Raw genomic sequence first — 56340 nt, forward strand, 5'->3', positions numbered from 1 at the left:
GTGCGCGGCAGCAGTTTCAACGGGCACTGACGCTGACTAGCCTCATCCTGAGGAGGCGCGTCAGCGCCGTCTCGAAGGACGAGGCGTGCGCGCCGACCTCCGCCACAAGTCATATGCGATTGCCCTGCCCGCAGGCGGGGGAGGGAGCACACCGGCTCCGTAGCGGCACTGATCTTCAAAGCCCCTACGCCGCGTAAATCGCCCGGTACTTCTTCGTCTCCAGCAGCGCCATCACCCCGTCCGCGGCCACCGGCCGGCTGATCAGATACCCCTGCACCTCGTCGCAACTGATCTGCCTGAGATATTCGAGCTGGTCGGTGGTCTCGACCCCCTCCGCCACGACGCCGATCCGCAAATCGCTCGCAAGCGAGATCACCGATTTCACGATTGCGGCGCAGTCCGGCTGCACCAGCATGTCGCGGATGAAGGACTGGTCGATCTTGATGCGGCTGAACGGCAGCTTGCGGAGGTAAGTCAGCGAGGAGAAGCCAGTGCCGAAATCGTCGAGCGCGAGGGTGACGCCGAGCTCCAGCAGCGCGTTCAGGACCGTCGCGGCCGAACCGTATTTCGCCAGCAGCATCGATTCCGTGATCTCGATCTCGAGCCGATGCGGGGCGATCCTGGCGTCGGCGAGCGCCTGCACGATGGTCTGGAGGATGGCCGTGTTGTGAAATTGCGCGGCCGAGAAATTCACGGCAACCCTGATGTCTTCGGGCCAATCCGCCAGCGTCGCGCAGGCGCGGCGGATGACCCACTCGCCGATCTCGTGGATCAGCCCGGTCTCCTCGGCGACTGGTATGAATTCACTCGGCGGCACCAGCCCGCGCGAAGGATGCTGCCAGCGCAATAGCGCCTCGAAGCCGGTGATCCGGTTGGTGCCGAGATCGAGGAACGGCTGGAACACCAGGAACAGCTCGTTGCGCGCAATCGCGCCTGCGAGGTCCGCTTGCAGCGCCTTGCGCTCGCGGGACGATTTGTCGTCGGCCTGTTCGAAGAAGCGGACCGTGCCCGGCCCCACCTTCTTGGCGCGGTAGAGCGCGGCATCGGCATTCTTCATGAGGTCGAGCGGCGTGTTGCCGTCGCGTGGCGCCAGCACGATGCCGACGCTGATCGCGCCGACCATCTGGCGGCCTTCGATCTGGAACGGCTCGCTGAACGCCGCGACGAAGCGTTCGGCGATCTCGAGCGCATCCTCGGGCCGTGTCAGATTGGCCATCACCAGCGCGAACTCGTCGCCGCCGATCCGCGCGACGTGCTCGGCGGCGCGCGTGCAGCGTTGCAGGCGGCTGGCGACCTGGACCAGGAATTCGTCGCCGGCGGGATGGCCGAACTGGTCGTTGACCTCCTTGAAGCGGTCGAGATCGAGCAGGAGCACCGCGAATTCCTCGCCCGATAGCGCCAGCCGCTTGAGCGCGGCATCGAGCGTTTCGTTGAAGGCGACGCGGTTGGGCAGGTGGGTCAGGGGATCGAGCCGCACGGTGCGCTCGGCCTCGATCTGCCGCATCACGCGCCGGGCGAACGAGAACGAATAGACGAACACGCCGCGCAAAAGGACGCTGCCGTAGACCACGACGAGAAAGGCAATGAGGAGAAAGGCGAGATCGCCGTTCTGGCCGAGGCAGATGGCGATGCCGAGGAAGATCGGCGCCGTGAAGGCGATCGCCGCGATCGGAATGGTGGCGAAGGCGAGCGCGCCGCCGGCCAGCATGCCCGCGCACAGGCAGGTGATGACGAGCTGGCCGCCGCTGGAAGCGTCGGCGAAGAAGGCGACCGGGACGATGCCCCAGGCGGCGCCGAGGATGAACGCGTTGCGCACCAGCCGGTACATCGCGCGACGCGAGACGAATTGCGGCTTGGTGATGCGCCGCGCGACGTGGGATTGCAGGCCAAATCCGATCGCGGCGCCGGCGACAGCCGCCGCCCAGATCAGGGCGGGCATCCTGTCCGGCGACTGCCACAGCGCGATGGCGAGCACGATGGCGTTGCAGGCATTGGCCAGCATGATGCCGACCGAATAGCCGAGCACCAGCGACATCTGCTCGGCGCGGATATGCCCGGCCACCGCCTCGTCGGTTGCGGGACCGCCAAAGGCCGACAGATCGCCGGCGAACAGCCGGGCGATATAGTTGGTCGTTTGAGTCCGCATTCGATAGCCTAGCAGCATCGGCCGTTGTCCGGCTCGATCGGGAGAATTCGTTGCAAACCTTTGACGAACTATGAATTATCCCCGTTTGCCGCGCTGGCCGCGACCACTTCTGCGTGTTCTTCACGCAGTATCGATAACAAATCGATACAAATCTCCCGCAGGCCTGACATCAAGCGGAGCGAAGGCGCGGCCTCAGCTGAGTGATGGCGACCCCCGACATTGCGAGCAGTCCGCCGACGATCAGCTTCGGCGTCAGTCGGTCGCCGAGAAACAGTACGCTCGAAAGCAAGGCGAACACCGGAAGCAGCAGACCGAAGGGCGCGACGCGGACCATCGAGCAACGGGCGATCAGCCAGAACCAGAGGCCAAACCCGACAATTCCTCCCACGAAGATCGTGTAGGCGAGCGCCAGCCAGCCCCGTTCGCCCGCTGTCGCAAGGCTCGCCGCTTGTCCATACTCCAGCAGCAGCGACATCAACATGACCTGCGGCACCGTGAGCAGCGACGACCATCCCATCAGCATCAAGGGGTCAAAGGGGCCGTAGCGTTTCGTCAGCACGTTGGATACCGCGAAGGCGAAAGCTGCTCCGATCACAAGCAGCAGCGAAAGGGGATTCGCGGACTGGCCCGGCTCCGCCGCCAACACGGTCACGCCGACGAATGCAAGCATCACCCCGGCGCAGGTGGCAAGTGACGGTCTCTCCGCCAGCAGCGGCCAGGCCAACAGGACGGTGAAGGGCGTGGCGAGTTGGTATGCGACGGCCGACATGCTTCCAGAGCCGAGCCCAAGGCCAACGTAGAAGAGCCCGAAATTCAGTCCGCCCAGGAAAAGCGAAATGGCTGCGACCGGGCCGAGCTGTCGACGCGTGGGCCTGGCGACGAACGGCACGAGCAGAAGTGCGATGGCCAGAAAGCGCAGTGCGAGGAAGAAGAGCGGCGGAAACTCCGCAACGCCTACCTTGATGGCCACAAACTGATAACCCCAGATCAGGGGAACGGCGATCGCGCAGACGATCTGGATGGCAGACATGGCGCACGTCCCTTTCAAGACTGATCAGTCCAAATATAGGCCCATCATCAGCGGAAGCATTGCGGGGTCCTTACCTGAGGAAACGGCCGATGAGAGCGTCGACGGCCGCCTGCGATGTCGTTCGTACCGGTGCCGTCTTGCCGACCACGCGCAGCCCTTCAACGAAACAGACGAGAACCCGGGCGGCCGTTGCTGGCTCGATGCCGTCGGCCAACCTGCCCGCCGCTTTCGCGCGGGACAGGGCCTCCGCCACCTTGGCCTCCATCGCCTTGAAGAAGCCCGCAACGCGTCGACCGACTTCGGCATCCCCGCCAGCCAGTTCCATGGCCGTGGCCACCAGGAGGCATCCGCGCCGACCATTGCTGCCGCTGGTGCGCTCGACGTAGCCGGCAAGATAGGCCCGCAGGCCGTCGACCGGGTCGTTTCGAGGATCGAATTCGACATCCATCCGCGCCAAGGCATCCGCAATGTAGCGATCGAGCGCGCGCAAGAAGAGCGAATGCTTATCACCGAAAGCGGCGTAGAGACTGCCCCGCGACAGCCTGGTCGCACGAAGGAGATCGGGCAGCGCCGTGGCGTGGTAGCCGCGCGACCAGAACACATCCATCGCGCGTTCGATGGCGGCGTCCACGTCGAAACTTCGCGGCCGGCCACGGGGCATCGGCACTGGGGTGTTTTGCCTCATGCTGATATATAGACCGATCAGTCGTTAAATGACAACCCCCTCGCAATCGCAGCGCATCGAGCTCTGGGGTCATCTGCCTCCCAGCCGGACGTCAACAGCAATTGCTGCGCTGCTGTTTGCTCGTCAACGGATCGAGACGTCTCATTGATCGCGTGATACGTTTGGACCGATCAGGCGACCGTGCGCCGCGTCGGCACGGATGCGTTCGAAATCCCGGGGGCCTGTGCATGAGCGAGCCTTCAGCCGATGTGTCGGCAACCGTCGAATACACGATGGACAAGTGGCGGATGGACCGGGTCCCATGGGCAATGTGGGCTTGCGTCGCGGGCCTTGCGGTCGCGCTTCACGCCGAGAGCGGCGGCCAGAATGGAGCGGTTCTGGCCACGGTCTATTTGGCTCTGCTGGGTCTGGCGTTCGCAGGCTATGCACTGACGAGCCTGATCGGGCGGTCCGGCCTGCCACTGCTTCTGGAATTATTGCTCGACGCCCTTGTCCTGATCGTGCTCTCGACCCTCATCGTTGGCATCGGCCTGATGGTCGGCGGGTCGGACGTCGGCTCAAGCTATGTCGGCGCCATGCGCAGCCTCTACTGGAGCCATCTCGTGAACCCGTCGCTGAATGTTTTCGGCTGGATGTTGCTCTATGTGGGCTTGGGATGGATCGCGTTTTCGGCTTACCGGCACTTCTACGCGGATCGGGCGGTCGTCTCCCTGTCTGCCGCGGGCATCCACTTTCACAGGCCCTGGCTCAAGGGTCTCTTCATTCCCTGGCAGGAGGTGCGCGGGGTAGGCCATCTCGTCCTTCCCGGCATCTCGGGGATGCCGTACGTCAGTCCATACGCTGCGGCCGTCACGGTCGGTCAGGACTTCTACGAGCAGCATATCGCCGCGAAGCGCAGCTTGTTCTCGCCACCCGGGGCCGAGGCCATGTTCCAGCCGAAAGGCGAGATGATGCAGGTGGTGCTGAGCAGCGCCGACATGGCGGTCAAGCCGGAAGATTTTCTCGGGCCTGCCGAGGCCCGCTGGAAGGCATTTCGGGATCAACCGGCGTCGCCGTCCCAACGCAGCGGCACCGTCTTCTATGGACGCTGGTCGATCGATGGCTCTCGGTGGCAGGCCGTCCGGCTTCTTGCGCCTCTCGTCGGCCTGGCCGTGGTCGTGCTGTACCGGTAGGGCATTCCTGCTCAGCGTCCGAGCTGCTTCGGATCGTAGAAGAAGCGCTCCTCGATGATCTCATTGCCTCGCCAGGTCTGCCACGCGATCTCCTCCAGCGTCCGCGTCGCGCCGTCGGCGCTGATGAAGGAGAATTTCCAGCGGCTGGCGACAACGTCGCCATCGATCACGCTCGGGCCGAGGCGCACGGCTGTGACCGTCTTGAACGCCGCCAGCACGCCGCGCTCCTTGTCCGCGAGCTTGTCGCGCCCGACCACAGGCGCGGCAAGGTTCTCATAGGTCGCGGTATCAGGGGTGTAGTAGTCGAGGATCGCGCCGACGAAATCTCCGTCTTCCAGGCGCTTGGCAAAGGCTTCGACGATCTCACGGCTCGGCATAGCGACTCTCGCAAGTAAAACCGACTGATGGTCGGTAATTACCGACCGATAGTCGAAAAGTCAACTGGCCCGCCGTCGCGAATTCGACTAGACGAGAGCTTATGGCCAAACAGGCGGAGCGGCGGGCGGCGACATCGGAGGCGATCCTGACGGCGGCGCAGCGCCTGTTCGGGACGCACGGCTTTGCCGCCACCACCATGGACGACATTGCCGAAAGCGCTTCGGTCGCCAAGGGCGCGGTCTATCATCACTTCAAGACCAAGGAAGCGGTGTTCGCAGCCGTGTTCGATCAGGTCTCGCGCGATCTTGTTGCCGAGATCGACCGCACGGCGCGTGCAGAGAAGGACGTGCTTGCCGCGTTGATCGCCGGCACACAGCATTATTTCGCCGCGACGGCGAAGGGTCCAATAGGCCAGATCATCCTGCGCGACGGCCCGGCCGTGCTCGGTTGGGAGCGCTGGCGCGAGATCGACGCGCAACATTTTGGCGGCAAGATTCCGCGCGCGCTCTCCGCCGCGATGGAGGCCGGCCTGATCGCACGGCAGCCCGTCGAGCCGCTGGCCCGGCTGCTGCTCGGCGCGGTGACGGAAGCTGCGGTCGCCTGCGCCGGCCGCGCCGATATCGCAAGGGCGGGCGCGGAATATGCCCGTGCGTTCAAGTCGCTGGTGGAGGCACTGCGTCTGCCCACATGATTGTGGTAGTGACGGACCGGAAACGCCCACGCCAACAAGAAGAACAGCAGCGCATGAACGCAACTTCCTCTCTCGCACCCACCGATCCCGAATTCGACTACATCATCGTCGGCGCCGGCTCCGCCGGCTGTGTGCTCGCCAACAGGCTCTCGGCGAATGGCAAGCATAGCGTGCTGCTGCTCGAGGCCGGCCCGAAGGATTCCAACATCTGGATCCACGTCCCGCTCGGCTATGGCAAGCTGTTCAAGGAGAAGAGCGTCAACTGGATGTACCAGACCGAACCGGAGCCCGAGCTGAAGGGCCGCCAAGTGTTCCAGCCGCGTGGAAAAACGCTGGGCGGATCGAGCTCGATCAACGGCCTGCTCTATGTCCGCGGCCAGCACGAGGACTACGACCGCTGGCGCCAGCTCGGCAACACCGGCTGGGGCTATGACGACGTGCTGCCCTATTTCAAGAAGGCCGAGAACCAGTCGCGGGGCGCCGATCAGTATCACGGCACGGGCGGGCCGCTGCCGGTGTCCAACATGATCGTGACCGATCCGTTGTCGAAAGCCTTCATCGATGCCGCAGTCGAGACCGGTCTGCCCTACAACCCCGACTTCAACGGCGCGACGCAGGAAGGCGTCGGCCTGTTCCAGACCACGACGCGCAACGGCCGCCGCGCCTCGACGTCGGTCGCCTATCTCGGGCCTGCCAAGTCCCGCAGTAATCTCAAGATCGAGACCTCCGCGCACACCCAACGCATCCTGTTCGAGGGGCGCCGCGCCGTCGGCGTCGAATACCGGCAAGGCGCAGCCTTGCGCCGCGCGCGTGCACGGCGGGAAGTCGTCGTGTCGAGCGGCGCCTATAACTCGCCGCAGCTGCTTCAGCTCTCAGGCGTCGGGCCCGGCGATCTCCTGCGCAAGCATGGCATCGAGGTGGTGCTCGATGCTGCCGGCGTGGGCCATGATCTGCAGGATCACATGCAGGTCCGCATCGTCATGCGCTGCTCGCAGAAGATCACGCTCAACGACACCGTCAACCATCCGCTCCGGCGCACCATGGCCGGTGCGCGTTACGCGCTGTTTCGCAAGGGCTGGCTGACGATCGCCGCCGGCACGGCGGGCGCCTTCTTCAAGACCAGTCCGCGCCTCGCCTCGCCCGACATCCAGGTGCACTTCCTGCCGTTCTCGACCGACAAGATGGGCGAGAAGCTGCACGCCTTCTCCGGATTCACCGCCTCGGTGTGCCAGCTCCGGCCCGAGAGCCGCGGCACCTTGCGCATCAAGAGCCCGGACCCCATGGTGCCGCCGGAGATCCGCATCAACTACATGTCCACCGAAACCGACCGCACCACCAACGTCGAGGGCATCAAGATCTTGCGCAAGATCTTGAACGCGCCGGCGCTGAAGCCGTTCGTGGTCGATGAGTACGATCCCGGGGCGAAGGTATCGACGGATGCCGAGATCCTGGATTATTGCCGCGAGCGGGGCAGCACCATCTATCATCCGACCTCGACCTGTCGTATGGGCAACGACGCGCTCGCGGTGGTCGATCAGCGGCTGAAGGTGAGGGGGCTCGACGGCCTTCGCGTGGTCGACGGCTCGATCATGCCCGATCTGGTGTCGGGAAACACCAACGCGCCGATCATCATGATCGCCGAAAAGGCCTCCGACATGATATTGGAGGACGCGCGGTAGAGCATGATCCGGAAAAGTGGGCACCGGTTTTCCGATAAGATCATGCTCAAATAAAGCGGCGCGCTTTGAAAGGATGCGGACTTGGCTACGCGACTGAAGATCGGCACGCGCAAGAGCGCCATGGCGTTGGCACAGACGGAAGAGATTGCGCGCCGCCTGACCGCCGCCGTGCCCGGTCTCGACGTCGAGATCGTCAAGTTCGATACCACCGGTGATCTCGACCAGACCAGCAAGCTGTTGCCGCACGGCGGCAAGGGCGGCGCCTTCGTGGCGCAGATCCGCGCCGCGGTGCTGTCGGGCGAGCTCCAGGCGGCGATGCATTCGCTGAAGGACATGCCCGGCAACGAGGACACGCCCGGCCTCGTCATCGGTGCCACGCTGTCGCGCGATCCGCCCAGCGATGCGCTGGTGCTGCGCGAGGGTGTGACGCTGGAGGCGCTGCGGCAGTCCCGCGGCAAGGGTTTCAAGATCGGCACCAACGCGGTCCGCCGCGCCGCCTATGCGCGGCGACTGTTCCCCGATGTCGAGGTGATCCACTTCCGCGGCGCCGCCGACACGCGCGTGCGCAAGCTCGACAATGGCGAGAAGCAGCGCCTGCCGGATGGCGGCGCTGTGGGTCCCGCGGATGCGCTGATCATGGCGCGCTCCGGCCTCGATCGCGTCGGTCTTGCGCATCGCATCGCCTACGAATTCTCCGCGGCGGAGATGCTGCCCGCGGCAGGGCAGGGCATCGTCGCGGTCGAATGCGCCGCGCAGGACTGGCAGACGCGGCAGATCCTGTCCTCGATCGACGACGCCTCCGCGCACGCCTCCGCCGACGCCGAGCGCGAGGTGCTGTGGGTGCTCAACGGCCACTGCAATTCGCCTGTCGCGGGCTTCTCGACCATCACGGGCGATCAGATGTCGCTCACCGCATCGGTGCTCGACCTCTCCGGCAACACCATCATCGAGGCCTCGCGTACCGGGCCCGCCAACCGTCCGCGCGAACTCGGCCGCGCGGTGGGACTCGAGCTGCTGGCGAAAGGCGCGGCGGAGATTATCGAGCGCAGCCGGCCCCGGTAAGCCCTGCCGAAATCACGATCGCGATCATGTCATTTTGCGCCTGTTTTGCCCGACGCGTCAAACGGGCGGGGGGTGTTATGCCCGCCCCATGTTTTCAATGACTTGGCTACTGTGCATGGGGTTGTTTTTCGCACTTTTGTTTTGCCGCGCCCGAAGCGGCGAAACAAATCACCCCCGCACGCGCCTGATCATCTGCTCGACATGGGCGATCGGCGTTGCCGGCTGGATACCGTGGCCGAGGTTGAAGATCAGCCGCCCGGCAGCAAAATTGGCCAGCACGTTGTCGACCGCGCGGTCGAGCGCGGCGCCCCCCGTGATCAGCACCAGCGGGTCGAGATTGCCCTGCACCGCGACCTTGCTCTGCACTCGCTCGCGGATGAAGGCAGGCTCCGCGGTCCAGTCGATGCTGACGGCGTTGACGCCGGTCGCCTCGACGTAACCGGGGAGCAGCGCGCCGGCGCCGCGCGGGAAGCCGATGATCTTCGCGTCCGGCACCTTGGCCCTTACGCCCTCGACGATGCGCTGCGTCGGCTCGACCGACCAGCGCGCGAACTCGGCGGGCGGCAGCACGCCGGCCCAGGTGTCGAAGATCTGCAACGCGTCGGCACCAGCGGCGAGCTGTGCCAGCAGATATTGAACCGAGTTGTCGACCAGGACGTCGATGATCTCTGAGAAGGCTTCCGGATGCCGGTAGGCCATCATCCGGGCCGGCGCCTGGTCCGGCGTGCCGTGGCCCGCGACCATGTAGGTCGCCACCGTCCACGGTGCGCCGCAGAAGCCGATCAGCGCGGTCCTTGGATCGAGCGCGCCGCGCACGATTCTGAGCGCCTCGAACACCGGCTCGAGCTTGCCGAAATCTGCGTGCGTCGCCAGCGTCGCCACCTTGGCCGGATCGTCCAGCGGCTCGAGCCGCGGGCCCTCGCCGACCTCGAACCGGACCTCGCGTCCGAGCGCGTAAGGGATCACCAGGATGTCGGAGAAGATGATCGCCGCGTCGAAACCGAACCTTCGGATCGGCTGCAGCGTCACCTCGGCGGCAAGCTCCGGGTTGAAGCAGAGATCGAGGAAGCCGCCCGCCTTGGCGCGCACCGCGCGATATTCCGGCAGGTAGCGGCCGGCCTGGCGCATCATCCACATGGGCGGGACGCTCTGGCGCTGGCCGGAGAGGACGTCGATGAAGGGTTTCGTCGAAGACTGGGGCACGAATGGTCCTGAAGCAGGTTGTGCCCCCTGATACACCGCCGCGGCCCTCAGCGGAACAGGGGAACCTGGACGACCGGGCCGCGTTGACCAGCCAATGGAGGAGATCATGGCTGAGACATTCAACCCCGCGCCGCACGACAAGCACGCCGAAGACCTGCGCGAGGCGCTCGCTGCCGATCGGCAGTCCAAGCTCGACGACGGGCTGAGGGACACGTTCCCAGCGTCCGATCCCGTTAGCGCGGCGCAGCCGACGCCCTCGAAGGCCGACGCCGATGCCGAGCATCCTTCGCTCTGGGCCAAGGTCAAGGCCATCTTCAGCTAGCGGCGGCGGGCGCCGGATTCCGATCGGCCCGCTAATGTCTTGTTAGCGATGCGCCGATCGCCGCGTCCGTAAGACTACTGGAAAGGGCGGAAAGCGCCGCGTAGTCCGGCAGCGATTTCAGAATTAAATAACACAAGCGGCAGAGCTTCCGAGCGATCGGAGGACCCTGCCGCATGAGTGCTACCCAACGAGCCGGATGGAGCCGCCTGCCGCTGCGCGCGGCGGCTTTCGTCGCGCTGACCTGCGCGACCATCCTCGGCGTCAGCGGTTGGGGTGAATGGACGGCACGCCTCGCGGTGCTCAAGGACGCCGAGATGGAGATGGCGAACGTTGCCCGTTCGCTGACCCAGCATGCCGAAGACAGCCTCGATCTCCTGGATTCCGGTGTCGTCGGCGTGGTCAGCCGGTTGGAGATGGACGGCACCGCCCCGGTCACGATCGCAAAGCTGCGCACCTTGCTGGATGTGCGCAAGAAGGCGATCGCGCGCATTCACAGCCTCGCCATCATCGACGATCAGGGCAACTGGCTGACCTCACCCGGTACGATCGGCACGACCTTCAGCGACGATGCCTTCTTCCGACATCACCAGCTCTCGCCGAAGCGCGAGGCCCATGTCGGCCGTCCCGTGAAGAGCCTGCTGGACGGCGAATGGGTCGTCACCCTGTCACGCCGCTTCAGCAAGCAGGACGGCAGCTTCGGCGGCGTGGTGCTCGCGACCATCAGCTCGAACTATCTCTCGCATTTCTACAAGCAGTTCGAGATCGGCCGCAACAGCTCCGTGTCGCTGGCGCATGGCGACGGACTGATCGTCGCGCGCAATCCCAGCAACGAGACATTCGTCGGGCGCAGCGTCGCCGACAAGCCGTTGTTCCGCGAGCCGAGCCTGCAACGGCCGAGCGGCGCCCATCATTTCACCTCGTCGCTGGACGGTGCCGAACGCGTCAGCTTCTTCAATCGCAGCACTCGATTCCCGCTCCTCCTGCTCGCCACCGTCGACAAGGACGAGCTGCTCGCGCCGTGGCGCGCGGCGGCGATCTCCCGCATGCTCTACGTGCTCGCGCTGGTGATGCTGATCGCGATCATCGGCGGCGTGCTGGTGCGGCAGTTGCAGCGCGGCCAGCGCATGGCCGTCGCGCTGACCGAGACGGAGGCGCATTTCCGCCTGCTCGCCGAAGGCTCCAGCGACATGGTGACGCGGATCGGCCTCGATGAGCGGCTGCGTTATGTCTCGCCCTCGTCGGTCCGCGTCGTCGGCTGGCGTCCCAATCAACTGATCGGTTCGCCAGCCCTCGCGGGTATCAATCCGGAGGACCTGCCGGAAGTCCAGGCGATCGTCGACGCGATGAAGCGCGGTGAGAAGGAGGAGGCGCGTCTCACCTACCGCAACTCGCATCGGCAGAACGGCGAGATCTGGCTCGAATCGACCATGCGGGTGACACGCAAGGACAATGGCCAAGTCGACGGTGTGGTTGCGATCTCCCGCGACATCACCGAGCACAAGAGGCTGGAAACCAGGCTCGAGACGCTGGCGATCGAGGACAGTCTCACCGGCCTTGCCAATCGCCGCCGATTCGACGAACGCCTGAAGGAGGAATGGGCGCGCGCCTATCGCGACCGCTCCAGCCTTGCTCTGCTGATGATCGATGTCGACCACTTCAAGGCCTACAACGATGAATACGGCCATCCCGCGGGCGATGCGTGCCTGCGCCTGATCGCCAAGATCATCGCGGCCGAAGCGCAGCGCGCCGGCGATCTGGCGGCGCGTTATGGCGGCGAGGAGTTCGCCATGCTGCTGCCGAATATCGATGCCGCCGGCTGCGCCCGGGTCGGCGAACGGATCCGCAGCGCCATTCACGAGGCCGCCCTCGCGCATGGCAGCAATCCGGCGGCTGGATGCGTCACCGCGTCGCTTGGCGGCGCAGTCTGCCGGCCGGCCTTCGAACGAACCGCAGGAGTCGCTGCCCTGGTCGAAGCTGCGGACCAGGCGCTCTATGCCGCCAAGGCCGCAGGCCGCAACCGCTTGCTGATGTCCGGCGAGGTCATGGACCTGCTGCCCAAGGCGTCCGGCCAGTAACGCCGCTCAATAATGCGGCGGAGGCTCGTTGGCAGGCCCCGGCGCATTTGCCTCGGCGTCCTGCAGCCGAGCATTGAGCTCGGTGATCTGCCGCGTCAGCCTGTCGATCTGCTTCCACTGCGCGGTGATGGTCTGGTTCAACGTCTCGATCGTATCGTCCTGATAGGCGAGGCGCGTCTCCAGCGTGTCGATGCGCTCGCTCAGCGTCTTGATCTCATTCGTCACGCTTTACGTCCTTGTTTCGCTCGCGCAAGCCGTGGCCGAGCGCCACGCGCTCGTCGAACACGAAGCATTCGCCGCGCCAGCGGCTCTCCGCCTCCGGCACGTCTTCCAGATATCTCAGGATGCCGCCCTTGAGGTGATAGACCTCGGCAAAGCCGCGTGCGAGCAGATGCGCGCTCGCCTTCTCGCAGCGGATGCCGCCGGTGCAGAACATCGCGATCCTGCGGTGCCGTGCCGGATCGAGCTGCTCGGCCGCAAAGTCCTTGAACTGGCCGAAGCTCTTGATGCCGGGATCGAGCGCGCCCTCGAACGTGCCCATCGCGACCTCGAAGGCGTTGCGGGTGTCGAGCACGAGGGTATCGGGTGCTGCGATCAGCGCGTTCCATTCGCGCGCATCGACATAGGTGCCGACCTTACGCGTCGGATCGGCGGCCGCATCGCCCAGCGTGACGATCTCCTTCTTCAGCCGCACCTTCAGCCGTCCGAACGGCATCGCCTCCGCGGCGGAGAATTTCAATTCGAGATTGTCGAACCTGCCGCCGAACATGTCGCCGCGCGCGAGCTCAAGAGCGAAGGCGTCAATCGCCTCCGGCGCACCGGCGACCGTGCCGTTGATGCCCTCCTGCGCCAGCAACACGCTGCCCTTCAGCCCAAGGTCGGCGCAGCAGGCGCGCAGCGGCTCGCGCAGCTCGCGGTAATCCGGGAGGGCGACGAATTGATAGAAGGCACAGACCTTGTAGGGCGTATTGCTCGACGTCATGGCCGCTCGTTTAGCAGGCGGCCCGCGCCCGGAAAACCCGCATTGCAGAAGCCTGGAAAAGGTCCATACGCCCAGCGGATAGCAGCCATTTTCCTGGTATGCCAGCATTGCCCCGCGGGGCGGGAATGTGTCATGTAGACGCGGTTTTCGAGATGGCGCGCCAACCGCGCCGACGGCCAAGAGAGCAAGACATTCGATGAGAAACTTCCATTTCCCCGGCAGGTCCACGGTCCACGCCACCAACGCGATGGTGGCGACCTCGCATCCGCAGGCCTCGCTCGCCGCGATCGAGGTGCTGCGCGAGGGCGGCACCGCGGTGGACGCGGCGGTTGCCGGCTCGGCCCTGCTCGGTGTGATCGAGCCGCAATCGACCGGCATCGGCGGTGATTGCTTTGCGCTGATCCAGCCGCGGGGCGAGGGCAAGATCGTCGCCTATAACGGCTCCGGCCGCGCGCCAAAGGCGGCGAATGCCGACTGGTATCTCGAACGCAAGATCAATTCCGTGCCGCTCACCTCGGCGCATGCGGTCTCGATCCCCGGCGTGATCGATGCCTTCGCGACCGTCTTGCGCGATCACGGCAAGTTCGGTTTCGACCGGCTGCTCCAGCCGGCGATCAAGGCGGCCGAGGAGGGCTACGTCGTCGCGCCCCGCATTGCCTTCGATTGGAAGAACCAGTTCGAGAAGCTGAAGAACGGTACCAACACCGTGCGCTATTTGTTGCCGGGCGGCCAGCCGCCGGTCGCCGGCGACGTCATTCGCCAGGCCGAGCTCGGCAAGACGCTGCGCGCGATCGCCAGGGACGGCCGCGACGCGTTCTACAAGGGCGAGATCGCAGAGGACATGGTCGAGACCCTCAGGGGCATCGGCGGCCTGCACACGCTCGACGATTTCGCCGCGCACACGACCGAAGTGACCACGCCGATCGGCACCATGTACAAGGGCTACGACGTCTGGCAGTGCCCGCCGAACGGCCCGGGCGTCACCGCGCTCTTGATGCTCAACATCCTGTCGCGCTTCGATCTGACCAAGTACGCGCCCGTGAGCGTCGAGCGCTTCCATCTCGAGGCGGAAGCGGCCCGCATCGCCTACATGAACCGCGAGATGCATGTCGCCTCGCCCGAGCACATGAAGATCAACGTCGCCGAGATGCTCGAGAAGGGCTTTGCCGACGAGTACATCAGCAAGATCCGCCTGGACGGCATGCTCGACCTGCCGAACGTCGCGCCGCCGATGAATCCCTCGACCATCTACATCACGGTCGTGGACAAGGACCGCAACGTCTGCTCGTTCATCAACTCGGTCGCGCATTCCTTCGGCTCGGCGATCGTCTCGAACAAGACCGGTGTCTTGTTCCAGAACCGCGCCGGCGGCTTCCGCATCCAGCCCGGCCATCCCAATTGCATCGAAGGCGGCAAGCGCCCGCTGCACACGATCATGCCGGGCCTGCTGACCAAGGGCGGCCGTTCCACGATGCCGTTCGCGGTCATGGGCGGCCAGTACCAGCCGACCGGCCAGACTCATCTCCTGACCAACATCCTCGATTACGGCTGCGATGTGCAGGAGGCGATCGATATGCCGCGCGGCCTGCACTACGAGGGCCAGTATCAGCTCGAGGACAGCGTGCCGGCGGCAATCGTCGAGGGCCTGAAGAAGCTCGGGCACAAGACCACCAGCGTGGTCGGCCCGCTCGGCGGCGCCCAGGCGATCTGGATCGATTGGGACAAGGGCACGCTCACCGGCGGCTCCGACCCGCGGAAGGACGGCTGCGCGCTGGGCTATTGATCGCCCGCGCAGTTCCCGGCGCTAGATCAGGAAAAGTTGACGAGGCGCGGCGCGGCATTCGCTGCGCCGCGCTTATCTCATCCGGAACTGCGCTCGTTGCTCCAGGTTAAGGGGCGATGAGCGGTGCAGGCGTGCGCTGCTTTGCAGATCAGCGGCGGAGGCCTGTCATGCCCGACAAACCAGGTTCCAGATCATCCGGATTCGACCGCCGGGCCTTCATGGCCGGCGCGGCGGGCAGCGCGCTGATCCCGATCACGGCGCGCGCGGCGTCGGAGGATGCCCGGGCGCCGGCCGCGCAGGATCCGTCGCTTCCTGTCGAGGTCACGCTGAACGTCAACGGCAAGGACAAGCGCCTGAGCATCGATGCGCGCACCACGGTGCTCGATGCCTTGCGCGAACATCTCAAGCTCACCGGCAGCAAGAAGGGCTGCGATCACGGCCAGTGCGGCGCCTGCACGGTGCTGCTCGATGATCGCCGTGTGCTGTCGTGCCTGACGCTGGCACTCGCCGCCGAGGGCCAGGAGATCACGACAATCGAGGGCCTCGCCACCGACGACCGCCTGCATCCGATGCAGCAGGCCTTCATCGACAACGATGCGTTCCAGTGCGGCTATTGCACGCCCGGTCAGATCATGTCGGCGATCGCGTGCGTGAAGGAAGGCCATGCCGGCAGCGAGGCCGACATCCGCGAATACATGAGCGGCAACATCTGCCGCTGTGCCGCCTATCCCAACATCGTCGCCGCCGTGAAGCAGGCCGCGCCCGAGATCATGAAAGGCTAGGCGCATGCGCCCGTTTTCGTATCAGAGAGCATCAGACCCCGACATGGCCGTGCAGGCGCTCAGCGCCGCCGCAGCCGCCAACGAACCGCTGACGAAGGCGACGGCGCAGCCGCTTGCAGGCGGCACCACGCTGATCGACTTGATGAAGCTCGACGTGATGCGGCCCAGCGCGATCGTCGATATTACTCCGCTGGCCCAAGCCTGGTCTGCGATCGCGCCAGGCGGCGATGGCTTGCGCCTCGGGGCGCTCGCCAAAATGTCCGTCGTCGCCGCGCACGCCGAGATCCAGCGCAGCTATCCCGTGATCGCGGATTCGCTGAAGCTCGCCGCCAGCGCCCAGCTCCGCAACATGGCAACGCTCGGCGGCAACGTGATGCAGCGGACGCGCTGCAACTACTTCCGCGATGTCTCCTACGAGAACTGCAACAAGCGCAACCCCGGCTCCGGCTGTGCCGCAATGGATGGGGTCAACCGCATGCATGCCGTGCTCGGTACCTCCGATCAGTGCATCGCGACCTATCCCGGCGATTTCGCGCAGGCGCTGATCGCGCTCGATGCGATGGTCGAGATCACCGGCAAGGCCGGTACGCGCAGCATGCCGTTCGCCCAGCTTCACAAGGCGCCGGGCAGCACGCCTGATATCGAGACTGCGCTTCAGCCCGGCGAGCTGATCTCGGCGTTCTCGATTTCCGGCCGCTGGCCACGCTCGGTGTATCTGAAGGCCCGCGACCGGCAATCCTACGAATTCGCGCTGTCATCGGCTGCGATCGCGCTCGACGTCCAGGACGGCACGATCCGGGACGCCCGCGTCGCGCTCGGCGGCGTCGCCACCGTACCCTGGCGTGCGCGCGAAGCCGAGGCGCTGTTGAAGGGACAGAAGTTCGATGACGGCCTTGCGCAACGCGTTGCCGATGCAGCGTTTGCGGACGCCAAGGGCCGCAAGCACAACAGCTTCAAGATCGCGCTCGGCAAGCGTGTCGTGGCACGCGCGCTCCAGCAGGCCGTAACGATGGAGATCTGACCATGACCGCTGCAGCTCCCGGGCCGAGGACGAATATGGGGCAGCCCGTGCCGCGCTATGATGCGGCGGCAAAGGTGACGGGGCGGGCGACCTATGCCTCGGACATGCCGCTGGACAATCCAGCCTACGCGTTCCTGGTCACCAGCGCCATCGCCAAGGGCCGCATCGACCGCTTCGAGCTCGACGATGCCAAGCGCGTTCGCGGCGTGATCGAGATCGTCACGCACGAGAACGCCCCGAAGCTGAAGGACTCGAAACTGTTCAGCAATGGCGGCTATGCCGGCACCACGATCCAGCCGTTGAAATCGGCCGAGATCGCCCATGACGGCCAGATCATCGCCGTAGTGGTGGCGGAGAGCTACGAGGCTGCGCGCGAAGCGGCCAACCGCGTCAAGGTCAGCTATAGCGCCGCTGCGCCCAGCGCAACCTTCGATTCGCCGGGGACGACGACAGCCGCGGCAAAAGGACAGAATTCGCAGTTCAAGGAAGACCCGAAGGTCGGGGATTTCGCCAAGGCGTTCGACGCGGCCGAGGTCAAGCTGACCGCCTCCTACGCCACGCCGACGCAGCATCACAATCCGCTGGAGCTGTTCACGACCAGCTGCGCCTGGACGGGCGACAATCTCGTCATCTACGAGGGCAGCCAGTATGTCCATGGCCTGAAGAACGGCGTGGCCGAGCAGCTCGGCATCGACGCCGACAAGGTGCGCGTGGTCAATCCCTATGTCGGCGGCGGATTCGGCTCGCGAGGTTCGATGACGCCGCGCACCGCCATCATCGCCGCCATGGCCAGGCGCCTGAACCGTCCGATCAAGCTGGTCCCGACCCGCGACCAGGGCTTCACCATTACCACCCATCGCGCCGAGACCCGTCACGAGATCAAGCTTGGTGCGAGCCGCGACGGCAGGCTGGTCGCCTTGAGGCATGAGGGGGCCGAAGTCTCTTCGCGCCCCGACGCCTATTGTGTCGGCGGCACCAAGACCACGACACGGCTCTATGTCTGCCCGAACGTGGACAGTCTGGTGTCGATCGTGCGTGCCGATCGCAACACGCCCGGCTTCATGCGCTCGCCCCCCGAGGTGCCGTATCTGTTCGCGCTGGAGAGCGCGCTGGACGAGCTCGCGGTGGAACTGAACATGGATCCGGTCGAGCTTCGCCGCATCAACGACGCCACCAGGGATCCCATCGATGGCAAGCCCTACACGTCTCGATCGCTCATGGCGTGCTTCGACGAAGCCGCCAAGGCGTTCGGCTGGTCGCAGCGCTCGCCACAGCCGAAATCGATATCCGACGGCGACTGGTTGATCGGCTACGGTTGCGCCGCCACGTGCTATCCGACATTGATGGGGCCGTCTGCCGCGCGCGTGCGCCTGCAGCGCGACGGCCGAACGCGCGTCGAGATCGCCGGCCATGAGATCGGGACCGGCGCCTATACCGTGATAGCCGAGACTGCTGCCGAGCGGCTCGGCGTGCCGCTGGAGAAGGTTGCGGTCTTCATGGGCGACAGCGACCTGCCGCCCGCGCCGGTTGCCGGCGGCTCCAATTCCACAGCCAGCACCTGCTCGGCCGTGATGATGGTGTGCGATCAGATCCGACAGCGGCTGTTCAAGGCGCTCATGCCCAGCGACACCCTTGCCGACAAGGCCAAGGAGACTGTCGGCATCAGTCCGGCACCGTCGACCCAGGCGGCCAAGGGCGATCGCTCGCTCGACATCGAGAAGGCGTTCGACGCGCTCGGTGTCGGTGTGGTCGAAGAATATGGCGAGTGGAAGCCGGAGGGCGCGCCGCTGGATTCCTTCCGCGCCATGCACAACGGGCAGGTCCGGCTGGTCGGCGGCCATCAAATGAAGGACCAGATCGCCTATGCCTTCGGCGCCGAGTTCGTCGAGGTCCGCGTCAATCGCTTCACGCGCGAGATCCGCTGCCCCCGCCTGGTCGGCGCGTTCGCGGCAGGCAGGATCATGAATCCGCGCACCGCGCGCAGTCAGCTCATGGGTGGCCTGATCTGGGGCATGTCCTCGGCGCTGCTCGAGGCCACCGAGATCGACGAGCGCAATGCGCGTTACGTCAACGACAATCTTGCCGACTACCTCGTGCCCGTGAATGCCGATGTGCCCGGCGTCGAGGTCATTCTACTCTCCGAGGAGGATGATCGCATCAACCCCCTCGGCGTGAAGGGCCTCGGCGAGCTTGGCAATGTCGGCACCAATGCGGCGATCTGCAATGCGATCTATCATGCCACCGGACAGCGTATCCGCAAGCTGCCGGTCCGGCTCGAAGATATCGAGCTCTAAAGGGGGTGGAAACGGCGACCGCCTTGGGTTAGACACCTCCCGCCTCAAACGGAAGGTGTTTTATGCAGCGTTTCCAGCGCGCGCTCCTCGCCCTGATGTCGGCACTCGCGATCACCGTGATCGCCAGCGTGTCGCATTTCGTTTCCACCACGGCCTCGGCCCAGACCGCAGGAAAGACCATGACCACAGCTTCAGGCTTGCAGATCATCGACTCCACCGTCGGCACCGGCGCCTCGCCGCAGCCCGGTCAGATCTGCGTGATGCACTATACCGGCTGGCTCTATGAGAACGGCCAGAAGGGCAAGAAATTCGACAGCTCCGTCGATCGCAAGGAGCCGTTCGAATTCCCGATCGGCAAGGGCCGCGTGATCGCCGGCTGGGACGAGGGCGTAGCCTCGATGAAGGTCGGCGGCAAGCGCACGCTGATCATCCCGCCGCAGCTCGGCTACGGCGCCCGCGGCGCCGGCGGCGTGATCCCGCCGAACGCGACGCTGATGTTCGACGTGGAATTGCTCGCGGTGAAGTGACGGCGCAGCCGTGATTCCGGGGCGGTGCGCAGCACCGAACTCTGGTGCGCTCTTGCGCACCTGAGAATCTCGAGATTCCGAGTCTGGTCCTTCGGACCATCCCGGAATGACGGCTCAAACAAAAAGACCGGCCTTGCGGCCGGTCTTTTCATTTTCAATCCAACGCGCCTCACTCCGCGGCGCGGCGAGCCGCAGCGGCGGCGCGATCCATTGCATCCTTCGCGGCGTCCTTGGCATCGCCCATGGCCTGCTGGCCCTTGCCCTTCACTTCCTGCACCACGCCCTCGCCCTTCATGCGATCGGACCCGGTGGCTTCACCGATGCCCTGCTTGGCCTTGCCGATCGCCTCGTTGGCGGTGCCCTTGATCTTGTCGCTCGTGCTGCCCATGGGAAAGCTCCTTTCAGTTTGCTTGGAATGACAACGCCTGATGGCTACGAGGGTTCCGATTTTGGTATGGCTTGCGACGGCGGCTTTGGGTTAGTTTGCCGCGCACGGAACCAACAGAAAGCAAGTCCCATGACCGGCCATGACCATTCGCATTCCCACCATGACCATGGTCATCATCATGATGACCGCTGGAAACATGACGGCGTGCGCGTCATTCCCGGCAATCAGCTCGATACCAACGTGCCGTCGACAGCGGGCATGGACCGTGCGGCCGCGATCAATTTCGCCCGCGTCGGCGCCCAGAAATTGTGGGCGGGCACGGTCAGCATCAAGCCGGATGCCAAGACCGGCGCACATCACCACGGCCATCTCGAGAGTGTCATCTATGTCGTGAAGGGCAAGGCGCGCATGCGCTGGGGCGAGAGCCTGCAATTCACCGCGGAAGCCGGCCCCGGCGACTTCATTTTTGTCCCGCCCTACGTGCCGCACCAGGAGATCAACGCCAGCCCCGACGAGGTGCTGGAATGCGTGCTGGTGCGCAGCGACGGCGAGGCGGTGGCCATCAACCTCGACATCGAGCCGGTCGAGAAGCCCGAGACCGTGCTGTGGATCGACCCGGTGCACCGGGATCCCAACGAGAAGAAGTAGGACTCTTCAGGGGCGCGGAGAGCGACGCGACAGGGCCCCGCAGTGGGGGTCAAAAAATTGTCGGATGTGATGTCGGATGGCGGCCTGGCCATCCGTCCTTGGCCAGAACCCCGCCAAGGAGCGTCCGATGCCCAAGATGATCTTCGTCAACCTGCCGGTGACCGACCTCAAGCGTGCGACCGCCTTCTATGAGGCGGTCGGCGCGGTCAAGAACCCGCAATTCAGCGACGAGACCGCGAGCTGCATGGTCTTTTCCGAGACCATTTTCGCCATGCTGCTGACCCACGACAAATTCCGCCAGTTCACGCCCAAGCCGATCGCGGACGCCAGGACCTCGAACCAGGTGCTGTTTTGCCTGTCGGCGGACAGCCGCAGCGATGTCGACGATATCGTCGCCAGGGCCGCAGCTGCTGGCGGGATGGCCGATCCCGGCCCCAAGGATGAATACAGCTTCATGTACGGCCGCAGCTTCGAGGATCCGGACGGCCACATGTGGGGCGTGAACTGGATGGATCTTTCCGCCGCCCCTCTGCAGCCCGACCTGGCGAACGCCTGAGCCAAACCACGTAGACCTGAAGAGGAGCATTCACCATGTCCAAGCTCGTGCCCTGCATGTGGTTCGACGGCGATGCCGAGGACGCTGCAAAATTCTACGTCTCGCTGGTCCCGAATTCGGCGATCACACACGTTCAGCGCAACGTTGCGGACGGCCCGTCCGGCAAGGAAGGCTCCGTGCTCGTCGTCGAGTTCACCGTGGCCGGACAGCCGCTGGTCGCGCTCAATGGCGGCATGAAGATGGAATATACCCACGCCATTTCGCTGATGATCCATTGCGACGACCAGGCAGAGGTCGACAGCGTCTGGAACGCGTTCCTCGCCCATGGCGGCAAGGCGGAGCAGTGCGGCTGGTTGAGGGATCGCTGGGGCGTGGCCTGGCAGATCGTACCAAAGGCGATGTTCGAGTTCCTGTCGAGCCCGGACAAGGCCGCAGCCGCGCGCGCGATGCAGGCGATGATGAAGATGGTCAAGCTGGACGTCGAGGTGCTGCGGCGCGCGTTCGAGGGCAGGTCGGCGGCGTGACGTCAACCTAAAGCGGAATGGCTTTGGGTTGAGGCGATTGCCACGGGCTCGGTGCGACCTCTCCCGCTTGCGGGAGAGGTCGCACCGAAGGCGCGGGTGAGGGCTTTCTCCTCTGGGGGATTGTCCCATCGCGGATACACCCTCTCCCCAGCCCTCTCCCGCAAGCGGGAGAGGGAGTACACGGCCGTTGTGGCGACCGAACTGATCTCATCACGCTCTGGGTGTCGTTGGGAGGCAATGCGCGTTTGCGCCGTGCCCAGGTCTTTCGGCGGCTGAGAAAGAAGTGGTGGGCACGCTACGCTTTGCCCACCCTACGAAATTGTCTCAATAGTTAATCCGCAGCCCGACGCCGCCGTGGATGGTCTTGCCGACCGGCTGCGGGCCGAGCGTGCCGTTGGCGAAGAGGTCCACGATCCAGCCCTTCTGCACGCGGAAGCCGAGGCGGCCGCCATATTCGAACCAGCCCTGGTTGCCTATGGTCGGCACCACCGTGCCCTGGCCGGTCACTGTGGCGACGATGCCGCTGTGGCTGGCGAAGGACTGCACCCAGCCGCCATTGATGTTGGTCTCGATGTTGCTGCCGAACAGATGCGTCCACTGGCCGCCGATCTTGACGAGGCTGGTGCGGTCGGTTCCATCAGCGATCCTGGCATCGAACGGATTGAACGCCACCGCGCTGTCGTTATAGCCGGTGACGCGCTGCCAGAGCTGCCAGACCTCGATCGAGGCCGCGACCTCGTCGCGCGGCGAGAGGCGGCTGATCCAGCCGGCGCGGCCGTAAACGGCGTAGTTGGACGCGTTGGTCGAACTCGTCACGCTCACCGGGCCGAGACTGGTGTCGTAACTGCGGGTGTAGCGCGCCTTCTCCCAGGGCGTCAGGATCGCGCCGACGTCGAAGAACGGGCGCGACGAGCCCCAGTCGGTGAAGTCGTAGCGCAGCGCGAAAGCGCCGATCGGAGCGCTCGTGATCTGGTAGCCGCCCCCTTCGTAGTGCGTGTAGGCGATGCCGGCGAGCAGCGACAGATTATTGGTCAGCGCCTTGCGGCCGTGGATGCCGGCCGAGAACGAGCCGGCCGAGCCGAACGCGCTGACGCAGTCGCCGCAATTGATCTGCTCGTTGACGCCGAGCAGCACCGTGCCGAGCACCCGGTTGGTGATCATCTGGTTGAAGCGCTGATTGGCGAGGCCGCCGATCGAATTGCCACTGGAATCCGCGCCGGTCGGTCCCGACGGCGACGGAGCCGGGCTTGGCGATGGCGACGGAGCCGGGCTCGGTGAAGGCGACGGAGAGGGGCTCGGCGTGGGCGACGGATTCGGCGACGGGGAATAGGTCGGGGACGGCGTGGGATTCGGTTCGCACTCGGACCCGCACCCCGAGGCCTGTGCAGCCGCCGGTCGGGTATCGAACGTGGCGAGCGTAAACGCCGCAGATGCGGCCAGCGCAGCGGCAAGGATGAAGCGCCGGACGGTGAATTTGGCCATCGTCAGCGCCCGCACAGCATGGCGTCGTCAGCGACGGCAGGCGTGATGGTCGGCGAGGCGCCGGCATACTGGTTGATTGCGCACAGGCCGGCGCTCGCGGCGCAATTGGCGGCGAAGGTCCAGGGCGGTGTGTTGGTCTTGGTGATGCTCACCTTGCCGCCGGTCGAGGTGATGATGGCGGTGTCGCCGGGCTGGGTGAGTTGCACGCACTGGGCGCTCTTCGTGCACACGCTGGCCGCGCCGTCCTGAAGCACGACGACGGAGCGCCCGCGCTGCGAGAGAATGTCGAGCGTGGTGCCGCGCACGCCGATGGTGGCGAGCGGCGTCGTGATCTTGTAGGCGGCCTTGTCGGAGCGTCCGGTGACGAAGCGGAACGCGCCGGTGGTCATGCGGATCGCGACGTCGCGATAGCTGTGCTCGTCGTTGAAGACGGTGCGGTCGAGCTTCAGCGTGGCGCTCGGCCCGAGTGATAGATTGGTGCTGTCGGCCATCACGAAACGCGCCGCGCTGTCGGCGCCGGTCCGCACGGTCTCGTCGCGCAGCATGCTGTCGCCGACATTAATCGGCGTCGTGGTCGCGGCGACGCGCACCACTTCGTTCTGAATGACGACAGCCTGGCCGACGCGCGTCTGCGCTTCGGCGCCGGATGCCGCACAGATTGCGGCCGTGAGCAGTGTGGAGAAAAGGCAAAAACGCAAATTCATTTCGCAACCGATCGATGTGTCCCTGATCGTACCGGATCGCGCGCGCTTCTGATGTGGCGGAATTATCACAAGCGGCGCGGGACGTGCGTCATGCTTAGTGACAGTTGCGGCAGAATGCGTTCAATGACGGGAAGCAGTTTATTTTTCTCCGCGGTGAAGCCAATTTGCCACGCAAGACAGCCCCACAAAAGATGCGCGAATTGCCTGCGGTTCCCGAGGTGTCGCGGAGTGCAGTGATTGCTGTCGCGATCTTCCTGATCGCGCATCTGGCGCTGTTGATCGGCGTCGTCACGCCGGAAAAATGCGTGTTCGATGAGGTGCATTACGTGCCGGCGGCGCGCCAGATGCTGACGCCCGCGATGTCGCAACCGATGCTCAATCCGATGCATCCGCCGCTGGCCAAGGAGATGATCGCGGCATCGATCGCAACGTTCGGCGACAACGCGCTTGGATGGCGTTATCCCGCGACCTTGTTCGGCGCGCTCGCGATCGTCGCGATCTATCTGTGCGGACTCGCGTTGTTCGCCGCGCAGTCGCCGGCGATCGCCGCCGCGCTGATCGCAGCCTTCAACCAGATGCTGTACGTCCAGGCGCGCATCGCGATGCTCGATGTCTTTGCGCTCGGCTTCGGCCTGCTCGCCACCGCCGCCTTCATGCATGGGTTTCGCAGAGAGCGGCCGCAAGCGCTGTTCGCGGTGGCGGGCAGCCTGTTCGGCCTTGCGGCCGCGTGTAAATGGAGCGGCCTGTTCCCGCTCGGCGTCTGCATCGTCATTGTTGCGGTGATCCGCCTGATGCAGGGCTGGCACACGCTGTTCGCCGATGCGAAGCCGGACGACTGGTATCGGCCGGAGCTTTGGCCCGGCCTGAAGCTGCATCACGTCGCGCTCTGCTTTGCCGTCCTGCCGGCATTGGCTTATCTTGCCGCCTTCGTTCCGCTCTATGGATTGTCGCTGCCGGACTTGATCGAGGCGCAGCGGCGGATCTTTGCCGACAACACCACGACGGCCATCGCCGGCCACACTTATATGAGCGCATGGCCGTCCTGGCCGCTGCTCGCGCGCCCGGTCTGGTTCCTGTTCGACAAGACCGCGGAGGACCACATCGCCGCGATCGTCTTCCTCGGCAATCCGCTCGTGCTCTGGCCGGCTCTGCCCGCACTCGCCATAGTGCTGCGCGATTTCATCCTAGCGCGGCGCCGGGATGCATTCCTGATCGCGGCATTCTACTTCGGTCCCTGGCTCGCCTGGGCATTGCTGCCGCGCACGCTGGGCTTCATCTATTACTATCTGCCGGCCGCGACCGCGGCGTCCCTGGCGCTGGTCTATGTGCTGCGCCGCGAAGGGCTGCCGCGCTGGCTGTTGTGGGCCTATGTCGGCGTCGCGGCGGTCGGCTTTGCAGTCATGCTGCCGATTTCCGCGGCCTTCGTCGGCACCTCGATGGGGAACTTCAACCGGCTGATGCTTTTCCAAAGCTGGATATGATTTCGCCGCCCGCCGGGCTGCGGCAGGCGGCGTGTCTTAACCCAGGTGCCGAGAGCTACTTCGCCGCCGTCTTGGTGTCCATGTTCACGACCTGGACCCGGCGGTTGACGGCGTCAGCGCCGTTGGCGGCATCCTTCAGCTTGGTCTCGCCGTAGCCGACGGTGACGAGATCGTTGCCGTTGAGGCCGTAATTCTGCATCAGGTACTTCTTGATGGTATCGGCGCGCCGTTCGGAGAGCCCTTGATTGTACCCTTCACCGCCGGTCGCGTCGGTGTGGCCGGCGACCACGAAGGTCGAGCCCTTCAGCGCCGGATCGGACAGCGCCTTGCCGAGCGCCTGCACCGAGGCCATCGAGGTCTTGGCGATGTCGGCCGAATTGTAGTCGAACTGGATCTCCAGATCGATCTTCGGCTTGGTGGCAGCGAGCTCGGCGATCTGCTCGCGCTCGCCCGTCGAGAGCGACCGGGTCGGGCGGTTGCGCACGGTGTTCAGGAAGGTCGCTTCCTTGGCCTGCACGGTCGTGTCGGTCTGGGGGCCAACGGACAGGCCGCGGGTCGCCGGCTTCGGCTTCAGCGCATCGACGATCTGGCCGGCGGAGATGTTGTTGTCGCCGGCCAGCGCAAGGCCGGCCGTCATCGACAGGACGGCTGTCAGGGTGATCGCCGTCAGTCCAAAAGACTTATTCAAATGGGTCATCGTGGTATCCTCGCTGTTACGCCTGATGGCGATTTGATGCAGCGAGCGTAGGGCAGGTTCAACGGCCCTGATGTGATATTGGTCACATTCGAAACGGCGAGCCGAGGTCAACTGTGGTCCGGTTCGGTCATTCGCAGTTTGCCTCGAGCCGGCCGCACCGGGTTTCCGGGAAACCCGAACGTCGCAAAGGCGTCGCCTCACCGCCCGCCCGCGAACAAGAATTCGTCCAGATGCCCGCCTAACACGCTTCAATCATTCGATAATTCGACGCGAAGGGGAGCCGAGTTCCGTCCTGTGCCGAGGCCAAGCGACTATCAGCGCGACTATCAATTCCATCGCAGCGGCCCGCCGGATCGGACAGTGACCCTGAACGCAATGCCCATCTATGTCGGTGCGGCGATGATCGCGGTGGCGATCCTGCTGTCGACATTGATCACCGGGGTGACCTCCCGCTATGTCGGGCTCGAAGGGCGGACCGACGAGAACGTCTGGCTGGTCGATCGCCTCACCGGCAGTGTCTATCGCTGCCAGGCGGAAGGACGTGGCAAGGCCATCTGCGACCCGGAGGTCGCCACCGGCAGCGTCGGGGAGCGCCCAAAAGCCGCACGCTGAAAAGCGGTTATCACTGCAGCGCAGCAACGATATTGTCTTTTCCCTGCAAACTTGTGGCTGAAGAATGGCGATTGCGTTGGCCGGCATCAGGCCGGCTTCCTACTCGAGGAGAGAAACTTGATGAAGACCCTGTTGCTCGCGACGGCATTCGCCGCACTTGCCCTGTCCCCCGCATCTGCTGCCAAGATGGCGTGCACCAGTGCAAACATGGCAAAGCTCGTTGCCGGCATGGGCGGCGAAGACACGCCCGCCAAGATGGCGGCGAGGAAGTCGATGGCCGCGGCCAATTCCGACATGAGCAAGGGCAACATGCGCGGAGCGTGCAAGCACTATATGAACGCCGAGAAGGCGATGGCGATGAAGAAGTAGGCTTCCGCCTGATCCCACACGTCATGGCCGCGCTGGCAGCAGATGGCAGCGCGGCTTTTTCGTGCCCGCTTTTTCCCTCGCAGCGAATCCCGCTACATTGCACGCTGCAATGTCCCGCACGCCCAAACCGCTTCCGCTCTCGACGACACAGGCCCGGCAGATCTGGCTGCATGCTCAGCGGCTGACCGACCGCGCTCCGTTCGGCGAAGGCGCACAGGCCGTCTCGGCCGCTGTCGCCCATCTCGGCTACGTGCAGATCGACACCATCAACGTCATCGAGCGTTGCCATCACCACATCCTGTTCAGCCGGATCCCGTCCTATCGCCGCGCCGATCTGCGCCACGCCCAGAGTGTCGACAAGACCGTGTTCGAGTACTGGACGCACGCGCTCTCCTACGTGCCGGCGAACGACTTCCGCTTCTTCCTGCCGGCGATGCGCGAGCACCGCCGCGAGGGGCACAAATGGTTCGCCGCGGTGAAGCCGGCCGACACGCGCAAGGTGATGCGGCTGCTGCGCGGCGGGCCGCTGACGATCCGCGACATCGACGACGACGTGCTCGTCGAGAAGGAGCATCTGTGGCAGAGCCGCAAGCCCTCGAAGCGGGCGCTGCAGCTCGCCTTCTATACCGGGGCCGTCACCATCAGCGCGCGCCAGGGCATGCTCAAGACCTACGAGCTGACGACGCGTCATTTCGGCTGGGACAGGCTGCCGAAGCCGGCGCCGGCAAGCGAGATCACGGTCTATCTGCTCGACCGCGCGTTGCGCTCGCAGGGCGTGGTCAGCCTCGATTCGGTCTGCCATCTCGATGCGCCCAGCAAGAAGCCGGTCGCGCGCCTGATCGCCTCGCGCGTCCGCCGCGGCGAGCTCGTGCCCGTCGCGATCGAGGGCGCCGGTAGGCAGGAGCACTGGGCCTCGCCTGCAGCGCTTGAGCCGCATGAGGTGTCGCCCGATCTCGTCCACATCCTCTCGCCGTTCGATCCCCTGATCATCCAGCGCAAGCGCACCAACCTCATCTTCGGCTATAACCACCTGTTCGAAGCCTATGTGCCGAAAGCCAAGCGCAAGCTCGGCTATTTCGCGCTGCCCGTGCTGGTCGGGGACGAGATCGTCGCCGCGCTCGATCTCAAGACCGACCGGCAGAACAAGAAGCTGTTGATGCAGAAATGGACCTGGGTCGGGCAGGGCAGGAAGACGGCGGGCCGCAAGGAGCTGAAGCGCGTGATCGAGGAGGAGCTCGACCGTTTCGAGCGGTTTCAACTGGCGGAGTGAGCATCGTCGTCGTCCGGTCTACGGCCTGTCTTCGAGCTCGGCCGAGGCTCCGGACACGACATGAGCGTATCGGTCCAGCACCTCGTCGGCCGAGTAGCCAGAGCGTTCCGAAAATTCCTCCCGCAGGCCCAGGCGCGCGGAGACCTTCAAGCGCGCCGCCGTGGCGGTCGTCATGACGGGATCAAAGCCCAGTTCGCGCAGGCCCGCTGCCACGCCGTCCATTTCCACGGCACGGCGTTCGGCATGCAGCACGTCTGAGCGGACGCACATGTCCAGGAACTTGCTGAACGTGGTGGCATCCATCGAGGCGCATAGCCCGCGCATGGTTTCGTTGCGCACGCCGGCGAGCGTCGCGGCGGTCAGCGCCTCGACCAGCAGCGCTTCCATTCCTTTGGTCACCACGCTCCGCAGCATCTTCACCGCCGCCGCCGTTCCGGCGTCTGCACCGGCCACCTCGATGCGGAAGCCCAGTGGCCCGAAAGTCTCCGCGAAGCGCGCGGCGCCGCTGCCGGATGTGTAGAGCGGGACCGCAGCGCCGTAGAGGTCGACCGATCCCATCAGATTCGCATCCGCGAACAGGCCGCCGCGCGCCTCCACGGCTGCGGCGACATGTTTTTTTGTGCGCGGGGTCGCCGCGTTGATGTCCACCACGAGAGAGCCGGGACGAATGATCCTGGAAATCGCCTCACCTGTCTCAGCCGCGACGGCAACGACAACGGCGGAAAAGATCACGTCGGCGTCCGACAGGTCTTCGAGCCGGTCGACCAGCATGACGCCACAACCGGCCGCCATCGCACGAAAGGCTGTAGAGTAGGGCGGTGCGTTGGTCTTGCCCTGACAGAACGCGAGCATCGGTGCATCGGTCTGCGCCGCAAGATGCGATGCAAAGCACCGTGCGGCCTCGCCAAACCCGACAAAGGCGATCCTGGGCTGCGGCATGGCTGGGGCCTCCTTGCGCGGCGTTTCACCGCCGGTGGTCATTGTGCCTGGTTCTGCTGCGGAGTCAATGAATCGGTTCATTTATGCTTCATTTTCCAGGGACCGCTGGTGGATACTTCACTAATTCTGCGGAAAGATCTGGCACACCACCTTGCTCCGATCAATGAACCGGTTCATAAGTTGGCATGTCGTCGCCCGCGCCCCGATCGCAAACCGTGAAGGTCAAGGACGTCGCCCGAGAGGCCGGCGTCGCGGTCGGCACGGTATCCCGTGTGCTCAACGATCATCCGGCGGTGACGCGGGAGCTGCGCGAGCGCGTCGAAAGAGCGATGGCGCATCTCGGCTATGAGGTCGATGTCACGGCGCAGAGCATGCGCGCGGGCCGGTCGCGGCTCGTGGCCTGCGCCATCCGTGATTTCGACATCCCGCGCTTTGCCCTGTTCATCAAGGAGGCCGAGGCGGTCCTGCGCGAAGCCGGATACACCCTGCTGCTGGCGAGCACGACCAACCGGCCCGACGTCGAGATCGCCTTGCTGCGTGCCTTCCGCAGGCGCCGCGTGGACGGCGTGATGATGACGCTGAGCGACGAGCAGCACCGGGACGTCCGCGCGGCGCTGTCCGAGGCGCCGATGCCGGTGCTCCTCATCGACCGCGATCGCATCGATGCGCTCGATCGCGTCACGGCCGATCATCGCGCGGGCGCCCGTCTGGCGACCAGCCATCTGCTCGGTCTCGGGCACCGGCGGATCGCCATGCTGGTCGGCGACCTCAAGGCGTTTCCGTCGCGAAGCCGCCTCGAGGGCTTTCGTGCGGCGTATGCGGGGGCGGGCATCGAGCCGGACCCGAGGCTGTTGCGAGACGATGTGCTCTCGAGCGAGCACGCCTATCGGGCGACGGCCTCGCTCATGAGCCTCGCGGAGCCTCCGACAGCGCTCTTCGTCGCAGCGATGGACACGCTCGGCGGCTGCCTGCGCGCGTTGCGGACGATGGGCATTCTCGTTGGCGACGGGATTTCGGTCGTGGCCGGCAGCGATTCCGACCTCGCCGAATTGTACACGCCGCCGATCACGGCAATCGCGTGGGATCTGGCAGCCATGGGCCGCCACGCTGCGACCATGCTGTTGGAGCGGATGCGCGGCGACGAGATCGAGCGCGGCCGTGGTCTCACCGTGCCGACGGAGCTGATCATTCGCGGGTCGAGCCGGCCCTTTGCGGGTTGAGCATGGGCGATCGTGCGGCGCAGCCGTCGAGCCAGATGCCGAACGCAATCCCGACCATATAGGCCACCAGATTCCAAAGCGAAAAGATGCGGCCGAGCAGCAGCGCGCCGGCCGTCGTCAGGCGGAATGCATCGAGCCACGGCACATGCACCAGGCGCGAAAACTCGACCACGACCGCAATCGCTATCGCGATGCCCGCAATCTGCGTCCGCGATAGCCGCGGCAGGCAAACCCCGACCAGCAGAAACACCATCGTGGCCCACAACAGCGAGCCGCCGTACTTCACAACGAAGGCTGGAAACCCGACCGGGAATCCGTACCAGCGCAGCGACAGTCCGCAGACGATCACCGCGAGCGCGAGGCCGGCGCGGATCAGCGAGATCCGGAGCGGCGCCACGGGTTGATCCGGCTGCGCTCCGTGCATTGCTCGTTCCATTGACTCTTCGCCCGCGATGCTCAAAACCGCCTCACGCCCTAGAAAAGCAACAACCCGGGGAAGTGCCATGAGCCAGACCACCTATGCCGGTTCCGTCGGCGGTGCCGAGAGCGCCAGCAAGAGCGACATCGAAACCTCGACCATCCGCGCCATCTCCTGGCGCCTGATTCCGTTCCTGGTGCTGGCCTACTTCTTCTCCTATCTCGACCGCGTCAATCTCGGTTTCGCCGCGCTCACGATGAATGCGGACCTGAAGTTCACCCCGCTGATCTTCTCCTGGGGCGCCGGCATCTTCTTCATCGGCTATTTCATCTTCGAGGTGCCGAGCAATCTTGCGCTGGAGAAGTTCGGCGCGAGCCGCTGGATTGCCCGCATCATGGTGACCTGGGGCATCATCTCGGCGCTGATGGCGGTGGTCAGCGGCGTCACCAGCTTCTACGTCCTGCGCTTCCTGCTCGGCGTCGCCGAGGCCGGCTTCTTCCCCGGGATCATCCTCTATCTCACCTATTGGTATCCGGCCGAATATCGCGCCCGCTTTCTTGCGGCCTTCGCCATCGCGGTGCCGGTCTCGACCGTGATCGGCGCGCCGATCTCGGGCCTGTTGCTCGGGCTCGACGGCATGATGGGGCTGAAAGGCTGGCAGTGGCTGTTCATCATCGAGGGCATCCCGTCGGTGTTGCTCGGCATCGTCACCTGGTTCTATCTCACCGACAAGCCGGAGAAGGCGGACTGGCTGTCGGCCGAGCAGAAGGCATGGCTGAAAGCCAAGCTCGATTCGGAGGTCGCGGCCAAGCAGGCGGTGAAGCATTTCTCGCTCGGCGAGGCGCTGTCCTCGCCCAAGGTGATCGCGCTCAGCCTGGTCTATTTCGGCTTCGTCGGCGCGCTCTACGGCATGCAGTTCTGGCTGCCGCAGATCGTCAAGGCGTTCGGCCTCACCAACGCCCAGACCGGATTCGTCACGGCGATCCCGTATCTGTTCGGCACCATGGCCATGATCCTGTGGGCGCGGCACTCCGATGCGAGCCGCGAGCGCGTCATGCATGTCGGCGCTCCGTTGCTGCTCACCGCGGTCGCGCTCGGCGTCTCCTCCTATCTCACCGATCCCACGCTGACGATGGTGGCGTTGACGGTCGCCGCGATCGGCGTGTTCTGCTGCTTCGGCGTGTTCTGGACCCTGCCGACCGCCTGGCTCTCCGGCACGGCCGCCGCAGGCGCCATCGCGCTGATCAACTCGATCGGCAATCTCGCCGGCTTCGGCGGGCCCTATCTGATCGGCTGGGTCAAGGAAGCGACGGGGCAGACCTCAACCGGTCTGCTCGTCCTTGCCGTGCTGCCGCTGCTCGCCGGCATCCTGGTGTTCGTCGGCGGACACGACAGCAAGCACGAATTCGCCGGCGAGGGGCGGTGAGGGGATTCTTGTAGGGCGGGCAAAAGGCGCGCACTTCGCGCGCTGTACCCACCGTCTTCTCCGCAGAGCGGTCTGGCGGGCACGCTCCGCTTTGCCACCCTACAATAACACCTCGCGGCCAGGCTATCCCTCCCTTACCACTCCTTCACGATCACGGATTCCTGATGACTGACGATTATTGACTTTTATCAGTGAACAGTCGACATTCCTCTCAATCGAGATGCAGGAGTGTCCTTCGATGTTCGTCCGGTCGATTTTGTCGAGCTATTCCAAGCTTTTGGCAGGAGCCGCGCTCGCCCTGATGGCCGTTTCGCTGGCGGGGTGCAATGATACTGTCGCCGAGAAGGCCGAGCCGCCGCGGCCGGTTCTGGTGGCAACCGCCCATTACGCTGCCGAGACCCCGGAGCGCAGCTTCGTCGGTACTATCCGTCCCAGGATCGAGAGCGATCTGGGCTTCCGCGTCGCCGGCAAGGTTGCCAAGCGCCTCGTCGAAGTCGGCCAGACGGTCGAAGTCGGCCAGCCGCTCGCCACCCTCGACGAGGTCGACCTGAAGCTCCAGGCCGAGCAGGCCGTTGCCGAGCAGACCGCCGCAACGGGCGTGCTGGCCCAGGCCGCCGCCGCCGAGCAGCGCGCCAAGGATCTCAAGGCCAAGGGCTGGACCACGGACGCCCAGCTTGACCAGAGCCGCGCCGCCGCCGATGAAGCCCGCGCACGCTTGAACCGGGCCGAGCGCTCGGTCGAGTTGACCAAGAATTCCCTTTCCTACGCGACGCTCAACGCCGACGCCCGCGGCGTCGTCACCGCAACGCTGATCGAGCCCGGCCAGGTGGTTGCCGCGGGCCAGGCTTCGATCCGTGTCGCCCGCTTTGCCGAGAAGGAAGCGGTCGTCGCGATCCCTGAGACGCTGGTCGGACGTGCCAAGTCGGGCGTCGCCAGCGTCACTCTCTGGTCCGAGCCGAACAAGAAATACACGGCCAAGCTGCGCGAGATCGCGCCGGCGGCCGATCCCGCCACGCGCACCTATCTGGCAAAGTTCTCGCTGCCCGAGGCCGACGACAAGGTCGCGCTCGGCATGACGGCGACGCTTACGCTGTCGGATGCCGCGACCGAGCGCGTCGCGCGGTTGCCGCTGTCGGCGCTCTTCAACGAAGGCGGCAAGCCCTCCTTCTACGTCGTCGACGACAACGGTGGCGTCACGCTCAAGCCGGTCACGGTGAAGTCCTACGAGAGCAAGGACGTCGTCATCACCGGCGGCGTGGAGGAGGGTGCCAAGATCGTCGCCCTCGGCGTGCAGAAGCTCGATCCCGGCCAGCGTGTGCGGATCGTGTCGTCACTGAGCTTCTAGTCCTGTCATTCCGGGGTCGCCCTGTGGTCGCCCCGGAACGGCAAGAGAAGTGAGTTACGTCGTGTGAGGCGAGTTTCGGCCTTTGTCCCTAAGCAAAGGCTGAAGCGGCGAAGCGATCCAGAACCTGCCCAGCCCCCTGGATTGCTTCGCTGCCTCGCGACGACGGTTTGAACAGAGCGGCTGTCGTTGTTTGCAACTGGATCGTCTTTCGGAGAGTGCGATGAAGCGCTTCAACCTTTCGGCCTGGGCCGTCAGCCATCCGACGCTGGTGCTCTTCCTGATGATCATCCTCGGCGTCGCCGGCTTCTTCTCCTATGAGAAGCTCGGACGTGCCGAGGATCCGTTCTTCACGGTGAAGGTGGTCAATGTCTCCGTGATCTGGCCCGGCGCGACCGCGCAGGAAATGCAGACCCAGGTTGCCGATCCCATCGAGAAGAAGATCCAGGAGCTGCCCTATTTCGAGAAGGTGCAGACCTACTCCAAGCCCGCCTTCACCGCGCTCCAGGTGACCTTCCGCGACAACACGCCGCCGAAGGACGTGCCCTACCTCTTCTATCTGCTGCGCAAGAAGCTGGTCGACGTGCAGGGCCAGCTGCCGTCCGGCATTCTCGGGCCCGTCGTCAACGACGAGTTCTCCGACGTCGATTCCATCCTCTACATGATGACCGGCGACGGCGCCGATTATGCCCAGCTCAAGAAGGTCTCCGAAGGTTTTCGCCAGCGCCTGCTCAAGGTGCCCGGCGTGACCAAGGTCGACGTCTACGGCAACCAGGATGAGCGCATTTTCGTCGAGTTCAGCCACGCCAAGCTCGCCACGCTGGGCATCACGCCGCAGGCGCTGTTCGATTCGCTCGCCAAGCAGAACAACGTGACGCCGGCCGGCACGGTCGAGACCTCCTCGCAGCGCGTGCCGCTGCGCGTCACCGGCGCGCTCGACGGTGCCAAGGCCGTCGCCGAGACGCCGGTCGAGAGCAACGGCCGCGTGTTCCGTCTCGGCGATATCGCCACGGTCACCCACGGCTATGTCGATCCGCCGAGCTTCGTGGTGCGCCAGGAAGGCAAGCCCGCCATCGGCATCGGCGTCGTCACCGCCAAGGGCGCCAACATCCTGGATCTCGGCAAGGAGGTCGAGAAGGCGACGGCCGACTTCATGAAGGCGGTGCCGCAGGGCGTCGACGTCAAGCTGATTGCCGACCAGCCCAAGGTGGTCGAGCACGCCGTCGGCGAGTTCGTGCACTCCTTCATGGAAGCGCTCGTCATCGTGCTGTTCGTCTCGTTCCTGGCGCTCGGCTGGCGCACCGGCATCGTGGTCGCACTGTCGGTGCCCCTGGTGCTCGGCATCGTCTTCATCGTCATGAACACGATGTCGCTCGACCTGCACCGCATCACGCTCGGCGCGCTGATCATCGCGCTCGGCCTGCTCGTCGACGACGCCATCATCGCGGTCGAGATGATGGTGGTGAAGATGGAGCAGGGCTGGGACCGCATGCGTGCGGCGTCCTTTGCCTGGGAATCAACTGCGTTTCCGATGCTCACGGGAACGCTGGTCACGGCCGCTGGCTTCCTCCCCATCGGCTTCGCCAATTCCGCGGTCGGCGAATATGCCGGCAGCATCTTCTGGATCGTGGCAATCGCGCTGGTCGCCTCCTGGTTCGTGGCGGTGATCTTCACGCCCTATATCGGCGTCAAGCTGCTGCCCGAGATGAAGGCGCACCACAACCATGATCCGCATGCGGTCTACGAGACCCGCATGTACCGGGGCCTGCGCGCCATCGTGAAATGGTGCGTCAACCACCGCATCACCGTGGTGGTCGCGACCGTCGGCGTCTTCGCCGCCTCCATCGTCGGCTTCGGCCAGGTCCAGCAGCAGTTCTTCCCGCTCTCGGAGCGCCCCGAGCTGTTCCTGCAGCTGCGCCTGCCGGAAGGCACCGCCTTCAACGTCACCGAGAAGGCGGTGAAGAAGGCCGAGACGCTGCTCAAGGACGACAAGGACATCGAGACCTATACCGCCTATGTCGGCCAGGGCTCGCCGCGCTTCTGGCTCGGCCTCAACCCGCAGCTTCCGAACGAGGCCTTTGCCGAGATCGTCATCGTGGCCAAGGGCGTCGAGGCGCGCGAGCGCATCAAGGCCAAGATCGAGACCGCGGCCGCCGAGGGCTTCCTGACCGAGGCACGCGTGCGCGTCGACCGCTTCAATTTCGGTCCGCCGGTCGGCTTCCCCGTGCAGTTCCGCGTGATCGGCCCCGACGCCAACAAGGTCCGCGAGATCGCCTACCAGGTCCGCGACGTCATGCGGGAGAACAAGAGCGTCAAGGACGTCCAGCTCGACTGGAACGAGCAGTCGCCCTACCTCAAGCTCGTCGTTGACCAGGACCGCGCCCGCGCCATGGGCCTGACCCCGCAGGACGTCTCGCAGGCGCTGGCGATGCTGATCTCGGGCTCGCAGGTCACGACCGTGCGCGACGGCATCGAGAAGGTCGGCGTAGTCGCCCGCGCGATCCCGTCCGAGCGCCTCGACCTCGGCGGCGTCGGCGATCTCACCATCACCTCGCGCAACGGCGTCGCCGTGCCGCTGCAGCAGATCGCCAAGATCGAGTATGCCCATGAGGAGCCGATCATGTGGCGGCGCAACCGCGACATGGCGATCACCGTGCGCTCCGACGTCGTCGACGGCGTGCAGGCCCCTGATGTCACCAACCAGATCACGCCGAAGCTGAAGGCGATCAAGGATCACCTCGAGCCGGCCTACCGGATCGAGCCGGGCGGCGCGTTCGAGGAATCCGCCAAGGGCAACGCCTCGATCTTCATCCTCTTCCCGGTGATGGTCATGGTGATGCTGACACTGCTGATGATCCAGCTGCAGAGCTTCTCACGCCTGATCCTGGTGTTCCTGACGGCGCCGCTCGGCATCGTCGGTGCCTCGCTTGGCCTCAACGTCGCCAATGCCCCGTTCGGCTTCGTGGCGCTGCTCGGCCTGATCGCGCTCGCCGGCATGATCATGCGCAACACGGTCATCCTGGTCGACCAGATCGAGACCGACGTCAGCCACGGCCTGACCCGGCGCGAGGCGATCGTTGAGGCGACCGTCCGCCGTGCCCGGCCGGTGGTGCTGACGGCGCTCGCCGCCATTCTCGCCATGATCCCGCTGACGCGCTCGGCCTTCTGGGGCCCGATGGCGATCACCATCATGGGCGGCCTGTTCGTCGCGACCTTCCTGACGCTGCTGTACCTGCCGGGCCTCTACGCCCTGTGGTTCCGCAAGAGCCTGGACGAGGCCGGAACGCCCGAGCAGCCGGCCGCGCCGCAGCATGGGAGCGATGACCCGCACGCAATTCCGCTTGCCGAAGCGGCTGAATAGATGAGAAGACTGCTGACCAGCGAGTCCTGACTAATGGCCCTTGTTTCGGAACATATCGAAGTCGACACTCGGGATCGCATCCTCGAGGTGGCCGAGCGGCTGTTCCGCCAGATCGGCTACCAGAAGACGACCGTCGGCGACATCGCCAAGGAGCTCAGGATGAGCCCCGCCAACGTGTATCGCTTCTTCGAATCGAAGAAGGCGATCCATCAGGCGGTGGCCCGCTCGCTGATGGGCGAGGTCGAGCTGGAGGCGCAGCGGGTCGTGGCAAGGCCCGGTCCGGTCAAGGAGCGCTTCCGCGAGCTGCTCACCACCATCAATCGCATGAACACCGAGCGCTATGTCGGCGACAACAAGCTGCACGAGATGGTCGCGATCGCGATGGAGGAGGACTGGGACGTTTGCGTCGCCCATATGGAGTGCATCGCCGGCGTCATCGGCCAGATGATCGCGCAAGGCGTCGCCTCCGGCGAGTTCGAGGCGCCGGACCTGCAATTGGCCTCGCTGTGCGCCTGCTCCGCGATGATCCGTTTCTTCCACCCCCAGATGATCGCCCAGTGCGCCACCAAGCCGGGCCCGACCATCGACCAGATGATCGATTTCGTCATCGCGGGTCTGTCGCCGCGCCACTGACGGGCGGGGGCGTTTCCTCATATAAGCAGACTGATAGCCCCGGCACGACCGCCGGAGGCGGACCGGGACGGACCCACAACTCCGTCATTGCGAGCGCAGCGAAGCAATCCAGACTGTCTCCGCGGAGGGATTCTGGATTGCTTCGCTGCGCTCGCAATGACGAAAAGGAAGCAGCGCGTGACCGACAAAGACCTGCACTTCTACGAGCCCTCCAAGGGCCATGGCCTCAAGCACGACCCCTTCAACGCCATCATCGCGCCGCGGCCGATCGGCTGGATCTCCTCGCGCGACGCCAGGGGCCACGTCAACCTCGCGCCCTACAGCTTCTTCAACGCGTTCTGCTACGTGCCGCCGATCATCGGCTTCTCCTCGACCAACTGGAAGGACGCGGTCGAGAACATGCAGCAGACCGGCGAGTTCGTCTGGAATCTGACGACGATGGATCTCGCCAAGCACATGAACGCGACTGCGGCGCATGTCGCCCCCGAGGTCGACGAGTTCGAGGTCGCGGGCCTCACCGCCGTGCCCGGCAAGCTGGTCAATGTGCCGCGGGTGGCTGAGAGCCCGGTCGCCTTCGAGTGCAAGGTGTCCGACATCGTCCGCCTCAAGGGCGCCAACGGCAAGGAGGCCGACGCCTGGCTGACGCTCGGCGAAGTCGTCGCCGTCCACATCGACAAGGCCTTGATCAAGGACGGCGTCTACCAGACCGCCGCCGCCCGCCCCATCGTCCGCGCCGGCCGGCGCGGCGATTATTTCGAGATCAAGCCGGAAAACATGTTCGAGATGGTCCGGCCGGATTAGGCCGGGGCCTCCGCTCTCTCTCCACACGTCATTCCGGGGCGACGCGTAGCGTCGAGCCCGGAATCCATAACCACGATCGGAAGTATGGATTCCGGGCTCGCGCCTGACGGCGCGCCCCGGAATGACAACGGAGAGACATTCAGCTCCCCACCCCCTCCCGGAACTGTCCCCACGCCCAGGCCGTTATGGCTCGGGCGGCCGCCCGGCCGCGTCAATGTTGCAGGCGAGATGTTCGCCTCCGCCAGCCGATTTCCGCTAAAATGCCTGTTAACCGCGCCGATGCATGAGGTCCGCCATGAGCTTCCGCCGCGACCCCATCACAAAGCCGATCTTCTCATGGGCGCGCGGCGTGCTGCCGGCGATGTCCGACACCGAGCGCGAGGCGCTGGAGGCGGGGGACGTCTGGTGGGATGCCGATCTCTTCACCGGCAACCCCGACTGGTCGAAGCTGCTGAAGGTCCCGCAGGCGACGCTGACGGACGAGGAGCGGGCCTTCCTCAATGGCCCCGTCGACGAGCTCTGCGCCATGCTCGACGAGTGGAAGATTTTCTGGGAAACGCGCGACCTGCCGCAGGACGTCTGGCACTTCGTCAAGCGCGAAAAGTTCTTCGGCATGATCATTCCGAAGGAGTTCGGCGGCCTCGGCTTCTCGCCTTACGCGCATTCGGAAGTGGTGCGCAAGATCTCGACCCGCTCGATCGCCGCCGCAGTCACCGTGATGGTGCCGAACTCGCTCGGCCCCGGCGAGCTTCTGATGCGCTTCGGCACGCACGAGCAGCAGCAGCGCTGGCTGCCGCGCCTCGCCGACGGCCGCGAGATTCCTGCTTTGGCCTCACCAGCCCGGAAGCCGGCTCCGACGCCGCCTCGATGTTCGACACCGGCATCATCTGCAAGGGCGAATTCGAGGGTCGCGAGGTCGTCGGCCTCCGCCTCAACTGGCACAAGCGCTACATCACGCTCGGTCCAGTCGCGACGCTGCTCGGTCTGGCCTTCAAGGCCTATGATCCCGATCATCTCGTGGGCAGCCGGGACGAGCTCGGCATCACCGTGGCGCTGATCCCGACGAACCTGCCAGGCGTCGAGATCGGGCAGCGTCATCTGCCCTCGATGCAGGTCTTTCAGAACGGCCCGAATTGGGGCCGCGACGTCTTCATCCCGCTCGACTACGTCATCGGCGGCAAGGAGCGGCTGGGGCAGGGCTGGAAGATGCTGATGACCGCGCTCGCCGCCGGCCGCGGCATTTCGCTGCCGTCGCTGTCGGCGGCCGGCGCCGCCTATGCGGCGCGCACCACCGGCGCCTATGCCCGCATCCGCGAGCAGTTCGGAATTTCGATCTCCAAGTTTGAAGGCGTCGAGGAACCGCTCGCGCGCATCGTCGCGACCGCCTACCAGCTCGATGCCGTACGCCGGCTCACCTGCGCGGCACTGAATGCCGGCATCCATCCCGCCGTCATCTCCGGCATCATGAAGTTGCACGCGACCGAGCGGATGCGCACCGCGATCGATGACGCCATGGACATCCATGGCGGCAAGGCCGTGATCGACGGTCCGCAAAACTATCTCGGCAATCTCCACCGCGCCGTGCCTGTCGGCATCACGGTGGAAGGCGCCAATATCCTGACCCGCAATCTCATCGTGTTCGGGCAAGGAGCCATCCGCGCCCATCCTCACCTGCTCGACGAGATGAACGCGCTCGCCGATACCGATCGCGAGCGCGGCCTCAGCGCGTTCGACAAGGCATTCTGGAAGCATGTTGGCCACAGCTTCCGGACACTCTTCCGCGCCTTGGGTCGCAGCTGGACCTTCGGCGCATTCGCCCCAGTGCCCGATGCGGGCGATGCCACGCCGTTCTATCGCCAGCTCTCGCGCTATTCCGCGGCGTTCGCGCTCTGCGCCGACATGGCGCTGCTGACGCTCGGCGGCGCGCTCAAGCGCAAGGAAATGCTCTCGGCCCGCTTTGGCGACATTCTGTCCGAGCTCTATCTGCTCTCGGCCGCGCTGAAGCGCTGGCAGGACGAGGGGCGGCAGAAGGAGGACTTCGCGGCGCTGGAATGGTGCATGGCGACCGGGTTCAAGACCATCGAGAACCGGCTTGCCGAAATCCTGGCCAATCTGCCCAATCGCTTCGTCGCCGGCTTCCTCAAGCTCGTGGTCCAGCCGTTCGGCGCCCGCGTGCTCGGCCCGTCCGACCGAATCGTGCACCAATGCGCTGCCATCGTGCTGGAGCCGTCGGCGGCACGCGAGCGCCTCACGCCGGATCTGGCCCATGTCGACGACGACGGCGGCTTCGCCCGGCTGGAGCACGCGTTCAAGCTGGTCGCGGCGACGGATGCGATCGCCAGGCGCATGCGAGCTGCGCATATCCGCGACTGGAAGGAGGCCGTCGGCAAGGGCGTAATCACGCAAGCCGAGGGCGAGCAACTCGCCGCTGCCCGCGAAGCCGTCACAAAAGTGATAGAGGTCGACGATTTTGCGCCGGAGGCACTGTCGCCGATTTACAAGAAAACCGTCAATGTGCATCAGTTCTTCCAGGAACTCGGTGAGCAGAGGGCGGCGAGCTGATGGCACGACCGGTTTTTATCGTCGACGGCAGCCGGACGCCGTTCCTGAAGGCGCGTTCGGGGCCAGGGCCGTTCACGCCGGTCGATCTCGCCGTGCAATGCGGCCGGCCGCTGCTGGCGCGCCAGCCGTTCTCGCCCGATAGCTTCGACCAAGTCATCCTCGGCTGCGTCAACGTGATCGCGGACGAGATGAACCCGGCCCGCGTCGCCGCGCTCCGGCTCGGCATGGGCGAGGACATGGTCGCCTTCACCGTGCAGATCAATTGCGGCTCGGGCATGCAGTCGATCGACACCGCCTACCGCTATATCCGCGAAGGCCATGCCGACATGGTTTTGGCCGGCGGCACCGAGGCGCTCAGCCACGCGCCGCTGGTCTGGCCGAATTCCGGCGTGCGCTGGTTCGCCGGCCTTGCCACCGCCAAGGGCATGGCCGAGAAGCTCGCCTCGGCGTTCAAGCTGAGGCCGCGCGATCTCAAGCCGATCATCGGCCTCGAGCGCGGCCTGACCGATCCCGTCACTGAGCTGAACATGGGCCAGACGGCAGAGGTCGTGGGCCATCTCTTCGGCATCACGCGCGCGCAGGCGGATGCCTACGCGGCCGAGAGCCATCGCCGGCTCGCGCACGCGCAAAGCGCGGGTTATCTGAAGGGTGAGGTCGAGACTGCGTTCTCCCGTGACGGCAAGTTCTTCGACCACGACGATGGCGTGCCCCAGCATCATGGGGCTCGGTCCGGTGATGTCGGTGACGCCGCTGCTGAAGCGCAACGACCTCACGCTCGAGGACGTCGAGACCTGGGAGCTGAACGAGGCTTTCGCAACGCAGGTGCTCGGCTGTCTCGCCGCCTGGAACGACGACAAGTTCTGCCGCGAAATATTGCGGCTCGACGGCGCGGCCGGCGAGATCGATCGCGAGAGGCTGAACGTCGACGGCGGCGCGATTTCGCTCGGCCACCCCGTCGGCACCTCCGGCAACCGCATCGTGCTGCATCTCGTCAACGCGATGAAGCGGCTCGGCACGCGGCGCGGAATTGCCACCGAATGCATCGGCGGCGGGCTCGGCGGCGCCATGCTGATCGAGGCGGTATGACCATGGATTCCAAGATCATGACCGTGCTCGCCGACCGCGTGCTGGAGCTCGGGCCGCGCCCCGCGCCGGATGGTCCCTACAAGCATTTCAAGCTGACGCGAGAAGAAGACGGCGTCGCCTGGCTGCTGTTCGACCGCGCTGACGCCAGCGCCAACACCCTGTCCTCCGACGTGATGGAGGAGTTCGACGCTGTGCTCGCGGCGATCGAGACCGAGCGTCCCGCCGGTCTCGTCATCCGCTCGGCAAAACCGTCCGGCTTCATTGCCGGCGCCGACGTCAATGAATTCCGCGGGGCCAGCGATGCCGGCATGGTGGAGACGCGCATCCGCGCCGCGCACGCCGTGGTCGACCATCTGGAAGCGCTAAAGCTGCCGACGATCGCAGTCATTCACGGCTTCTGCCTCGGCGGCGGGCTCGAGGTGGCGCTGGCCTGCCAGGCGCGCATCGCCATCGAGGGGGCGCGCTTCGGCTTCCCGGAGGTGATGCTCGGCCTGCATCCCGGCCTTGGTGGCACGGCGCGGTTCACGGCACTGGTCAACCCGACCCAGTCGATGGCCCTGATGCTGACCGGCCGCACCATTGACGCGCGCCGCGCCAAGGCGCTCGGTCTCGTCGACACCGTGACGCAGGAGCGGCATGTCCGGGGCGCGGTGAAGGATGCGCTGTTCGGCCGCCTGAAACGGGCCAGGCCCGGTCTGCTGACACGCGCCGCCAATCTCGGGCCGGTGCGCGGCCTGCTGGCCAAGCGCATGCGCGCGGAGGCCGCGAAGGCTGCATCGCGCGAGCATTATCCAGCGCCCTACGCGCTGATCGACCTCTGGGAAGCGCATGGCGGCAGCAAATCCGCGATGCTGAAGGCCGAGCAGGCCTCGTTCGCCAGGCTGATGGTGACGCCGACCGCGCAGAACCTGATCCGCGTCTTCTTCCTGCGCGAGCAGATGAAGAAGGCGGCAGGCGCCGGCAGCACGGTGAAGCATGTCCACGTCATCGGCGCCGGCGCGATGGGCGGCGACATCGCGGCCTGGTGTGCGGGGCAGGGCCTTCGCGTTTCGCTCGCCGACATGAAGCCGGAGCCGATCGCAGGCGCGGTCAAACGCGCGGCCGACCTCTACGGCAAGATCATCCGCAAGCCCACCGACGTGCGCGATGCGCTCGACCGCCTGATTCCTGACATGGACGGCGAGGGCGTCCGCAACGCCGACCTCATCATCGAGGCGGTGCCGGAAAAGCTGGAGCTGAAACAGAAGGTCTATGCCGGGCTCGAGCCGCGGATGAAGCCCGGAGCGATCCTTGCGACCAACACGTCCAGCATTCCGCTGCAGGACCTGCGCACCACGCTGGCGCGGCCGGAGCGGCTGGTCGGCCTGCATTTCTTCAACCCGGTGTCGCGGCTGCAATTGGTCGAGGTCGTCAGCCATGACGGCAACGATGCACAGGTTCTGAAACAGGCGCTCGCCTTCGTCGGAGCGATCGACCGCCTGCCTTTGCCTGTAAAGAGCTCGCCGGGCTTCCTCGTCAACCGTGCGCTGACGCCTTACATGCTGGAAGCGATGGTGATGCTGGACGAGAAGATCGACCAGCGCCTGATCGATGAAGCGGCCGAGCAGTTCGGCATGCCGATGGGTCCGATCGAGCTGGCCGATCAGGTCGGGCTCGACATCTGCCTCGACGTCGGCGACATGCTGCGCACCAAATTCGGCGATCTCCTGCCGCCGACGCCGGCCTGGCTGCGAGAGAAGGTCGCCAAGGGCGAGCTCGGCCGCAAGACCGGCAAGGGCTTTTACACCTGGAAGGACGGCAAGGCGGAGAAAGCACCGTTGCCGGAGACCGGCCCGCGCGTCACCGACCAGATGATCGACCGCCTGGTGCTGCCGATGTCCAATGTCTGCGTCGCGGCGCTGCGCGAGGGCATTGTCGACGATGCCGATGCGGTCGATGGCGCCATGATCTTCGGCACGGGTTATGCACCGTTCCGCGGCGGTCCGCTGAATTACGCGCGCACGCGCAGCGTAGAAAACATCGTATCCACTCTGCGCGCGCTGGCGGAACGATTTGGCGCGCGTTTCGCGCCTGATCCGGGCTGGGACAATTTCAAGTGAGAGCCATATGAGCGAACAAGCGACCGAGCCGAGCGGCGATCTTTGCATCCGCACGCTGGCGATGCCGGCCGACACCAATGCCAATGGTGACATCTTCGGCGGCTGGCTGCTCAGCCAGATGGACGTCGGCGGCGGCGTGTTCGCCTCGAAGGTCGCGCGGTCGCGCACCGTGACGGTCGCCATCGAGGCGATGAATTTTCGCAAAGCGGTCTATGTCGGCGATCTCGTCTCGGTCTACGCCAATCTCGTGCGCGTCGGGCGCACTTCGCTGACCGTGCATCTCGAGGCCTGGGCGTTGCGGCGCAAGGAGCTGCATCCGTTCCTCGTCACCGACGGTCATTTCACCTACGTCTCGATCGACGACCACGGCCGTCCGCAGGCGATCCAGCGAAACGATCCGCCGATCGCGACGTAATCGCGCGCGACGCACTGTCCCATCTTGCGAGGCCTTGCAGCGCCGCAGAACGCGGCACGAGCAAGTCACATCGTCGCGGCTTCGCCAAGAACCAGTCAAGAACCAGTCATAAAACGGATGAGGTCCCGGCGTACTCAATTGCGTGTCGATTCGGGGTGGAAACGGCCGCAAATGCCCTTGGGAACCTTTGGGCAGGAGCACCGTTGTTTGCCCGCACTGAGGAAGCCACGGACCATGCCGGACAGCTACATCATCGAAGTCGATTCGCAGACCGCAGGTATCGTCGTTCGTTCTTCTGGAGGCTATTGTTTCTTCGCCTCATCGCACCGCTTCAACCGTCTCGAAGGCCAGCTCTTCCGCAACGCCCGCGAAGCCGAGCGCGCCGCGCGCAGGCTGGTGAACGGCGATGTGAAGGAGGCGGCGTAAGCGCCTGCCGCCGGTGATTGCGACGCGCGAAGCGTGGTGGGAATTTTTTGCCGCCCTTGATGTTGCTTCCTTCTCCCCTTGCGGGAGAAGGTGGCGCGAAGCGCCGGATGAGGGGTATCTTTCGGCGCATTCAAAAGTCAGAGAAGTGCTCGCTGAGGCAACCCCTCACCCGGCTTCGCTTTGCGAAGCCACCCTCTCCCACAGGGGGAGAGGGTAAGGGCAATCATCACAACTTCGTCGCCGCCCGCGACAACAGCTTCCACTCCTCGCCTTGCTTCTGCCAGTTCATCAGGATGTGAAGGTTGGTCGATACTTTTTTCCCGTCGGCCGCCATTTCCTGCTCACCCAGCCAGTGGAAACGCACGATGGCTGCGGGGCCCACGACCTTGATGGTGGGATCCTTGTATTCGATGGACAGAAACTTCGACTTGCCGTCGGTCGCGTTGGCGATGAACGTCGCCTTGTCCTCGACCTTGCCGCTGGAATGGCTGTAGCTCAGCTCCTCCGCGCACAGCGCGCCGAGCGCCTTGGGATCGGCCGCGATCTGGGCGAGGCGGAAGGCCTCGACCCTCTTCGCCACCGCTTCCTCGTCTGCCGAAGCGGCGAGTGCGGGCGTCGCGAACGCAAGCGCGGACACGGCGAGCGTCGAGAGAGCCAGATCGCGTCGGTTGATCGTCATCGTTTCCTCCTTTTTGATCTTGCAACCAGTGTCGCAGTCGCACGCGACTTTGTCGAGTGTCACCTGTCGCATGTGGATGCGTCATTGCGCGATCGAGGCCGTATTGATACGCCTTCCGCATCGATGCGCCGCGCATTTGGGAAAGTACGGAAATGATCGAGACCAAACACGATGGAATGGGCCGGGCGTTGTTGTTCGACATCGACGGCACGCTCGCCGACACCGATCCGTTGCACTTGAAGGCTTTCAACCAGGTGCTCGGCCCGCACGGACACGTCTTCGATCACGCACGTTTCTCCCTCGAGCTGCAGGGCTTCGCCAATGTCGCGATCGGCGATCGCTTTCTGCCCCACGAGGCGCCGGAGCGGCGCGCCCTCATCCTCGAAGAGAAGGAGGAGGTCTTCCGCACGTTGGTGGCCGGGCAGATCGCGCCGCTGCCGGGCCTGATGGCGCTGCTCGACCGCGCCGATGGCGCCGGCATTCCCATGGTCGCGGTGACCAATGCGCCGCGTCTCAATGCCGAGCTGCTGCTCTCCGGCCTCGGCATCACGCATCGCTTCAAGGCGCTCGTGATCGGCGCCGAGCTGCCGCACGGCAAACCGCATCCGCTGCCGTATCAGGAAGGGCTGCGTTTCGTCGGCGCGAGGCCAGAAAGCTCGATTGCATTCGAGGACTCCCGCGCCGGCGTGCAGTCTGCGACGGCCGCCGGCATTCCGACCGTCGGCATCCGCACCAGTCTCAGCCATGCTGACCTGGTGGGAGCAGGCGCGGTCGCCTCTGCCAGCGCCTTCGACGACCCGACGCTGCTCGCGCGTCTCGCGAGTGCCATGGCGTGGTGAGAAATGGCGTGGTAAGGCCTTCATCGTTAACCGTGATCGGCGTCCGCATTGACCGAGGGCGCAAACCGCCGCACCATGCATCATTCTGATGTGAGGCCTTTGCCGTGACCGGATTGACCCATCGCCAAGCCGAAATCCTCAACATCGCGCGCGCCTCCGGCCGCGTCATGGTCGAGGAGCTCGCGCGCCGCTTCGAGGTGTCGGCGCAGACCATCCGCAAGGATCTCAACGATCTCTGTGAGCGGCGTTCGCTGACCCGCATCCACGGCGGTGCCATCATCGCCTCGGGCGTGGAAAACCTCGCCTATGAAGCGCGCCGTTTCGTTGCCGCCGACGAGAAGAAGGCGATTGGGGCTGCCGCCGCCTCGTTGATCCCGAACGGCTGCTCGCTCTTTATCAATATCGGCACCACGACGGAGGAGGTGGCGAGCGCGCTGACCTCGCATGAGGACCTCCTCGTCATCACCAACAACCTCAATGTCGCCATGCTGCTCTACCGCCATCCGCGGATCGAGGTGGTGGTCGCCGGCGGCACGGTGCGGCGCGCCGATGGCGCGGTGGTCGGCTCGACCGCGACGCAGCTGATCGGCCAGTTCAAGGTCGACTATGCCATCATCGGCGCCTCGGCGATCGACGAGGAGGGCGCGCTGCTCGACTTCGACTATCGCGAGGTGCAGGTGGCGCAGGCGATCATCGCCAATGCCCGCAGCGTCATGCTGGTCGCCGATTCCACAAAACTCCGCCGCAGCGCGCCGGTGCGCATCGCCCACATCACCCAGATCCAGACCTTCGTCACCGACCAGGAGCTGCCCGAGCGCCTCGCCACCATCTGCCACAGCAAGGGCATCGAGGTGGTCGAGGCGATGCCGAAGGGCGCCGATATCGACGATACGCCGGCCGACACCCAGGATGCCGCGCCGGAAGCCGCGCCAGTGGTGCGGCTGAGATAGAGGCTAAGCGCCGTCCCACGGGTTGAGCAGCGGAACGCCGAAGGCCGCAAAATCCTTCACGTTGCGTGTGACGAGCGTGAGATCGTTCACCAGCGCAGTCGCCGCAGAGAAGCCGTCCATGACGGACAATGCGACGCCGCTCTTGCGGCTCTGTGCCATGAGGTCGCCCCAACGCTCGGCCACCGTCTGGTCGATCGGCAGGACGCGCTCGGCAAACCGCGCAGGCAAATCGTGGGCAAGCCAGGCGGCCAGCGCGGTGCGTCGGCGGCCATCCTCAAGCAATGCGATGCCGCGGCGAAGCTCGGCGATCGAGGCGACGCTGATGAACGCACGGTCCTCGTCGATCGTATCCAGCCATGCAACAACTTTTGCCGAAGGCACGGGCCGCTGAACTTCCGAAAGCACGTTGGTGTCCAGCAAAAGGTTCATGGCACTTCGTCGCGTGGCGCGTCGTGCAGCCGGTCGAGTTCAAGGTCGACGCCGCGTAATGGCGAGGCCAGCAGAAATTCGGCCAGGGTGCCCCTGCGGGCTGTCTTGCGCGCCCATTCCTCAACGGAAACGATGACGGCATTCGGCTTGCCGTGACGGGTGATGACCTGCGGGCCGCTCTGGGCGCGGTCGAGCACCTCGGACAGTCGCGCCTTGGCATATCGCCGTTGGGCTGCCCAATCCAAGTTCCTCTTGCCCACCAAAAAGTTCCTCTTTCGCTTCCTTTCGCCTCTCTTTCATCTTGCTTTCGTTTTTCGGTGTGATCTAATCAAAAACGAAAGTAGCCGCTCGATGGAACGGGCGGTCGCCGGGGGATGCGTCTGTTGGAGCGTATTTTCGATCTCGCCATCATCGGAGGCGGTGTTAACGGCTGCGGCATCGCGCGCGACGCGGTGGGCCGCGGCAATACCGTTTTCCTGTGCGAAATGAACGATCTGGCGAGCGGGACATCGTCCTGGTCGACCAAGCTCGTGCATGGCGGCCTGCGCTATCTCGAATATTACGAGTTTCGGCTGGTCCGCGAGGCGCTGATCGAGCGCGAGATCCTCTGGGGCATCGCGCCCCACATCATCCGGCCCCTGCGTTTCGTTCTGCCGCATCACGCCGGCCTGCGCCCGGCCTGGCTGCTGCGCCTCGGCCTGTTCCTCTATGATCACATCGGCGGCCGCCACCTGTTGCCGGCGACCCGCTCGGTCGATCTCAAGCGCGATGAGGTCGGCAAGCCGCTGATCCCGAACCGCTACAGCCGCGCCTTCGAATATTCGGACTGCTTCGTCGACGACGCCCGCCTCGTCGTGCTCAATGCGCGCGATGCCGCCGACAAGGGCGCCGAGATCCGCACCCGCACCCGCGCCACCGAGATTCGCCAGTCGGATGGCGTCTGGACCGTCAGCATGGTCGATACGCTGACCGGCGCGCGGTCGCAAATCCAGGCCAAGGCGCTGATCAATGCCGGCGGGCCCTGGGTCGAGGACGTGCTCGGCCGCGGCGCCGGCGTGAATGCGAAAGCCAAGGTGCGCCTGGTGCAGGGCTCGCACATCGTCGTGAAGAAGCTCTACGACCACGACCGCGCCTACATGTTCCAGAATGCCGATGGCCGCATCATCTTCGTGATCCCGTACCAGGACGACTTCACGCTGATCGGCACCACCGACCGCGACTATGACGGCGATCCCGCCAAGGTGAAGGCGACGGCTGAAGAGATCGAGTATCTGTGCAAGGCGGCCAGCGAATATCTGGCGAAGCCCGTCGCGCCCGCCGACGTGGTCTGGACCTATTCCGGGGTGCGTCCGCTCTATGACGACGGCGCCAGCGAGGCCAAGGCCGCGACGCGCGACTACGTGTTCGAGCTCGACACGCCCGGCGGCGTGCCGCTGCTGTCGATCTATGGCGGCAAGATTACGACCTATCGCAGGCTCGCCGAAGAGGCCTTGGAGCGCCTTGCGCCCTACTTGCGCAGTGCGAAAGCGCGCGAGGGCTGGACCGGCAAATGGCCGCTGCCGGGCGGCGACATGAATGTATCCGACATCGACGGCCTGATCGCCGAGCTGCAGCGCGGCTATTCCTTCCTCAGCCATGAGCATGCGCGGCGCCTGGCGCGCGCCTATGGCACCCGTGCCATCAAGCTGCTCGGCGATGCAAAATCGGCTGCGGATCTCGGCCAGGCCTTTGGCGCCACGCTGACCGAGCGCGAGGTCCGCTATCTCATGGCCAACGAATGGGCCGTCACCGCCGAGGACGTGGTCTGGCGCCGTTCCAAGCTCGGCCTGCGACTATCTGCCGATGAGATCGCGACCCTCGACGACTGGATCAGGAGCCACGCCGTGGCGCAAAGTCCCCTGCTGGAAGCGGGAGGACGCTCATGACCGTGACACTCGATCACGTGACCCGGACCGTGGAAGGCGTGCCGCACATCCGTGACGTCTCGCTGACGCTCGAGAGCGGTACGCTCAACGTGCTGCTCGGGCCGACGCTGTCAGGCAAGACCTCGATCATGCGGTTGCTCGCCGGCCTCGACAAGCCGACCACAGGCAAGGTGTTCGTCAACGGCAAGGACGTCACCGGCGCCGACGTGCGCCAGCGCTCGGTCGCGATGGTGTACCAGCAGTTCATCAACTACCCCTCGCTCACGGTCTACGAGAACATCGCCTCGCCCCTGCGCGTGCAGGGCAAGCCGCGCGACGAGATCGAGGCGCGCGTCGCCGAGGCGGCAAAGCTGCTGCGGCTCGAGCCGTTCCTGAAGCGCACGCCGCTCCAGCTCTCCGGCGGCCAGCAGCAGCGCACCGCGATCGCACGCGCGCTGGTCAAGGGCGCCGACCTCGTGCTGCTCGACGAGCCGCTCGCCAATCTCGACTACAAGCTGCGCGAGGAGCTCCGGGCGGAGCTGCCGCGCATCTTCGAGGCCTCGGGCGCGATCTTCGTCTATGCCACCACCGAGCCGACCGAGGCGCTGCTGCTCGGCGGCAACACGGTGTGCATGTGGGAGGGCCAAGCGCTGCAGATGGGCGAGACCACCAACGTCTATCGCCGGCCGCAGACGCTTCGTGTCGCCCAGGTGTTCTCGGATCCGCCGCTCAACCTCGTCGGTATCGAGAAGAAGAACGGCTCCGTGCATTATGCCGGCGGCACGTCCTCACCGGCCTCGGGCCTGTATGCCTCGCTCGCCGACGGCGCCTATCGCGTCGGTTTCCGCGCCCATCAGCTCGGGCTTGCCAATGGCGAGACCGACCGCCACGCCTTCCACGCCACTGTCACGGTGACCGAGATCACCGGTTCGGAGAGCTTCGTGCATTTGACCCGCGACGGATCGAACTGGGTGGCGGTGCTGCACGGCGTGCACGAGTTCGAGCCCGGCCAGATGCTGGATGCCGTGCTCGATCCCAATGATGTTTTCGTCTTCGATGCCGCCGACCGTTTGGTCGCGGCACCGGGCTCTTAGGAGGGAGGTGCGCCATGGCCCGCATTGACCTCGTCGATCTCGCCCATTCCTACGGCGGCAACGACGCGCCGCAGGAGAGCTTTGCGCTCAAGCCTGTCACCATGACCTGGCGGCAGGGCGGCGCCTATGCGCTGCTTGGCCCTAGCGGCTGCGGCAAGACCACGCTGCTGAACGTCATCTCCGGCATCATCACGCCGTCACGGGGGAAAATCCTGTTCGACGGCAAGGACATCACACCGCTGTCAACCCAGAAGCGCAACATCGCGCAGGTGTTCCAGTTTCCGGTGATCTACGACACCATGACGGTCGGACAGAACCTGGCGTTTCCGCTGAAGAACCGTGGCGTGCCGAAGGCCGACATTGACAGGCGCGTCGCCGAGATCGGTCGCCTGCTCGATCTCGAGCCCTATCTGAACCGCAAGGCCACGCGCCTGACCGCCGACGCCAAGCAGAAGATCTCGCTCGGCCGCGGTCTCGTGCGCAACGACGTTGCCGCCGTGCTGTTCGACGAGCCGCTGACGGTGATCGACCCCGAGCTGAAATGGCAGCTCCGCTCCAAGCTGAAGGCGCTGCATCGCGAGCTCGACCTCACGATGATCTACGTCACCCATGACCAGACCGAGGCGCTGACCTTCGCCGACACCGTGGTCGTCATGCATGACGGCCGCGTGGTGCAGAGCGGCACGCCGGCCGAGCTGTTCGATAAGCCGGCGCATACTTTCGTCGGCTATTTCATCGGTTCGCCCGGCATGAACATCCTGCCGGCCGAAGTGAGGGGGCGTGAGGCCAGGATCGACGGCCACGTCATCGCGCTGAACCGCAGCTACGACAATCTGCCCGCGGGCGCGAAGATCGAGATCGGCGTCCGGCCCGAATTCGTCGAGGTGGTCGCGCCCGCACCTAGCCTGCTCACCGCCAGGATTGAGCGCATCGACGATCTCGGCCGCATCCGCTTCGCGCGCGTGCGCGTCGGCGATGCCAAGCTCGCGGCGCGCGCCCCTGGCAGCTTCACCAGCGCGGACGGCACCGCCGGGCTGAAATTCGATCCGTCCCACGTCCACGTCTATGCCGACAGCCTTCTGGTGGAGGGAGCCGCCTGATGGACAAGACCGTCAATCAAAAAGCCTGGTTCCTGGTACTGCCGGTGTTCCTGGTCGTCGCCTTCTCGGCGGTGCTGCCGCTGATGACGGTGGTGAACTATTCGATGCAGGACACCTTCGGCAACAACCAGTTCTTCTGGAACGGCGTCGGTTGGTTCAAGGAGCTGCTCGATCCCTCCACCGACCTCGGCGGCCGCTTCCTCGCCTCGCTCGGCCGCAATTTGCTCTTCTCGCTCGTCATCCTCGCCATCGAGGTGCCGCTCGGCATCGTCGTCGCGTTGTCGATGCCGCGCGAGGGCTGGACCGTCGCAGCCTGCCTCGTGATTCTCGCGCTGCCGCTGCTGATCCCCTGGAACGTGGTCGGCACCATCTGGCAGATCTTCGGGCGTCCCGACATCGGGCTGCTCGGCTACGTCCTCAACGCCATGGGCTTCGACTACAACTACGTCTCCAACGACGTCGATGCCTGGTTCACTGTCATCGTGATGGACGTCTGGCACTGGACCAGCCTCGTCGCGCTGCTGTGCTATGCCGGCCTGAAGTCGATTCCCGAAGCCTATTACCAGGCCGCGCAGATCGACGGCGCGTCGCGCTGGGCCGTGTTCAAGGCGATCCAGCTGCCGAAGATGAACCGCGTGCTCTTGATCGCGGTGCTGCTGCGCTTCATGGACAGCTTCATGATCTACACCGAGCCGTTCGTCGTCACCGGCGGCGGGCCCGGCAATTCCACCACTTTCGTGTCGATCGAGCTGGTCAAGATCGCGCTCGGCCAGTTCGACCTCGGCAAGGCCGCGGCGCTGTCGCTGGTCTACAACCTCATCATCCTGATCGTCTGCTGGATCTTCTACACCGTCATGACCAATGCCGGCGTCGAACGTAAGGTCCAGGCGGAAAGCGAGCCGGCGGCGGAGCCCAAGCCCGCGGCCGCGCTCAAGCCCGTGCCCGCACTCGAGCCAAGGGAAGGAGTGGCCTGATGCATTCGATCCCCGGCCGCCGCCTCATCATGGGGCTGTTCCTGATCTTCCTGCTGTTGCCGATCTACTGGCTCGTCAACATGAGCTTCAAGACCAACAGCGAGATCGTCTCGACGATGACGCTGTGGCCGCACAATCCGACGCTGCAGCACTACAGGCGCATCTTCACCGACGAGAGCTGGTATTCGGGCTACATCAATTCGCTGGAATACGTCGTCCTCAACACCATCATCTCGATCGCCGTGGCGCTGCCGGCGGCTTACGCCTTCTCGCGCTACCGTTTCCTCGGCGACAAGCATCTGTTCTTCTGGCTGTTGTCGAACCGCATGGCGCCGGCTGCGGTGTATGCGCTGCCGTTCTTCAACCTCTATTCGGCGATCGGCCTGTTCGACACCCCGTGGGCCGTCGCGCTCGCGCACTGCATCTTCAACGTGCCGCTCGCGGTCTGGATCCTCGAAGGCTTCGTCTCCGGCGTGCCGCGCGAGATCGACGAGACCGCGTTCCTCGACGGCTATTCCTTCCCGCGCTTCTTCATCAAGATCCTGGTGCCGCTGATCGCGAGCGGCATCGGCGTCTCCGCCTTCTTCTGCTTCATGTTCTCCTGGGTCGAGCTGCTGCTGGCGCGCACGCTGACCTCGGTGCACGCAAAGCCCATTGCCGCGATCATGACGCGCACGGTCTCGGCCGCCGGCATGGACTGGGGCCTGCTCGCCGCCGCCGGCGTGCTCACCATCATTCCGGGCGCGCTGGTGATCTGGTTCGTCCGCAACTACATCGCGCGCGGCTTCGCGCTCGGCCGCGTGTAAGGAGGCAACGATGGAATCCATCGCATGGATGGCCTGGACGCTGCCGACCGCGATCTTCTTCGCCGCGCTCGCCTGTACGCTGGCGCTGATGACCTGGCTCGCCGCGGTCTATCCCGAGGCCGAGCGCGTTGGCGTGCTGCGCATCCCGACCACGCGCGGCGACCGCCTGTTCATCTCGCTGATCGCGGCCGCCGTCATCCACCTCGCCTGGATCGGCCTCGTCGGCACCGACGCGATCGCTACGCTGCCTATTGGCGAGGAGGGGTTTGAAATCTCGAGCCTGTGGCTCGCATCAGGAATTTCGCTGGTCACGGCCGCGTTCATTTTCCGCACGGTCTGAAGCTTGCGAAGGGACGGCCAGATCCGGGACCAACCCGGGCCTGTATAAAAGTTTGTCGCTGCAACGGAGGAACAACATGCGACAGTTTAGGAGAAGGAAAGGTCCATTGACCAAGAATAGTTTTCTGACGATGTCCAGCGCCGCTGCGATCATCGCAGTGTCGCTCGCCGTCTCGGCGCCGGTTCGCGCCGCCGACGAGGCCGTGATCCAGAAATGGATCGCGGAATTCACGCCTTCGACGCTGTCGAAGGAGGACCAGAAGAAGGAGCTGGAGTGGTTCGCCAAGGCCGCCGAGCCGTTCAAGGGCATGGAGATCAACGTCGTCTCCGAGACGATCACGACTCATGAATACGAGGCGCAGACGCTCGCCAAGGCATTCTCCGAGCTCACCGGCATCAAGCTCAAGCACGATCTCATCCAGGAAGGTGACGTCGTCGAGAAGCTCCAGACCCAGATGCAGTCGGGCAAGAACGTCTATGACGGCTGGATCAACGACTCCGACTTGATCGGCACGCATTTCCGCTACGGCCAGACCATTGCGCTGTCGGACTACATGACCGGCGAGGGCAAGGACGTCACCAACCCCATGCTCGACGTCAACGACTTCATCGGCAAGTCGTTCGGCACCGGGCCGGACGGCAAGCTCTACCAGCTGCCCGACCAGCAGTTCGCGAACCTCTACTGGTTCCGCTACGACTGGTTCACCAATCCCGACTACAAGGCCAAGTTCAAGGCCAAGTATGGCTACGAGCTCGGCGTGCCCGTGAACTGGTCGGCTTATGAAGACATCGCCGAGTTCTTCACCAACGACATCAAGGAGATCAACGGCGTCAAGGTCTACGGCCATATGGACTATGGCAAGAAGGACCCTTCGCTCGGATGGCGCTTCACCGACGCCTGGCTGTCGATGGCCGGCAACGGTGACAAGGGCATTCCGAACGGTCTGCCGGTCGACGAATGGGGCATCCGCATGGAGGGCTGCCGCCCGGTCGGTTCTTCGGTGGAGCGTGGCGGCGACACCAATGGCCCGGCCGCAGTCTACTCGATCACGAAGTATCTCGATTGGATGAAGAAGTACGCCCCGCCGCAGGCGCAGGGCATGACCTTCTCCGAGTCCGGCCCCGTGCCGTCGCAGGGTAACATCGCCCAGCAGATGTTCTGGTACACCGCCTTCACTGCCGACATGGTGAAGCCGGGTCTGCCGGTGGTGAATGCGGACGGTACGCCGAAGTGGCGTATGGCTCCGTCGCCGCACGGCTCCTACTGGAAGGAAGGCATGAAGCTCGGCTATCAGGACGCTGGCTCCGCCACGTTGCTGAAGTCGACTCCGCCGGATCGCCGCAAGGCAGCCTGGCTCTATCTCCAGTTCATCGTCTCCAAGTCGGTGAGCTTGAAGAAGAGCCATGTCGGTCTCACCTTCATCCGTGAATCCGACATCTGGGACAAGTCGTTCACCGAGCGTGCGCCGAAGCTCGGCGGCCTGATCGAGTTCTACCGCTCGCCCGCGCGCGTGCAGTGGACCCCGACCGGCAACAACGTGCCCGACTATCCGAAGCTCGCGCAGCTGTGGTGGCAGAACATCGGCGACGCGTCGTCCGGTGCGAAGACGCCGCAGCAGGCGATGGATGCTCTCGCGGCGGCCCAGGACTCCGTGCTGGAGCGTCTGGAGAAGTCCGGCGTGCAGGGCGCCTGCGGTCCGAAGCTGCACAAGAAGGAGTCGGCCGAGTACTGGTTTGCCAAGGCTCAGAAGGACGGCACCATCGCGCCGCAGCGCAAGCTCGCCAACGAGAAGCCGAAGGGCGAGACGGTGGACTACGACACCCTGATCAAGTCGTGGCCCGCCACTCCGCCCAAGCGCGCGGAAGTGAAGTAAGCGGCGCCTAGAGCGACATCAAACACGAAAGGCCGGGAGCGATCCCGGCCCTTCTTCTGAC

The 56340-nt window shown here is 65.1% G+C and carries 52 protein-coding genes and 2 pseudogenes; 38 read left to right on the top strand and 16 right to left on the bottom strand.

The genetic code is table 11. The features are described from left to right. Positions 1-184: 184 nt before the first annotated feature. From P0R31_RS27090 to P0R31_RS27100, 3 genes are all read right to left on the bottom strand, one after another. A complete protein-coding gene (locus tag P0R31_RS27090; RefSeq protein WP_275517435.1) occupies positions 185-2146 on the bottom strand; it encodes a putative bifunctional diguanylate cyclase/phosphodiesterase in 1962 nt (653 codons plus the stop codon). Positions 2147-2315: 169 nt separating this feature from the next. Beyond that, positions 2316-3176: a DMT family transporter gene (locus P0R31_RS27095; protein ID WP_275517437.1), complete on the bottom strand. Its 861-nt coding sequence runs from the start codon at positions 3174-3176 to the stop codon at positions 2316-2318. Positions 3177-3246: 70 nt separating this feature from the next. Further along, entirely contained in the window at positions 3247-3837 is a 591-nt protein-coding gene (locus tag P0R31_RS27100; RefSeq protein WP_275517562.1) for a TetR/AcrR family transcriptional regulator, read from the bottom strand. Positions 3838-4088: 251 nt separating this feature from the next. Here P0R31_RS27100 and P0R31_RS27105 point away from each other — a divergent pair, with 251 nt between their 5' ends. Beyond that, the gene (locus P0R31_RS27105) at positions 4089-5033 is read left to right on the top strand and encodes a hypothetical protein (RefSeq protein WP_275517439.1); all 945 of its coding nucleotides are present in this window, start codon (positions 4089-4091) and stop codon (positions 5031-5033) included. Positions 5034-5044: 11 nt separating this feature from the next. Here P0R31_RS27105 and P0R31_RS27110 read toward each other — a convergent pair whose 3' ends face one another. Then, positions 5045-5410: a nuclear transport factor 2 family protein gene (locus tag P0R31_RS27110; protein ID WP_275517440.1), complete on the bottom strand. Its 366-nt coding sequence runs from the start codon at positions 5408-5410 to the stop codon at positions 5045-5047. 101 nt (positions 5411-5511) lie between these two features. On the opposite strand from P0R31_RS27110, the gene P0R31_RS27115 reads away from it, so the two are divergent. The 3 genes from P0R31_RS27115 (at position 5512) to hemC (ending at position 8843) form a co-directional block, all read left to right on the top strand. Next, positions 5512-6102 (top strand): TetR/AcrR family transcriptional regulator, encoded by a 591-nt coding sequence (locus tag P0R31_RS27115; RefSeq protein ID WP_275517441.1) that lies wholly within the window; start codon positions 5512-5514, stop codon positions 6100-6102. Positions 6103-6155: 53 nt separating this feature from the next. After that, the gene (locus tag P0R31_RS27120) at positions 6156-7781 is read left to right on the top strand and encodes a GMC family oxidoreductase (RefSeq protein WP_275517442.1); all 1626 of its coding nucleotides are present in this window, start codon (positions 6156-6158) and stop codon (positions 7779-7781) included. 81 nt (positions 7782-7862) lie between these two features. Next, entirely contained in the window at positions 7863-8843 is a 981-nt protein-coding gene (gene hemC / locus P0R31_RS27125; protein WP_275517443.1) for a hydroxymethylbilane synthase, read from the top strand. A gap of 168 nt (positions 8844-9011) precedes the next feature. On the opposite strand, the gene hemE is transcribed toward hemC, so the two are convergent. Further along, positions 9012-10046, bottom strand: coding sequence for a uroporphyrinogen decarboxylase (gene hemE, locus P0R31_RS27130; protein WP_275517444.1), 1035 nt, complete (start codon positions 10044-10046; stop codon positions 9012-9014). A 106-nt stretch (positions 10047-10152) separates the two neighbouring features. Between hemE and P0R31_RS27135 the strand changes: the two genes are divergently transcribed. Next, positions 10153-10368, top strand: a complete 216-nt coding sequence (locus tag P0R31_RS27135) for a hypothetical protein (RefSeq protein ID WP_036035323.1) — start codon at positions 10153-10155, stop codon at positions 10366-10368. Between the two features lie 173 nt (positions 10369-10541). Further along, positions 10542-12443 carry a diguanylate cyclase gene (locus P0R31_RS27140; protein WP_275517446.1) on the top strand — a complete coding sequence of 634 codons (1902 nt, stop codon included), beginning with the start codon at positions 10542-10544 and terminating at the stop codon, positions 12441-12443. 6 nt (positions 12444-12449) lie between these two features. On the opposite strand, the gene P0R31_RS27145 is transcribed toward P0R31_RS27140, so the two are convergent. Both P0R31_RS27145 and P0R31_RS27150 read right to left on the bottom strand, forming a co-directional pair. After that, positions 12450-12668, bottom strand: coding sequence for a SlyX family protein (locus P0R31_RS27145; protein WP_036024763.1), 219 nt, complete (start codon positions 12666-12668; stop codon positions 12450-12452). Continuing rightward, positions 12658-13425, bottom strand: coding sequence for a rhodanese-related sulfurtransferase (locus P0R31_RS27150; RefSeq protein ID WP_275517447.1), 768 nt, complete (start codon positions 13423-13425; stop codon positions 12658-12660). The genes P0R31_RS27145 and P0R31_RS27150 overlap by 11 nt, the downstream gene beginning before the upstream one ends. Positions 13426-13621: 196 nt before the next feature. On the opposite strand from P0R31_RS27150, the gene ggt reads away from it, so the two are divergent. From ggt to P0R31_RS27175, 5 genes are all read left to right on the top strand, one after another. After that, positions 13622-15208, top strand: a complete 1587-nt coding sequence (gene ggt, locus P0R31_RS27155) for a gamma-glutamyltransferase (RefSeq protein WP_275517449.1) — start codon at positions 13622-13624, stop codon at positions 15206-15208. A 167-nt stretch (positions 15209-15375) separates the two neighbouring features. Beyond that, on the top strand, positions 15376-15990 hold the full coding sequence (locus tag P0R31_RS27160; RefSeq protein WP_275517451.1) for a (2Fe-2S)-binding protein: 615 nt from the start codon (positions 15376-15378) through the stop codon (positions 15988-15990). Positions 15991-15994: 4 nt separating this feature from the next. Then, positions 15995-17011 (top strand): FAD binding domain-containing protein, encoded by a 1017-nt coding sequence (locus P0R31_RS27165; RefSeq protein ID WP_275517452.1) that lies wholly within the window; start codon positions 15995-15997, stop codon positions 17009-17011. A gap of 2 nt (positions 17012-17013) precedes the next feature. Further along, positions 17014-19305, top strand: a complete 2292-nt coding sequence (locus P0R31_RS27170) for a xanthine dehydrogenase family protein molybdopterin-binding subunit (RefSeq protein ID WP_275517453.1) — start codon at positions 17014-17016, stop codon at positions 19303-19305. 62 nt (positions 19306-19367) lie between these two features. After that, the gene (locus tag P0R31_RS27175) at positions 19368-19832 is read left to right on the top strand and encodes an FKBP-type peptidyl-prolyl cis-trans isomerase (RefSeq protein ID WP_036013901.1); all 465 of its coding nucleotides are present in this window, start codon (positions 19368-19370) and stop codon (positions 19830-19832) included. A gap of 169 nt (positions 19833-20001) precedes the next feature. On the opposite strand, the gene P0R31_RS27180 is transcribed toward P0R31_RS27175, so the two are convergent. After that, entirely contained in the window at positions 20002-20220 is a 219-nt protein-coding gene (locus tag P0R31_RS27180) for a CsbD family protein (protein ID WP_275517454.1), read from the bottom strand. Between the two features lie 129 nt (positions 20221-20349). Here P0R31_RS27180 and P0R31_RS27185 point away from each other — a divergent pair, with 129 nt between their 5' ends. The 3 genes from P0R31_RS27185 to P0R31_RS27195 all read left to right on the top strand — a co-directional run bounded on the left by P0R31_RS27185 (position 20350) and on the right by P0R31_RS27195 (position 21948). Beyond that, positions 20350-20868, top strand: a complete 519-nt coding sequence (locus P0R31_RS27185) for a cupin domain-containing protein (RefSeq protein WP_128262978.1) — start codon at positions 20350-20352, stop codon at positions 20866-20868. Between the two features lie 127 nt (positions 20869-20995). Next, positions 20996-21424 carry a VOC family protein gene (locus P0R31_RS27190; protein WP_036035321.1) on the top strand — a complete coding sequence of 143 codons (429 nt, stop codon included), beginning with the start codon at positions 20996-20998 and terminating at the stop codon, positions 21422-21424. 35 nt (positions 21425-21459) lie between these two features. Continuing rightward, positions 21460-21948: a VOC family protein gene (locus tag P0R31_RS27195; RefSeq protein WP_275517455.1), complete on the top strand. Its 489-nt coding sequence runs from the start codon at positions 21460-21462 to the stop codon at positions 21946-21948. A 324-nt stretch (positions 21949-22272) separates the two neighbouring features. Here the strand turns inward: P0R31_RS27195 and P0R31_RS27200 are convergent, their stop codons facing one another. Together P0R31_RS27200 and P0R31_RS27205 are read right to left on the bottom strand one after the other, a co-directional pair. Further along, positions 22273-23430 (bottom strand): hypothetical protein, encoded by a 1158-nt coding sequence (locus P0R31_RS27200; RefSeq protein WP_275517456.1) that lies wholly within the window; start codon positions 23428-23430, stop codon positions 22273-22275. Positions 23431-23432: 2 nt separating this feature from the next. Further along, complete coding sequence (locus P0R31_RS27205; RefSeq protein WP_275517457.1) at positions 23433-24134, bottom strand: FecR family protein; 702 nt, start codon at positions 24132-24134, stop codon at positions 23433-23435. A 191-nt stretch (positions 24135-24325) separates the two neighbouring features. Here P0R31_RS27205 and P0R31_RS27210 point away from each other — a divergent pair, with 191 nt between their 5' ends. Further along, a complete protein-coding gene (locus tag P0R31_RS27210; protein WP_275517458.1) occupies positions 24326-25615 on the top strand; it encodes a phospholipid carrier-dependent glycosyltransferase in 1290 nt (429 codons plus the stop codon). A gap of 55 nt (positions 25616-25670) precedes the next feature. Here P0R31_RS27210 and P0R31_RS27215 read toward each other — a convergent pair whose 3' ends face one another. After that, entirely contained in the window at positions 25671-26312 is a 642-nt protein-coding gene (locus tag P0R31_RS27215; protein ID WP_275517459.1) for an OmpA family protein, read from the bottom strand. 375 nt (positions 26313-26687) lie between these two features. On the opposite strand from P0R31_RS27215, the gene P0R31_RS27220 reads away from it, so the two are divergent. The 3 genes from P0R31_RS27220 (at position 26688) to P0R31_RS27230 (ending at position 28563) form a co-directional block, all read left to right on the top strand. Next, the gene (locus tag P0R31_RS27220; protein WP_275517563.1) at positions 26688-26924 is read left to right on the top strand and encodes a hypothetical protein; all 237 of its coding nucleotides are present in this window, start codon (positions 26688-26690) and stop codon (positions 26922-26924) included. Positions 26925-27044: 120 nt separating this feature from the next. Next, positions 27045-27293: a hypothetical protein gene (locus tag P0R31_RS27225; RefSeq protein WP_275517461.1), complete on the top strand. Its 249-nt coding sequence runs from the start codon at positions 27045-27047 to the stop codon at positions 27291-27293. Positions 27294-27402: 109 nt separating this feature from the next. Continuing rightward, entirely contained in the window at positions 27403-28563 is a 1161-nt protein-coding gene (locus P0R31_RS27230) for a winged helix-turn-helix domain-containing protein (RefSeq protein ID WP_275517463.1), read from the top strand. Between the two features lie 18 nt (positions 28564-28581). On the opposite strand, the gene P0R31_RS27235 is transcribed toward P0R31_RS27230, so the two are convergent. Next, on the bottom strand, positions 28582-29583 hold the full coding sequence (locus tag P0R31_RS27235) for a DUF1932 domain-containing protein (RefSeq protein ID WP_275517464.1): 1002 nt from the start codon (positions 29581-29583) through the stop codon (positions 28582-28584). A gap of 134 nt (positions 29584-29717) precedes the next feature. Here P0R31_RS27235 and P0R31_RS27240 point away from each other — a divergent pair, with 134 nt between their 5' ends. Further along, positions 29718-30722: a LacI family DNA-binding transcriptional regulator gene (locus tag P0R31_RS27240; protein WP_275517466.1), complete on the top strand. Its 1005-nt coding sequence runs from the start codon at positions 29718-29720 to the stop codon at positions 30720-30722. On the opposite strand, the gene P0R31_RS27245 is transcribed toward P0R31_RS27240, so the two are convergent. After that, positions 30688-31146, bottom strand: a complete 459-nt coding sequence (locus tag P0R31_RS27245) for a DUF2809 domain-containing protein (protein WP_275517468.1) — start codon at positions 31144-31146, stop codon at positions 30688-30690. The two genes, P0R31_RS27240 and P0R31_RS27245, sit on opposite strands and share 35 nt — an antisense overlap. A 79-nt stretch (positions 31147-31225) precedes the next feature. Between P0R31_RS27245 and P0R31_RS27250 the strand changes: the two genes are divergently transcribed. The 10 genes and pseudogenes from P0R31_RS27250 (at position 31226) to P0R31_RS27295 (ending at position 45291) form a co-directional block, all read left to right on the top strand. Further along, entirely contained in the window at positions 31226-32566 is a 1341-nt protein-coding gene (locus P0R31_RS27250) for an MFS transporter (RefSeq protein ID WP_275517470.1), read from the top strand. A 238-nt stretch (positions 32567-32804) separates the two neighbouring features. Next, positions 32805-33911, top strand: a complete 1107-nt coding sequence (locus P0R31_RS27255) for an efflux RND transporter periplasmic adaptor subunit (RefSeq protein WP_275517472.1) — start codon at positions 32805-32807, stop codon at positions 33909-33911. Between the two features lie 220 nt (positions 33912-34131). Then, on the top strand, positions 34132-37269 hold the full coding sequence (locus P0R31_RS27260; RefSeq protein WP_275517474.1) for an efflux RND transporter permease subunit: 3138 nt from the start codon (positions 34132-34134) through the stop codon (positions 37267-37269). 33 nt (positions 37270-37302) lie between these two features. Further along, on the top strand, positions 37303-37902 hold the full coding sequence (locus P0R31_RS27265; protein WP_275517475.1) for a TetR/AcrR family transcriptional regulator: 600 nt from the start codon (positions 37303-37305) through the stop codon (positions 37900-37902). A gap of 177 nt (positions 37903-38079) precedes the next feature. Continuing rightward, complete coding sequence (locus P0R31_RS27270; protein ID WP_275517477.1) at positions 38080-38703, top strand: flavin reductase family protein; 624 nt, start codon at positions 38080-38082, stop codon at positions 38701-38703. Between the two features lie 295 nt (positions 38704-38998). Next, a pseudogene (locus P0R31_RS27275) lies at positions 38999-41265 on the top strand (acyl-CoA dehydrogenase). Beyond that, a pseudogene (locus P0R31_RS27280) lies at positions 41265-42351 on the top strand (beta-ketoacyl synthase N-terminal-like domain-containing protein). Before P0R31_RS27275 ends, P0R31_RS27280 begins: the two co-directional pseudogenes overlap by 1 nt. 2 nt (positions 42352-42353) lie before the next feature. After that, the gene (locus tag P0R31_RS27285) at positions 42354-44450 is read left to right on the top strand and encodes a 3-hydroxyacyl-CoA dehydrogenase NAD-binding domain-containing protein (protein ID WP_275517564.1); all 2097 of its coding nucleotides are present in this window, start codon (positions 42354-42356) and stop codon (positions 44448-44450) included. A 7-nt stretch (positions 44451-44457) separates the two neighbouring features. Then, complete coding sequence (locus P0R31_RS27290; RefSeq protein ID WP_275517478.1) at positions 44458-44865, top strand: acyl-CoA thioesterase; 408 nt, start codon at positions 44458-44460, stop codon at positions 44863-44865. A gap of 234 nt (positions 44866-45099) precedes the next feature. After that, positions 45100-45291: a hypothetical protein gene (locus P0R31_RS27295; protein WP_036013862.1), complete on the top strand. Its 192-nt coding sequence runs from the start codon at positions 45100-45102 to the stop codon at positions 45289-45291. Positions 45292-45517: 226 nt separating this feature from the next. Here P0R31_RS27295 and P0R31_RS27300 read toward each other — a convergent pair whose 3' ends face one another. Continuing rightward, complete coding sequence (locus P0R31_RS27300; RefSeq protein ID WP_275517479.1) at positions 45518-45970, bottom strand: nuclear transport factor 2 family protein; 453 nt, start codon at positions 45968-45970, stop codon at positions 45518-45520. 152 nt (positions 45971-46122) lie between these two features. Between P0R31_RS27300 and P0R31_RS27305 the strand changes: the two genes are divergently transcribed. Then, positions 46123-46809 carry an HAD family hydrolase gene (locus P0R31_RS27305; protein WP_275517480.1) on the top strand — a complete coding sequence of 229 codons (687 nt, stop codon included), beginning with the start codon at positions 46123-46125 and terminating at the stop codon, positions 46807-46809. A gap of 104 nt (positions 46810-46913) precedes the next feature. After that, a complete protein-coding gene (locus P0R31_RS27310) occupies positions 46914-47759 on the top strand; it encodes a DeoR/GlpR family DNA-binding transcription regulator (RefSeq protein WP_128262993.1) in 846 nt (281 codons plus the stop codon). Positions 47760-47762: 3 nt separating this feature from the next. Here P0R31_RS27310 and P0R31_RS27315 read toward each other — a convergent pair whose 3' ends face one another. Both P0R31_RS27315 and P0R31_RS27320 read right to left on the bottom strand, forming a co-directional pair. Continuing rightward, positions 47763-48188, bottom strand: coding sequence for a type II toxin-antitoxin system VapC family toxin (locus P0R31_RS27315; protein WP_275517481.1), 426 nt, complete (start codon positions 48186-48188; stop codon positions 47763-47765). After that, on the bottom strand, positions 48185-48448 hold the full coding sequence (locus P0R31_RS27320; protein ID WP_275517482.1) for a type II toxin-antitoxin system Phd/YefM family antitoxin: 264 nt from the start codon (positions 48446-48448) through the stop codon (positions 48185-48187). The genes P0R31_RS27315 and P0R31_RS27320 overlap by 4 nt, the downstream gene beginning before the upstream one ends. Positions 48449-48562: 114 nt before the next feature. On the opposite strand from P0R31_RS27320, the gene glpD reads away from it, so the two are divergent. The 7 genes from glpD to P0R31_RS27355 all read left to right on the top strand — a co-directional run bounded on the left by glpD (position 48563) and on the right by P0R31_RS27355 (position 56279). Then, a complete protein-coding gene (gene glpD / locus P0R31_RS27325) occupies positions 48563-50113 on the top strand; it encodes a glycerol-3-phosphate dehydrogenase (protein WP_275517484.1) in 1551 nt (516 codons plus the stop codon). After that, the gene (locus P0R31_RS27330) at positions 50110-51186 is read left to right on the top strand and encodes an ABC transporter ATP-binding protein (protein WP_275517486.1); all 1077 of its coding nucleotides are present in this window, start codon (positions 50110-50112) and stop codon (positions 51184-51186) included. The genes glpD and P0R31_RS27330 overlap by 4 nt, the downstream gene beginning before the upstream one ends. Positions 51187-51200: 14 nt before the next feature. Then, complete coding sequence (locus P0R31_RS27335) at positions 51201-52286, top strand: ABC transporter ATP-binding protein (protein WP_275517487.1); 1086 nt, start codon at positions 51201-51203, stop codon at positions 52284-52286. Further along, complete coding sequence (locus P0R31_RS27340; RefSeq protein WP_275517489.1) at positions 52286-53260, top strand: carbohydrate ABC transporter permease; 975 nt, start codon at positions 52286-52288, stop codon at positions 53258-53260. Before P0R31_RS27335 ends, P0R31_RS27340 begins: the two co-directional genes overlap by 1 nt. Further along, positions 53260-54066 carry a carbohydrate ABC transporter permease gene (locus P0R31_RS27345; RefSeq protein WP_275517490.1) on the top strand — a complete coding sequence of 269 codons (807 nt, stop codon included), beginning with the start codon at positions 53260-53262 and terminating at the stop codon, positions 54064-54066. The genes P0R31_RS27340 and P0R31_RS27345 overlap by 1 nt, the downstream gene beginning before the upstream one ends. A 10-nt stretch (positions 54067-54076) precedes the next feature. Then, positions 54077-54406: a DUF2160 domain-containing protein gene (locus P0R31_RS27350; RefSeq protein ID WP_275517492.1), complete on the top strand. Its 330-nt coding sequence runs from the start codon at positions 54077-54079 to the stop codon at positions 54404-54406. 130 nt (positions 54407-54536) lie between these two features. Next, a complete protein-coding gene (locus tag P0R31_RS27355; protein WP_275517566.1) occupies positions 54537-56279 on the top strand; it encodes an ABC transporter substrate-binding protein in 1743 nt (580 codons plus the stop codon). Positions 56280-56340 lie beyond the last annotated feature (61 nt).

The organism is Bradyrhizobium yuanmingense (assembly GCF_029167105.1).
In the GTDB taxonomy this organism is placed as follows: Bacteria; Pseudomonadota; Alphaproteobacteria; order Rhizobiales; family Xanthobacteraceae; genus Bradyrhizobium; species Bradyrhizobium yuanmingense_A.

Excerpts from the sequence above, each read along its gene's own strand:
- P0R31_RS27150 (WP_275517447.1), bottom strand. The coding sequence starts at position 13,425 with ATGACGTCGAGCAATACGCCCTACAAGGTCTGTGCCTTCTATCAATTC.
- P0R31_RS27340 (WP_275517489.1), top strand. The coding sequence starts at position 52,286 with ATGGACAAGACCGTCAATCAAAAAGCCTGGTTCCTGGTACTGCCGGTG.
- P0R31_RS27190 (WP_036035321.1), top strand. The coding sequence starts at position 20,996 with ATGCCCAAGATGATCTTCGTCAACCTGCCGGTGACCGACCTCAAGCGT.
- P0R31_RS27265 (WP_275517475.1), top strand. The coding sequence starts at position 37,303 with ATGGCCCTTGTTTCGGAACATATCGAAGTCGACACTCGGGATCGCATC.
- P0R31_RS27110 (WP_275517440.1), bottom strand. The coding sequence starts at position 5,410 with ATGCCGAGCCGTGAGATCGTCGAAGCCTTTGCCAAGCGCCTGGAAGAC.
- P0R31_RS27100 (WP_275517562.1), bottom strand. The coding sequence starts at position 3,837 with ATGCCCCGTGGCCGGCCGCGAAGTTTCGACGTGGACGCCGCCATCGAA.
- P0R31_RS27290 (WP_275517478.1), top strand. The coding sequence starts at position 44,458 with ATGAGCGAACAAGCGACCGAGCCGAGCGGCGATCTTTGCATCCGCACG.
- P0R31_RS27200 (WP_275517456.1), bottom strand. The coding sequence starts at position 23,430 with ATGGCCAAATTCACCGTCCGGCGCTTCATCCTTGCCGCTGCGCTGGCC.
- P0R31_RS27140 (WP_275517446.1), top strand. The coding sequence starts at position 10,542 with ATGAGTGCTACCCAACGAGCCGGATGGAGCCGCCTGCCGCTGCGCGCG.
- P0R31_RS27230 (WP_275517463.1), top strand. The coding sequence starts at position 27,403 with ATGTCCCGCACGCCCAAACCGCTTCCGCTCTCGACGACACAGGCCCGG.
- P0R31_RS27335 (WP_275517487.1), top strand. The coding sequence starts at position 51,201 with ATGGCCCGCATTGACCTCGTCGATCTCGCCCATTCCTACGGCGGCAAC.
- P0R31_RS27105 (WP_275517439.1), top strand. The coding sequence starts at position 4,089 with ATGAGCGAGCCTTCAGCCGATGTGTCGGCAACCGTCGAATACACGATG.
- P0R31_RS27315 (WP_275517481.1), bottom strand. The coding sequence starts at position 48,188 with ATGAACCTTTTGCTGGACACCAACGTGCTTTCGGAAGTTCAGCGGCCC.
- P0R31_RS27185 (WP_128262978.1), top strand. The coding sequence starts at position 20,350 with ATGACCGGCCATGACCATTCGCATTCCCACCATGACCATGGTCATCAT.
- P0R31_RS27115 (WP_275517441.1), top strand. The coding sequence starts at position 5,512 with ATGGCCAAACAGGCGGAGCGGCGGGCGGCGACATCGGAGGCGATCCTG.
- P0R31_RS27345 (WP_275517490.1), top strand. The coding sequence starts at position 53,260 with ATGCATTCGATCCCCGGCCGCCGCCTCATCATGGGGCTGTTCCTGATC.
- P0R31_RS27350 (WP_275517492.1), top strand. The coding sequence starts at position 54,077 with ATGGAATCCATCGCATGGATGGCCTGGACGCTGCCGACCGCGATCTTC.
- P0R31_RS27300 (WP_275517479.1), bottom strand. The coding sequence starts at position 45,970 with ATGACGATCAACCGACGCGATCTGGCTCTCTCGACGCTCGCCGTGTCC.
- P0R31_RS27180 (WP_275517454.1), bottom strand. The coding sequence starts at position 20,220 with ATGGGCAGCACGAGCGACAAGATCAAGGGCACCGCCAACGAGGCGATC.
- P0R31_RS27225 (WP_275517461.1), top strand. The coding sequence starts at position 27,045 with ATGAAGACCCTGTTGCTCGCGACGGCATTCGCCGCACTTGCCCTGTCC.
- P0R31_RS27165 (WP_275517452.1), top strand. The coding sequence starts at position 15,995 with ATGCGCCCGTTTTCGTATCAGAGAGCATCAGACCCCGACATGGCCGTG.
- P0R31_RS27160 (WP_275517451.1), top strand. The coding sequence starts at position 15,376 with ATGCCCGACAAACCAGGTTCCAGATCATCCGGATTCGACCGCCGGGCC.
- P0R31_RS27135 (WP_036035323.1), top strand. The coding sequence starts at position 10,153 with ATGGCTGAGACATTCAACCCCGCGCCGCACGACAAGCACGCCGAAGAC.
- P0R31_RS27170 (WP_275517453.1), top strand. The coding sequence starts at position 17,014 with ATGACCGCTGCAGCTCCCGGGCCGAGGACGAATATGGGGCAGCCCGTG.
- ggt (WP_275517449.1), top strand. The coding sequence starts at position 13,622 with ATGAGAAACTTCCATTTCCCCGGCAGGTCCACGGTCCACGCCACCAAC.
- P0R31_RS27175 (WP_036013901.1), top strand. The coding sequence starts at position 19,368 with ATGCAGCGTTTCCAGCGCGCGCTCCTCGCCCTGATGTCGGCACTCGCG.
- P0R31_RS27210 (WP_275517458.1), top strand. The coding sequence starts at position 24,326 with ATGCGCGAATTGCCTGCGGTTCCCGAGGTGTCGCGGAGTGCAGTGATT.
- P0R31_RS27090 (WP_275517435.1), bottom strand. The coding sequence starts at position 2,146 with ATGCGGACTCAAACGACCAACTATATCGCCCGGCTGTTCGCCGGCGAT.
- P0R31_RS27255 (WP_275517472.1), top strand. The coding sequence starts at position 32,805 with ATGTTCGTCCGGTCGATTTTGTCGAGCTATTCCAAGCTTTTGGCAGGA.
- P0R31_RS27295 (WP_036013862.1), top strand. The coding sequence starts at position 45,100 with ATGCCGGACAGCTACATCATCGAAGTCGATTCGCAGACCGCAGGTATC.
- P0R31_RS27095 (WP_275517437.1), bottom strand. The coding sequence starts at position 3,176 with ATGTCTGCCATCCAGATCGTCTGCGCGATCGCCGTTCCCCTGATCTGG.
- P0R31_RS27235 (WP_275517464.1), bottom strand. The coding sequence starts at position 29,583 with ATGAACCGATTCATTGACTCCGCAGCAGAACCAGGCACAATGACCACC.
- P0R31_RS27205 (WP_275517457.1), bottom strand. The coding sequence starts at position 24,134 with ATGAATTTGCGTTTTTGCCTTTTCTCCACACTGCTCACGGCCGCAATC.
- P0R31_RS27245 (WP_275517468.1), bottom strand. The coding sequence starts at position 31,146 with ATGCACGGAGCGCAGCCGGATCAACCCGTGGCGCCGCTCCGGATCTCG.
- P0R31_RS27305 (WP_275517480.1), top strand. The coding sequence starts at position 46,123 with ATGATCGAGACCAAACACGATGGAATGGGCCGGGCGTTGTTGTTCGAC.
- P0R31_RS27330 (WP_275517486.1), top strand. The coding sequence starts at position 50,110 with ATGACCGTGACACTCGATCACGTGACCCGGACCGTGGAAGGCGTGCCG.
- P0R31_RS27285 (WP_275517564.1), top strand. The coding sequence starts at position 42,354 with ATGGATTCCAAGATCATGACCGTGCTCGCCGACCGCGTGCTGGAGCTC.
- P0R31_RS27250 (WP_275517470.1), top strand. The coding sequence starts at position 31,226 with ATGAGCCAGACCACCTATGCCGGTTCCGTCGGCGGTGCCGAGAGCGCC.
- P0R31_RS27355 (WP_275517566.1), top strand. The coding sequence starts at position 54,537 with ATGTCCAGCGCCGCTGCGATCATCGCAGTGTCGCTCGCCGTCTCGGCG.
- P0R31_RS27120 (WP_275517442.1), top strand. The coding sequence starts at position 6,156 with ATGAACGCAACTTCCTCTCTCGCACCCACCGATCCCGAATTCGACTAC.
- P0R31_RS27215 (WP_275517459.1), bottom strand. The coding sequence starts at position 26,312 with ATGACCCATTTGAATAAGTCTTTTGGACTGACGGCGATCACCCTGACA.
- glpD (WP_275517484.1), top strand. The coding sequence starts at position 48,563 with ATGCGTCTGTTGGAGCGTATTTTCGATCTCGCCATCATCGGAGGCGGT.
- P0R31_RS27195 (WP_275517455.1), top strand. The coding sequence starts at position 21,460 with ATGTCCAAGCTCGTGCCCTGCATGTGGTTCGACGGCGATGCCGAGGAC.
- P0R31_RS27220 (WP_275517563.1), top strand. The coding sequence starts at position 26,688 with ATGCCCATCTATGTCGGTGCGGCGATGATCGCGGTGGCGATCCTGCTG.
- P0R31_RS27260 (WP_275517474.1), top strand. The coding sequence starts at position 34,132 with ATGAAGCGCTTCAACCTTTCGGCCTGGGCCGTCAGCCATCCGACGCTG.